Source organism: Bradyrhizobium sp. (assembly GCF_030697065.1).
GTDB lineage: Bacteria > Pseudomonadota > Alphaproteobacteria > Rhizobiales > Xanthobacteraceae > Bradyrhizobium.
In genome coordinates this window covers 1-54746 of the sequence record NZ_JAUYQU010000092.1, presented here as the reverse complement: position 1 = coordinate 54746, position 54746 = coordinate 1, and the positions used below count along the sequence as shown (strand labels likewise).

Annotated in this window: 59 protein-coding genes and 2 pseudogenes (1 of these 61 running past the window's edge); 38 read left to right on the top strand and 23 right to left on the bottom strand. The window is 63.8% G+C overall.

Annotation, left to right across the window (positions count from 1 at the left end):
- Positions 1-928, top strand: a pseudogene (locus tag Q8R73_RS06775) (serine hydrolase domain-containing protein) (its annotated part extends 44 nt beyond the left edge of the window); the annotation flags it as partial.
- The gene (locus Q8R73_RS26025; protein ID WP_371126045.1) at positions 852-1115 is read left to right on the top strand and encodes a hypothetical protein; all 264 of its coding nucleotides are present in this window, start codon (positions 852-854) and stop codon (positions 1113-1115) included. The pseudogene Q8R73_RS06775 and the gene Q8R73_RS26025, both read left to right, overlap by 77 nt.
- Before the next feature lie 35 nt (positions 1116-1150).
- Here Q8R73_RS26025 and Q8R73_RS06765 read toward each other — a convergent pair whose 3' ends face one another.
- On the bottom strand, positions 1151-1600 hold the full coding sequence (locus tag Q8R73_RS06765) for a BA14K family protein (protein ID WP_371126043.1): 450 nt from the start codon (positions 1598-1600) through the stop codon (positions 1151-1153).
- 159 nt (positions 1601-1759) lie between these two features.
- Between Q8R73_RS06765 and Q8R73_RS06760 the strand changes: the two genes are divergently transcribed.
- The 3 genes from Q8R73_RS06760 to glpD all read left to right on the top strand — a co-directional run bounded on the left by Q8R73_RS06760 (position 1760) and on the right by glpD (position 4659).
- Positions 1760-1948 carry a hypothetical protein gene (locus Q8R73_RS06760; protein WP_305718765.1) on the top strand — a complete coding sequence of 63 codons (189 nt, stop codon included), beginning with the start codon at positions 1760-1762 and terminating at the stop codon, positions 1946-1948.
- A 100-nt stretch (positions 1949-2048) separates the two neighbouring features.
- Positions 2049-2879 (top strand): DeoR/GlpR family DNA-binding transcription regulator, encoded by an 831-nt coding sequence (locus Q8R73_RS06755; protein WP_305718764.1) that lies wholly within the window; start codon positions 2049-2051, stop codon positions 2877-2879.
- Positions 2880-3123: 244 nt separating this feature from the next.
- Positions 3124-4659 (top strand): glycerol-3-phosphate dehydrogenase, encoded by a 1536-nt coding sequence (gene glpD / locus Q8R73_RS06750; protein WP_371126042.1) that lies wholly within the window; start codon positions 3124-3126, stop codon positions 4657-4659.
- 100 nt (positions 4660-4759) lie between these two features.
- Here glpD and Q8R73_RS06745 read toward each other — a convergent pair whose 3' ends face one another.
- From Q8R73_RS06745 to Q8R73_RS06735, 3 genes are all read right to left on the bottom strand, one after another.
- Positions 4760-5863 (bottom strand): alkene reductase, encoded by a 1104-nt coding sequence (locus Q8R73_RS06745; RefSeq protein ID WP_305718763.1) that lies wholly within the window; start codon positions 5861-5863, stop codon positions 4760-4762.
- Positions 5864-5995: 132 nt separating this feature from the next.
- Complete coding sequence (locus Q8R73_RS06740; protein ID WP_305718762.1) at positions 5996-6499, bottom strand: DUF1993 family protein; 504 nt, start codon at positions 6497-6499, stop codon at positions 5996-5998.
- 96 nt (positions 6500-6595) lie between these two features.
- Positions 6596-7924 carry a lytic murein transglycosylase gene (locus Q8R73_RS06735; RefSeq protein ID WP_371126044.1) on the bottom strand — a complete coding sequence of 443 codons (1329 nt, stop codon included), beginning with the start codon at positions 7922-7924 and terminating at the stop codon, positions 6596-6598.
- A gap of 312 nt (positions 7925-8236) precedes the next feature.
- Here Q8R73_RS06735 and acsA point away from each other — a divergent pair, with 312 nt between their 5' ends.
- The 8 genes from acsA to Q8R73_RS06695 all read left to right on the top strand — a co-directional run bounded on the left by acsA (position 8237) and on the right by Q8R73_RS06695 (position 17348).
- Positions 8237-9994: an acetate--CoA ligase gene (gene acsA / locus Q8R73_RS06730; RefSeq protein WP_305718760.1), complete on the top strand. Its 1758-nt coding sequence runs from the start codon at positions 8237-8239 to the stop codon at positions 9992-9994.
- Positions 9991-10983, top strand: coding sequence for a pyruvate dehydrogenase (acetyl-transferring) E1 component subunit alpha (gene pdhA, locus Q8R73_RS06725; RefSeq protein WP_305718759.1), 993 nt, complete (start codon positions 9991-9993; stop codon positions 10981-10983). The genes acsA and pdhA overlap by 4 nt, the downstream gene beginning before the upstream one ends.
- A gap of 6 nt (positions 10984-10989) precedes the next feature.
- Positions 10990-11997: an alpha-ketoacid dehydrogenase subunit beta gene (locus Q8R73_RS06720; RefSeq protein ID WP_305718758.1), complete on the top strand. Its 1008-nt coding sequence runs from the start codon at positions 10990-10992 to the stop codon at positions 11995-11997.
- An 18-nt stretch (positions 11998-12015) separates the two neighbouring features.
- On the top strand, positions 12016-13200 hold the full coding sequence (locus Q8R73_RS06715; RefSeq protein ID WP_305718757.1) for a dihydrolipoamide acetyltransferase family protein: 1185 nt from the start codon (positions 12016-12018) through the stop codon (positions 13198-13200).
- Positions 13197-13454: an acyl carrier protein gene (locus tag Q8R73_RS06710; protein ID WP_305718756.1), complete on the top strand. Its 258-nt coding sequence runs from the start codon at positions 13197-13199 to the stop codon at positions 13452-13454. The genes Q8R73_RS06715 and Q8R73_RS06710 overlap by 4 nt, the downstream gene beginning before the upstream one ends.
- A gap of 278 nt (positions 13455-13732) precedes the next feature.
- Entirely contained in the window at positions 13733-14602 is an 870-nt protein-coding gene (locus Q8R73_RS06705; protein ID WP_305718755.1) for a xanthine dehydrogenase family protein subunit M, read from the top strand.
- Between the two features lie 5 nt (positions 14603-14607).
- Entirely contained in the window at positions 14608-15090 is a 483-nt protein-coding gene (locus Q8R73_RS06700; RefSeq protein ID WP_305718754.1) for a (2Fe-2S)-binding protein, read from the top strand.
- The gene (locus Q8R73_RS06695) at positions 15087-17348 is read left to right on the top strand and encodes a xanthine dehydrogenase family protein molybdopterin-binding subunit (RefSeq protein ID WP_305718753.1); all 2262 of its coding nucleotides are present in this window, start codon (positions 15087-15089) and stop codon (positions 17346-17348) included. Before Q8R73_RS06700 ends, Q8R73_RS06695 begins: the two co-directional genes overlap by 4 nt.
- A 62-nt stretch (positions 17349-17410) precedes the next feature.
- Here the strand turns inward: Q8R73_RS06695 and Q8R73_RS06690 are convergent, their stop codons facing one another.
- The 3 genes from Q8R73_RS06690 to Q8R73_RS06680 form a co-directional block, all read right to left on the bottom strand.
- Complete coding sequence (locus tag Q8R73_RS06690) at positions 17411-17686, bottom strand: transglycosylase (protein ID WP_305718752.1); 276 nt, start codon at positions 17684-17686, stop codon at positions 17411-17413.
- A gap of 119 nt (positions 17687-17805) precedes the next feature.
- Positions 17806-17988, bottom strand: a complete 183-nt coding sequence (locus Q8R73_RS06685) for a hypothetical protein (protein ID WP_305718751.1) — start codon at positions 17986-17988, stop codon at positions 17806-17808.
- A 119-nt stretch (positions 17989-18107) separates the two neighbouring features.
- Positions 18108-18353, bottom strand: coding sequence for a hypothetical protein (locus Q8R73_RS06680; RefSeq protein ID WP_305718750.1), 246 nt, complete (start codon positions 18351-18353; stop codon positions 18108-18110).
- A 331-nt stretch (positions 18354-18684) separates the two neighbouring features.
- On the opposite strand from Q8R73_RS06680, the gene Q8R73_RS06675 reads away from it, so the two are divergent.
- Positions 18685-18822, top strand: a complete 138-nt coding sequence (locus tag Q8R73_RS06675) for a hypothetical protein (RefSeq protein ID WP_305718749.1) — start codon at positions 18685-18687, stop codon at positions 18820-18822.
- Between the two features lie 35 nt (positions 18823-18857).
- Here the strand turns inward: Q8R73_RS06675 and Q8R73_RS06670 are convergent, their stop codons facing one another.
- Positions 18858-19781, bottom strand: a complete 924-nt coding sequence (locus tag Q8R73_RS06670; protein WP_305718748.1) for a 2-dehydropantoate 2-reductase — start codon at positions 19779-19781, stop codon at positions 18858-18860.
- 121 nt (positions 19782-19902) lie between these two features.
- Between Q8R73_RS06670 and Q8R73_RS06665 the strand changes: the two genes are divergently transcribed.
- The gene (locus Q8R73_RS06665; protein WP_305718747.1) at positions 19903-20118 is read left to right on the top strand and encodes a hypothetical protein; all 216 of its coding nucleotides are present in this window, start codon (positions 19903-19905) and stop codon (positions 20116-20118) included.
- A 130-nt stretch (positions 20119-20248) separates the two neighbouring features.
- A complete protein-coding gene (locus Q8R73_RS06660) occupies positions 20249-20443 on the top strand; it encodes a hypothetical protein (RefSeq protein ID WP_305718746.1) in 195 nt (64 codons plus the stop codon).
- 95 nt (positions 20444-20538) lie between these two features.
- Here Q8R73_RS06660 and Q8R73_RS06655 read toward each other — a convergent pair whose 3' ends face one another.
- Both Q8R73_RS06655 and Q8R73_RS06650 read right to left on the bottom strand, forming a co-directional pair.
- Positions 20539-21177 carry a Crp/Fnr family transcriptional regulator gene (locus Q8R73_RS06655; protein ID WP_305718745.1) on the bottom strand — a complete coding sequence of 213 codons (639 nt, stop codon included), beginning with the start codon at positions 21175-21177 and terminating at the stop codon, positions 20539-20541.
- Positions 21178-21318: 141 nt separating this feature from the next.
- Positions 21319-22764 (bottom strand): short-chain fatty acyl-CoA regulator family protein, encoded by a 1446-nt coding sequence (locus Q8R73_RS06650; protein WP_305718744.1) that lies wholly within the window; start codon positions 22762-22764, stop codon positions 21319-21321.
- Between the two features lie 188 nt (positions 22765-22952).
- Between Q8R73_RS06650 and Q8R73_RS06645 the strand changes: the two genes are divergently transcribed.
- The 3 genes from Q8R73_RS06645 (at position 22953) to Q8R73_RS06635 (ending at position 25604) form a co-directional block, all read left to right on the top strand.
- A complete protein-coding gene (locus tag Q8R73_RS06645; RefSeq protein ID WP_305718743.1) occupies positions 22953-24590 on the top strand; it encodes an isocitrate lyase in 1638 nt (545 codons plus the stop codon).
- Positions 24591-24611: 21 nt separating this feature from the next.
- Entirely contained in the window at positions 24612-24821 is a 210-nt protein-coding gene (locus tag Q8R73_RS06640) for a hypothetical protein (protein ID WP_305718742.1), read from the top strand.
- A gap of 225 nt (positions 24822-25046) precedes the next feature.
- The gene (locus Q8R73_RS06635; RefSeq protein WP_305718741.1) at positions 25047-25604 is read left to right on the top strand and encodes a hypothetical protein; all 558 of its coding nucleotides are present in this window, start codon (positions 25047-25049) and stop codon (positions 25602-25604) included.
- Here the strand turns inward: Q8R73_RS06635 and Q8R73_RS06630 are convergent.
- Positions 25601-26491 carry a metallophosphoesterase gene (locus Q8R73_RS06630; RefSeq protein WP_305718740.1) on the bottom strand — a complete coding sequence of 297 codons (891 nt, stop codon included), beginning with the start codon at positions 26489-26491 and terminating at the stop codon, positions 25601-25603. The two genes, Q8R73_RS06635 and Q8R73_RS06630, sit on opposite strands and share 4 nt — an antisense overlap.
- A gap of 141 nt (positions 26492-26632) precedes the next feature.
- Here Q8R73_RS06630 and Q8R73_RS06625 point away from each other — a divergent pair, with 141 nt between their 5' ends.
- The 3 genes from Q8R73_RS06625 (at position 26633) to Q8R73_RS06615 (ending at position 28707) form a co-directional block, all read left to right on the top strand.
- Positions 26633-27124, top strand: a complete 492-nt coding sequence (locus Q8R73_RS06625; RefSeq protein WP_305718739.1) for an NUDIX domain-containing protein — start codon at positions 26633-26635, stop codon at positions 27122-27124.
- Positions 27125-27189: 65 nt separating this feature from the next.
- Positions 27190-28125 (top strand): glycosyltransferase family 2 protein, encoded by a 936-nt coding sequence (locus tag Q8R73_RS06620; protein WP_305718738.1) that lies wholly within the window; start codon positions 27190-27192, stop codon positions 28123-28125.
- Between the two features lie 69 nt (positions 28126-28194).
- On the top strand, positions 28195-28707 hold the full coding sequence (locus tag Q8R73_RS06615; protein WP_305718737.1) for a GNAT family N-acetyltransferase: 513 nt from the start codon (positions 28195-28197) through the stop codon (positions 28705-28707).
- A gap of 114 nt (positions 28708-28821) precedes the next feature.
- Here the strand turns inward: Q8R73_RS06615 and Q8R73_RS06610 are convergent, their stop codons facing one another.
- Positions 28822-31200: a TonB-dependent receptor gene (locus Q8R73_RS06610; protein ID WP_305718736.1), complete on the bottom strand. Its 2379-nt coding sequence runs from the start codon at positions 31198-31200 to the stop codon at positions 28822-28824.
- A 157-nt stretch (positions 31201-31357) separates the two neighbouring features.
- Positions 31358-31759: a DUF2946 domain-containing protein gene (locus tag Q8R73_RS06605; RefSeq protein ID WP_305718735.1), complete on the bottom strand. Its 402-nt coding sequence runs from the start codon at positions 31757-31759 to the stop codon at positions 31358-31360.
- A 315-nt stretch (positions 31760-32074) separates the two neighbouring features.
- On the opposite strand from Q8R73_RS06605, the gene zigA reads away from it, so the two are divergent.
- Entirely contained in the window at positions 32075-33283 is a 1209-nt protein-coding gene (zigA, locus tag Q8R73_RS06600) for a zinc metallochaperone GTPase ZigA (protein ID WP_305718734.1), read from the top strand.
- A gap of 38 nt (positions 33284-33321) precedes the next feature.
- On the opposite strand, the gene Q8R73_RS06595 is transcribed toward zigA, so the two are convergent.
- Genes Q8R73_RS06595 through Q8R73_RS06580 form a run of 4 tightly spaced genes read right to left on the bottom strand, consistent with a single transcriptional unit; the run spans position 33322 to position 40154 of the window.
- Entirely contained in the window at positions 33322-35385 is a 2064-nt protein-coding gene (locus Q8R73_RS06595; RefSeq protein ID WP_305718733.1) for a hypothetical protein, read from the bottom strand.
- 1 nt (position 35386) lies between these two features.
- Positions 35387-38206 carry a DUF4159 domain-containing protein gene (locus Q8R73_RS06590; RefSeq protein WP_305718769.1) on the bottom strand — a complete coding sequence of 940 codons (2820 nt, stop codon included), beginning with the start codon at positions 38204-38206 and terminating at the stop codon, positions 35387-35389.
- Positions 38206-39150 carry a DUF58 domain-containing protein gene (locus Q8R73_RS06585; RefSeq protein ID WP_305718732.1) on the bottom strand — a complete coding sequence of 315 codons (945 nt, stop codon included), beginning with the start codon at positions 39148-39150 and terminating at the stop codon, positions 38206-38208. The genes Q8R73_RS06590 and Q8R73_RS06585 overlap by 1 nt, the downstream gene beginning before the upstream one ends.
- On the bottom strand, positions 39150-40154 hold the full coding sequence (locus Q8R73_RS06580; RefSeq protein ID WP_305718731.1) for a MoxR family ATPase: 1005 nt from the start codon (positions 40152-40154) through the stop codon (positions 39150-39152). Before Q8R73_RS06580 ends, Q8R73_RS06585 begins: the two co-directional genes overlap by 1 nt.
- Positions 40155-40453: 299 nt before the next feature.
- On the opposite strand from Q8R73_RS06580, the gene Q8R73_RS06575 reads away from it, so the two are divergent.
- From Q8R73_RS06575 to Q8R73_RS06555, 5 genes are read left to right on the top strand one after another with little or no spacing between them, the layout of a single operon-like run.
- Positions 40454-41065 (top strand): DUF1285 domain-containing protein, encoded by a 612-nt coding sequence (locus Q8R73_RS06575; protein ID WP_305718730.1) that lies wholly within the window; start codon positions 40454-40456, stop codon positions 41063-41065.
- Positions 41066-41073: 8 nt separating this feature from the next.
- Positions 41074-41730 (top strand): CoA pyrophosphatase, encoded by a 657-nt coding sequence (locus Q8R73_RS06570; protein ID WP_371126041.1) that lies wholly within the window; start codon positions 41074-41076, stop codon positions 41728-41730.
- Positions 41727-41990 carry a DUF6111 family protein gene (locus tag Q8R73_RS06565; protein WP_305718728.1) on the top strand — a complete coding sequence of 88 codons (264 nt, stop codon included), beginning with the start codon at positions 41727-41729 and terminating at the stop codon, positions 41988-41990. Before Q8R73_RS06570 ends, Q8R73_RS06565 begins: the two co-directional genes overlap by 4 nt.
- Positions 41987-43240, top strand: a complete 1254-nt coding sequence (locus Q8R73_RS06560; RefSeq protein ID WP_305718727.1) for a CCA tRNA nucleotidyltransferase — start codon at positions 41987-41989, stop codon at positions 43238-43240. The genes Q8R73_RS06565 and Q8R73_RS06560 overlap by 4 nt, the downstream gene beginning before the upstream one ends.
- Before the next feature lie 45 nt (positions 43241-43285).
- Positions 43286-44158, top strand: a complete 873-nt coding sequence (locus tag Q8R73_RS06555; RefSeq protein ID WP_305718726.1) for a serine hydrolase — start codon at positions 43286-43288, stop codon at positions 44156-44158.
- Between the two features lie 41 nt (positions 44159-44199).
- Here Q8R73_RS06555 and Q8R73_RS06550 read toward each other — a convergent pair whose 3' ends face one another.
- Positions 44200-44451, bottom strand: a complete 252-nt coding sequence (locus Q8R73_RS06550; RefSeq protein ID WP_305718725.1) for a YodC family protein — start codon at positions 44449-44451, stop codon at positions 44200-44202.
- 162 nt (positions 44452-44613) lie between these two features.
- Between Q8R73_RS06550 and Q8R73_RS06545 the strand changes: the two genes are divergently transcribed.
- The 4 genes from Q8R73_RS06545 to Q8R73_RS06530 all read left to right on the top strand — a co-directional run bounded on the left by Q8R73_RS06545 (position 44614) and on the right by Q8R73_RS06530 (position 47505).
- Complete coding sequence (locus Q8R73_RS06545; protein ID WP_305718724.1) at positions 44614-44865, top strand: hypothetical protein; 252 nt, start codon at positions 44614-44616, stop codon at positions 44863-44865.
- Between the two features lie 516 nt (positions 44866-45381).
- Positions 45382-45897, top strand: a complete 516-nt coding sequence (locus Q8R73_RS06540) for an Hsp20/alpha crystallin family protein (RefSeq protein ID WP_305718723.1) — start codon at positions 45382-45384, stop codon at positions 45895-45897.
- Positions 45898-46053: 156 nt separating this feature from the next.
- Positions 46054-46278, top strand: a complete 225-nt coding sequence (locus Q8R73_RS06535) for a hypothetical protein (protein WP_305718722.1) — start codon at positions 46054-46056, stop codon at positions 46276-46278.
- 426 nt (positions 46279-46704) lie between these two features.
- Entirely contained in the window at positions 46705-47505 is an 801-nt protein-coding gene (locus Q8R73_RS06530) for a sensor histidine kinase (protein ID WP_305718721.1), read from the top strand.
- A gap of 444 nt (positions 47506-47949) precedes the next feature.
- On the opposite strand, the gene Q8R73_RS06525 is transcribed toward Q8R73_RS06530, so the two are convergent.
- The gene (locus Q8R73_RS06525; protein WP_305718720.1) at positions 47950-48690 is read right to left on the bottom strand and encodes a Crp/Fnr family transcriptional regulator; all 741 of its coding nucleotides are present in this window, start codon (positions 48688-48690) and stop codon (positions 47950-47952) included.
- A gap of 83 nt (positions 48691-48773) precedes the next feature.
- Positions 48774-49117: pseudogene (locus Q8R73_RS06520) on the bottom strand (helix-turn-helix domain-containing protein); the annotation flags it as partial.
- A gap of 310 nt (positions 49118-49427) precedes the next feature.
- Here Q8R73_RS06520 and Q8R73_RS06515 point away from each other — a divergent pair.
- The 6 genes from Q8R73_RS06515 to Q8R73_RS06490 all read left to right on the top strand — a co-directional run bounded on the left by Q8R73_RS06515 (position 49428) and on the right by Q8R73_RS06490 (position 53284).
- Entirely contained in the window at positions 49428-49904 is a 477-nt protein-coding gene (locus Q8R73_RS06515; RefSeq protein WP_305718719.1) for a Spy/CpxP family protein refolding chaperone, read from the top strand.
- 115 nt (positions 49905-50019) lie between these two features.
- The gene (locus tag Q8R73_RS06510) at positions 50020-50193 is read left to right on the top strand and encodes a CsbD family protein (RefSeq protein WP_305718718.1); all 174 of its coding nucleotides are present in this window, start codon (positions 50020-50022) and stop codon (positions 50191-50193) included.
- Positions 50194-50362: 169 nt separating this feature from the next.
- Entirely contained in the window at positions 50363-50527 is a 165-nt protein-coding gene (locus tag Q8R73_RS06505) for a DUF3309 family protein (RefSeq protein WP_305718717.1), read from the top strand.
- Positions 50528-50838: 311 nt separating this feature from the next.
- On the top strand, positions 50839-51891 hold the full coding sequence (locus tag Q8R73_RS06500; RefSeq protein WP_305718716.1) for a putative zinc-binding metallopeptidase: 1053 nt from the start codon (positions 50839-50841) through the stop codon (positions 51889-51891).
- Positions 51888-52922: an ATP-grasp domain-containing protein gene (locus Q8R73_RS06495; RefSeq protein ID WP_305718715.1), complete on the top strand. Its 1035-nt coding sequence runs from the start codon at positions 51888-51890 to the stop codon at positions 52920-52922. The genes Q8R73_RS06500 and Q8R73_RS06495 overlap by 4 nt, the downstream gene beginning before the upstream one ends.
- A gap of 155 nt (positions 52923-53077) precedes the next feature.
- Positions 53078-53284, top strand: coding sequence for a hypothetical protein (locus Q8R73_RS06490; protein ID WP_305718714.1), 207 nt, complete (start codon positions 53078-53080; stop codon positions 53282-53284).
- Here the strand turns inward: Q8R73_RS06490 and Q8R73_RS06485 are convergent.
- The 3 genes from Q8R73_RS06485 to Q8R73_RS06475 form a co-directional block, all read right to left on the bottom strand.
- Positions 53277-53420: an MAPEG family protein gene (locus Q8R73_RS06485; RefSeq protein WP_305718768.1), complete on the bottom strand. Its 144-nt coding sequence runs from the start codon at positions 53418-53420 to the stop codon at positions 53277-53279. The two genes, Q8R73_RS06490 and Q8R73_RS06485, sit on opposite strands and share 8 nt — an antisense overlap.
- A 91-nt stretch (positions 53421-53511) precedes the next feature.
- Positions 53512-54012 (bottom strand): SRPBCC family protein, encoded by a 501-nt coding sequence (locus Q8R73_RS06480; RefSeq protein WP_305718713.1) that lies wholly within the window; start codon positions 54010-54012, stop codon positions 53512-53514.
- Entirely contained in the window at positions 54009-54335 is a 327-nt protein-coding gene (locus Q8R73_RS06475) for a helix-turn-helix transcriptional regulator (protein WP_305718712.1), read from the bottom strand. The genes Q8R73_RS06480 and Q8R73_RS06475 overlap by 4 nt, the downstream gene beginning before the upstream one ends.
- Positions 54336-54746 lie beyond the last annotated feature (411 nt).

Genomic DNA, 54746 nt, shown 5'->3' with positions numbered 1-54746 from the left:
CGGGGCGGCCCATGCCGCCATGCGCCGCCTGGTCGATGGCAACATCCTGCCCGGCGTATCGTCCGCGGTGCTGGTGGGCCGGGATCTGGTGGACGTAAATTGTGTGGGTTGGGCCGACAAGGAAACACAGATCCCGTTGCGCACCGATCACCTGTTCCGGGTGTTCTCCAACACCAAGCTGATTACCTCCTGCGCCGCGCTGCTGCTTTGCGAGGAGGGCCGCTTCCTGCTCGACGACCCGATCGAGAAATTCATCCCGCAGCTTGGCAACCGCCGGGTGATGCGCCCGGGCGCGACATCGCTCGAAGATGCCGAGCCGGCCAGGGGATCGATCACCATTCGCCAGTTGCTCAGTCACAGTTCGGGGCTGAGCTATGGTCTGTTCGATCCGGGGACCCCGCTGTTCAAGGCTTACCAGCAACGCAAGGTGCTCAACCCCACGACGACGCTGGTCGACATGATCGACACGCTGGCGGAGCTGCCGCTGGCCTATCACCCGGGCACGTCATGGGAGTATTCGGTCGCGACCGACGTCGTGGGACGGCTGGTGGAAGTCGTCAGCGGCGAGGCGCTGGACAAGTTCATCGCACGGCGGATTTTTGCTCCGCTTGGCATGGTGGACACCGCCTTCGCGGTGCCGGAAAAAGACCGCAGCCGGCTCGCCGCCTATTATGCCGGGGCGGATCTGATGGATCCGATGAAACCGGGCCTGACCCGCACCGATAACTCGGCCGTGGCCGAGGCTGAGCGGCGGTGGCGGCCTGGTGTCGAGCTTGCCGGACATGGTGGCGCTCATTCGAAGTCTGCTGCCGGGCGGACCGACGCTGCTGAAGCCGGAAACGATAGCCGAGATGATGACCAATCAGCTGCCCGGCGGCGTCTGGATGCGTTTTCCGATGACGGGAGAACTGGTCGGCAAGGGCTACGGGCTGGCGGGCGCGCTGACCCTGCGGCCCTCGCCGCTCGATCACGGCGATGCGGCCGGCGAATTCTGGTGGGGCGGGGTGGCCGGCACGCAATGGTGGATTTCGCCGAAAACCGGCGTCGCCGGCCTGCTGATGACGCAGCGCCAGATGGCTTTTTTCCACCCTTCGCCATCGAGTTCAAGCGGCTGACCTATGAGGCGGTCACGCGCGGTGCCTGACGGCGCCTACGGGCAGGGACGCTGGTAACCGTCGCGGCCGATATAGGTGCCGGTGCGGGGGTCATAGGAGCGGTAGCGCGTGCAGGCCGGCGCCTCCTCGTAATACTGCTGCCTCGGAGCATATCGCTCGCGGGGAGCGTATTGCGCCGTCTGGCAATAGCGCGGCGAAACGCCGACCCATGAGCCGTCGCCCTGCTGCACGTAGCAGCCGTTCCGGTAATAGCGGTAGCCGCCGGGCCGCGGCTCCCCCTGGGCGCCGATCGCGGCACCGGTGGCCGCGCCGAGCACCGCGCCTGCCGCAGCACCGCTGTTGCCGCCGAGTGCGCCGCCGACAATGGCGCCGGCCACGCCGCCGAACAGCGCGCCGCCGAGCGTGCTTTCCTGCGCCGCCGCCCGTTCGGCCGGCGCGCAAACCACCAGTGCCAGCAGCGCCGTCGCTGCAAGTTTTGTTTTCATGTCAATTCTCCAGCCGGTTCGATCGAGGCACCCTTGCAGCAGCATTGCCGCCACCCTCGAAACCGGTCAAGGGCCCATCGCGCCGTAAGCCTCGCGCACCCAGGAACATTTCAGCGCATGTGCTGTTATTCGCACAGGCTGGAATAAGGGCGGAAAGCTATGTCGGACACCTATATCATCGAGGTCGGATCGCAGGCGGCCGGAATCGTCGTGCGCGATCCCCGGGGCTATCGCTTCTTCGCCGCCACCTACCGTTTCAGTTCGCTGGAAGGCCGGCTCTTCCGTAACGCGCGCGAAGCCGAACGGGCGGCGCGCCGTCTGGCGCAGGGCGGGCGGATCGCCGCCTAGGCTGGTAACCGTAGTCGCCAATCGCCGCGACACCGCCGGTCTGCCGCGTTGACCGAACCATCGAACCGCCGCACCATGGGCGCTGCCCCGAGGTGCCTCTGTGACCGGCCTGTCCCATCGCCAAACCGAAATTCTCAATATCGCCCGCGCCTTTGGCCGGGTGATGGTGGAGGATCTCGCCCGCCGTTTCGAGGTTTCGGCGCAGACCATCCGCAAGGACCTCAACGATCTCTGCGACCATCGTTCGCTGACCCGGATTCACGGCGGCGCCATCATCGCCTCCGGGGTCGAGAACCTTGCCTATGAGGCCCGCCGCTTCGTCGCGGCCGAGGAGAAGAAGGCGATCGGGGCCGCCGCCGCGGCGCAGATTCCGAACGGCTGCTCGCTGTTCATCAACATCGGCACCACGACCGAAGAGGTTGCCAGCGCGCTGACCTCGCACCAGGACCTCCTCGTCATCACCAACAACCTCAACGTGGCGATGCTGCTCTACCGGCATCCGCGCATCGAGGTGATCGTGGCCGGCGGCGCGGTGCGTCGCGCCGACGGCGCGGTGATCGGCTCGACCGCGATCAGCCTGATCGGCCAGTTCAAGGTCGACTACGCCATCATCGGCGCCTCCGCGATCGACGAGGAGGGCGCGTTGCTGGATTTCGACTATCGCGAGGTGCAGGCGGCGCAGGCCATCATTGCCAACGCCCGCAGCGTGATGCTGGTCGCCGATAGCACCAAACTTCGCCGCAGCGCGCCGGTGCGCATCGCCCATCTCAGCCAGATCCAGACTTTCGTCACCGACGCGGCCCTGCCGGCGGGCATTGCGAGCATTTGCCACAGCCGAGGCATCGAGGTGATCGAGGCGATGCCACATCCGACGGCCGATCCCGATGAGCCCGCGGTTGAGCCGGCGTCAACCGTGACGCGCCTGCGCTAGGGCGAACATCCAGGATCAATCGAGGCCGTTGAAGGCCAGAGCCCGTAACGCTCTCGGGTTCTCTGGGTGAAGCCTCCGATATCTGTCCAGAGCTCGGGGACGGCTCCGTTCTTTCGGCGATTTGCCTCATACCGCATCCGGCGCGGCCATCTCGTTTTCACTTGCTTTCACATTCGGTCGTGATTTATTCGAAGTCGAAAGTAAAACCGAAAAATGAATGGGCTAGCGCCCGGGAATCGGCTTTTTGGACAAGATTTTCGACCTCGCGATTATCGGAGGCGGCATCAATGGCTGCGGCATTGCGCGCGATGCCGCAGGCCGGGGAAATTCCGTTTTTCTTTGTGAAATGAATGACTTGGCCAGCGGCACGTCGTCCTGGTCGACCAAGCTGGTGCATGGCGGCCTGCGCTATCTCGAATATTACGAGTTTCGTTTGGTGCGCGAGGCGCTGATCGAGCGCGAGATCCTTTGGCAGATCGCGCCCCACATCATCCGCCCCCTGCGATTCGTTTTGCCGCACCATGCCGGGTTACGCCCGGCCTGGCTATTACGGTTGGGGTTGTTTCTCTACGACCACATCGGCGGCCGCAAACTGTTGCCGCCGACGCGCTCGGTCGACCTGACCCGGGATGAGGTGGGCAAGCCCTTGGTCCCCAACCGCTACACCAGGGCGTTCGAATATTCCGACTGCTTCGTCGACGACGCGCGGCTCGTGGTGCTCACGGCTCGGGATGCGGCCGACCGCGGCGCCGAGATCCGCACCCGCACCCGCGCGGTCGAGATCCGTCAAGCGGACGGAATCTGGCACGTCGCGCTCGAGGACACATCGACTGGAACAGGCAGCACGATAAAGGCTCGATCGCTGGTCAATGCCGGCGGTCCCTGGGTCGAGGATGTCTTGCGGTCCGGCGCCGGCGTCAACGCGCGGGCCAAGGTGAGGCTGGTGCAGGGCTCCCACATCGTAGTGCGCAAACTCTATGCCCACGACCGCGCCTACATGTTCCAGAACAGCGACGGCCGCATCGTGTTCGTCATTCCCTACCAGGATGATTTTACGCTGATCGGGACCACCGATCGCGACTTCGACGGCGACCCTTCGAAAGTGAAAGCCTCGACCGAAGAGATAAAATATCTCTGTGATTCCGTCAGCGAATATCTCGCCAAGCCGGTCAGCCCGGAGGATGTGGTCTGGACCTATGCCGGCGTGCGTCCGCTCTATGACGATGGCGCCAGCGAAGCCAAGGCTGCCACCCGCGACTACGTGTTCGAACTCGACACCCCCGGCGGCGCGCCGATGCTGTCGATCTATGGCGGCAAGATCACCACCTATCGCCGCCTCGCCGAAGAGGCGCTCGAGCGGCTCGCGCCCTATCTGCGCAGCGACCTCAAGGCGAAAGAAGGCTGGACCGGCAAATCGCCGTTGCCCGGCGGCGACATGGATGTATCGGCGGTTGCGGCGCTGACGGCTGAACTGATGCGAAGTTATCCGTTCCTGACGCCGGCCCATGCCAGCCGGCTGGCGCATGCCTATGGCACCCGCGCAACCAAATGGCTCGGTGATGCGAAATCGCTTGTCGATCTCGGCCAGTCCTTCGGCGCCGGTTTGACCGAGAGCGAGGTGCGATACCTGATGGCCCACGAGTGGGCCCGCAGCGCCGAGGACATCGTCTGGCGGCGCTCGAAACTGGGGCTGCACCTGTCGGTGGGCGAAATTGCCGCGCTTGAAGACTGGATTGCCGCCAACCACGTTGCGCCGGAGGCCCACTCTAATGGATCGTAGTCATTCCGGGGCGACGCGAAGCGTCGAACCCGGAATCTCGAGATTCCGGGTTCGCATCTTCGATGCGCCCCGGAATGACGGCTGAGCCAGTGTTCGCTCCTTACCCCGCCGCCACCGCTCCACCCAGCACAGGATAATCCGTATACCCCTTCGCCCCGCCGCCATAGAACGTCGCCTTGTCGAACGCGTTCAGCGGGGCGCCCTGCTTCAGCCGCTCGACCAGGTCGGGATTGGAGATGAACGGCTTTCCGAACGCGATCAGATCGGCCGCATCCGCCGCCAGCACCTTGGTCGCGAGCTCGTAGTCGTAGCCGTTGTTGGCGACATAGGCTCCCTTGAAGCGCTTGCGCAGGCTCGCATAGTCGAACGGCGCGTTGTCGCGCGGCCCACCCGTGGCGCCCTCGATGACGTGGATGTAGACCAGCTTCATCGCGTTGAGCTGGTCGACAATATGGTCGAACAGCGGTTGCGGATCACTGTCGGAAATGTCGTTGGCCGGGGTAACCGGCGAGATGCGGATGCCGGTGCGGTCGGAGCCGGCCTCGGCGGCCACCACTTTCGAAATCTCCAGCATCAGTTTAGCCCGGTTCTCGATCGAGCCGCCATAGGCATCGGTGCGCTTGTTGGCGCCATCCTTGGCGAATTGATCGAGCAAATAGCCATTGGCGCCGTGGATTTCGACGCCGTCGAACCCGGCTGCCAGCGCGTGGGAGGTGCCGCGCTTGAAATCCTCGATAATCCCCGGGATTTCCGAAAGCGCCAGTTCGCGCGGCTCGGAAATGTCCGCAAACGTGCCGTTGACGAAGGTCTTGCCCTTGGCGCGGATCGCCGAGGGCGCCACGGGGGCGCCGCCATCCGGCTGCAGCGAGGTATGTGATACGCGACCGACATGCCAGAGCTGGATGAAGATGCGCCCGCCACGCTCGTGCACGCGGTCGGTGACCTTGCGCCAGCCCGCGACCTGTTCCTTGGAATAGATACCCGGTGTATCCTGATAGCCCTGGCCCTGCTGCGAGACCTGGCTCGCTTCGGTGATCAGCAGGCCCGCCGACGCGCGCTGGCCGTAATATTCGACCGCCAGCTCACTTGGCACCATCCCGGGAGGGACCGCGCGGTTGCGGGTCAGGGGCGCCATCACCAGCCGGTTGGGAAGCGTAATCGGCCCGAGCTTGTAAGGTTCGAATAGTTTGGTCGGCGTGCTCATTTTTTTTGTTCCGGTGAATTGCAGATGGGATGGAGGTGGGCATTGCCGGTGTGCTTGGCAATGCCGTCGGCCGTTCCGCCGTCATTCCGGGGTTCGATGCTTTGCATCGTCCCGGAAACGCTGAGAAGCCGCTCAACTAACCCCGAGAAAATCCCGCTTGCCGATTTCGACGCCGTTGTGCCGGAGGATGCCGTGGGCGGTGGCGGCATGGAAGTAGAAGTTCGGCAACGAGAACTGGCTGAGGAATTGTTGGCCCTTCATGGTTGTGGTCTTGTCTGGACCTGTCGGAAACGTCACGTCGCGGGTCTCGGCCCCGTCGAACTGTGCCGGCTTGAACGCCTTCACATAGTCGATGGTCCTGGCGAGCCGCGCCTTCAACTCGTCAAAACTCTTTTCGGTGTCGGGAATGGAAGGCACCTCGCTCTGGGTGAGGCGCGCGCAGCCCTTGGTGGCGAAATCGCAGGTGAGCTGGATCTGCCGACTCAATGGCAGCATGTCCGGATAAAGCCGGGCGCCGAGCAACACCTCGGGCGGGATTTTCTTCGCCATGCAATACGCCTCGGCCTTGCCGAGGATGTTGGTGAGGCTGCCCAGGATCTGCAAGTACGCGGCAACGGAAGCGTCGTGGAAAGACATGGGATGCTCTTTTCGTGCTGGAATATGGTCGATGCGGGGTAGTTCTGCTCGAAGTGGGGCGTCGGCAGACAGAATACAACGTTGAAGAATGCCGCTCTAGCGGAGCGCCGATGGTCTGGGCTGCGCGGGCGCGCGCGGTGCGACCGGCTGGCCGCGCATCCGGGCCAGCAATTCGGCGGTGGGCCATGAATCCGCGGGCAAACCGTATTTGATCTGCATGGTCTTGACCGCGGTGCGGCTGAGTTGTCCCATGATGCCGTCGATCTTGCCGACATCGAATCCCGCGCGCACCAGGAGCTGCTGCAACTCGCGCAGTTCGTTGAATGACAGTTGCGCCACCGGGGCCGAGGGGCGCTGCATCGGCGGCGCCCCGGCGATGCGGGTGGCGAGATAGCCGGCGGTGGTCGAATAGATCAGCGAGTTGTTCCACTCGGTATAGGCGGCGAAATTCGGATAGGCGAGGAACGCCGGCCCGTGGCGGCCCATCGGCAGCAGCAGCGACGCCGGCAGGCTGTCGTTCGGCAGCGATTTCCCGTCGGGATAGGTGACGCCGAATTGCGTCCATTTCGAACGCGGATGCTTGATCGTCAGGTCGGCCTGGTCCCACGGTAGATTTTGCGGCACCCGCACTTCCTGCAGCCAGGGTTCGCCGCGCCGCCATTTCAGGCCGTTGGCGATGTAGTTCGCGGTCGAGCCGATCACATCATCCGGGCTGCGCAGCATGTCGCGATGACCATCGCCGTCGAAGTCGACGGCGTAGTTGAAATAATGCGTCGGCAGGAATTGCGTCTGCCCGAGTTCGCCGGCCCAGGAGCCGATCATTTCATCCGGCGAAAGGTCGCCGCGGTCGATGATCTTCAAGGCGGCGATGGTTTCCTTCTGGAACATTTCGGAGCGGCGGCAATCATAGGCCAGCGACACCAGCGAGCGCAGCGTCGGCAGATTGCCCATGTTGGCGCCGAAATCGCTTTCCAATCCCCAGAACGCGGCGATCACAGCCGGCGGCACGCCATATTCCTTCTCGGCGCGCGCGAACGCCGCGGCATGGGTTTTGATTTTCTTCTGCCCATGCTGCATCCGGTACACCGCGGCCATCCGCGCCGCGAATTCGGTGAACACCTGCCCGAACACGCGTTGGCCGCGATCTCGGTTGACGATGCCCTGGTCGTAGACGAGTCCGGGCGATGCCTCGGCCAGCGCCCGCTGCGACACCCCCGCCGCGACAGCCTGCTGTTTGAGGTTGGCAAGGAATCGGTCGAACGACATCCCGTTATGGCAGGCCGCGCCGCCGCGCGGGGCCGGGGCCGGCTTGGCGGGAGCGGCCAGTGGCCGGGGTGCAGCGGGAACTGGTTGAGCCGATACGATTTGCGGTCCGCACAGAAGCGCCAGCAGGACTGCACTGGAGAGAAATCCTGTCGTTGAAATCTTTCGCATGCGGTTACCGATTGGATGTCAATTTGCGGAGGGTGAGGCTGTCCTAGCATTATGCATCACGGAGTTACATCACGAAACCGGCGGTCGCCCGGACGGCCGGAACCGAGGCCCGACGATGCCCGGCTGACCTGCAACCACCCGGATAGGCCGCCGCTGCGCGCCTTCCGAAAGGTACCGGAGACGGCCGTCACGCCTCCCCCGCGGCTTCGGCCTCGATCGCGCGGGCTTCGGGCTTGACCCACGTCAAGGCCACTCGAATTCCGCCATGTAGCTTTTTGGTCGTAATCACCTTCAAGGTTCGCCATGGAATGGGAGCGTATCCGGAAGCAGCCCGAGGATCATGTCGGCGCCAACCTTCAGGATTATGAAGAATACGCCAGCCGATTCGCGTGGTCGCAGGCGCGGGCGCTGCTTGATGGTCTGCCGAATGGCGGGATCAATATCGCGTTCGAGGCCGTCGACCGGCACGTGTTGGCGGGCCGCGGCGACAGACTGGCGATGCGCTGGATCGGGCGCGGCGATCAGGTTCGGGATTTCAGCTACCGGGCTCTGGGTGCCCAGATCAATCGGTTCGCCAATATCCTGGCGCAGCGCGGGGTCGCGAAGGGCGATCGGGTATTCTCGCTGCTCGGCCGCGTGCCCGAACTCTATGTTGCCGCCCTCGGCACGCTGAAGAACGCAAGCGTGTTCTCGCCGTTGTTCTCGGCGTTCGGGCCGGATCCCATCAAGGCCCGCATGACGATCGGCAATGCCAAAGTGCTTGTAACCTCCGAGGCATTTTACCGGCGGAAGATCGAGCCTTGGCGAAAAGAGCTCGCGAGCCTGGAGTATGTTTTCCTGACCGAATGTTCGACCGGCCTGCCAGCTGATACGATCGATCTGTCCGCCGCGCTGGCGCAGGCTTCGGATTCGTTCGAGACGGTGTGGACGGGGCCCGAGGACATGGCCTTGCTTCACTTCACCAGCGGGACAACCGGGCGGCCAAAGGGTGTCGTGCATGTCCATGAAGCCGTCGTCGCTCATCACATCACCGGCCGGCTCGCGCTCGATCTCCGTCCGGACGACATCTTCTGGTGCACGGCCGACCCGGGATGGGTGACCGGGACCTCCTATGGAATCATCTCGCCGCTCACCAATGGCGCGACCATGATCGTCGACCAAGCCGAATTCGACGCGGAACGCTGGTATCGCATCCTGCAGGATCAGAACGTCACCGTCTGGTACACGGCGCCGACGGCGATCCGCATGCTGATGAAGGTTGGAGCCGAAATTACCAGGCGATTTGATCTGTCCAAAGTGCGCTACATGGCCAGCGTCGGCGAACCGCTCAACCCGGAAGCCGTGGCGTGGAGCGCGGCCACCTTCGGAAAGCCGTTTCACGACAACTGGTGGCAGACGGAGACCGGCGGCATCATGATCTCCAATTACCCCTCGATGGACGTCAAGCCGGGCTCGATGGGGCGTCCCCTGCCGGGGATTAAGGTCGGCATCGTCGAGCGCTTCGAACGCGGCGAATTGCGCGAAATCACCAAACCGATGGCGATGGGCGAACTCGCGCTCCGCCCGGGTTGGCCGTCGATGATGCGCGCCTATCTCAACGAAGAGGAACGATACAGGAAGTGTTTCGCGGGCGGCTGGTATCTGACCGGCGACCTCGCGATGCGCGACAGCGAGGGATACTACTGGTTTGTCGGCCGGGCTGACGACGTGATCAAGAGCGCCGGCCATCTGATCGGCCCGTTCGAAGTGGAAAGCACGCTGATGGAGCATCCGGCCGTGGCCGAGGCCGGCGTGATCGGCATTCCCGACCCGACCGCCGGCGAGATGGTCAAGGCCTACGTTGCCCTCAGGAACGGCTTCGAGGCCAGCGATGCGCTGCGCAAGGAATTGCTCGGCCATGCGCGCCAGCGTCTCGGTCCGGCGGTCGCGCCAAAGGACATCGCCTTTCGGCAGAACCTGCCCAAGACGCGCAGCGGCAAGATCATGCGCCGCCTGCTCAAGGCCCGTGAACTGGGCCTACCGGAGGGCGATATCTCGACGCTCGAAAGCGAGGAGCGATGACCGCGTCAGCCGAAAAGCCGCATCTGTCGCGCGAGCACTTGCTGGCCTTGCTGAGACAGATGATCCGTATTCGTCGCTTCGAGGACAAGTGCGCCGAACTCTATACAAGGGAAGAGATCAGGGGCTTCCTGCACCTCTACGACGGCGAGGAAGCGGTGGCCGTCGGCGTGATCCCGGTGCTGGAACAGCGAGACAGGATCGTGGCGACCTACCGCGAGCACGGCCATGCTTTGGTGCGCGGCGTGCCGATGAAAGCGGTGCTGGCGGAAATGTACGGCAAGCAGGATGGCTGCAGCCGCGGACGCGGCGGCTCCATGCACCTGTTCGATCGCGCCACGAATTTCTATGGTGGCAACGCCATCGTCGGTGGCGGTTTGCCGATGGCGATCGGACTGGCGCTCGCCGACCGGATGCGGGGCGACGACATCGTCACGGCCTGCTTTTTCGGGGAAGGCGCCGTTGCCGAAGGCGAGTTTCACGAAAGCATGAATCTGGCTGCACTGTGGGGGCTGCCGGTGCTGTTCGTGTGCGAAAACAACCGTTACGCGATGGGAACGGCGCTGGCCCTTTCGGAATCCGAAACCGATATCCAGCGCAAGGCGGCGTGCTACCAGATTGCATCCGAGGCGGTCGACGGCATGGATGTGATCGCGGTCGAGGCGGCCACACGGCGGGCAGTGCACGTGGTGCGCGAAACCCGCAAGCCCCACTTCCTGGAATGCCGGACCTACCGGCTGCGCGCGCATTCGATGTTCGACGCTCAACTCTATCGTGACAAGGCCGAGGTTGAGGCCTGGCGACACAAGGAACCGATCGTGCGCTTTCAGGGCTGGCTGGAAGCCAATCACCTGGTTCACCCGGACGACCTGGCGTGCATCGAATCCGAGGTGGCAGCCGAGATTGCCGAGGCGGTTTCCTTCAGCGAGGCAGGCACATGGGAGCCGGTCGAGCAGCTCACCCGCTTCACTCACGCAGAAGCCGAAGGGTGAAATGTCGTGCCGCAACAGATGATCCAGCCCGCCACGACTGAAATCACCTACCGCGACGCGATGCGCGAGGCGATCCGCGATGCAATGCGCCGGGATGACCGCGTGTTCCTGATGGGCGAGGATGTCGGCCATTATGGCGGGTGCTACGGGGTGAGCAAGGGCCTGTTGGCGGAATTCGGGGCGGAACGGATCCGAGATACGCCGCTGTCGGAATCCGGCTTTACCGGTGCCGGCATTGGGGCGGCGATGGCCGGCATGCGTCCGATCGTTGAATTGATGACGGTGAATTTCAGCCTGCTCGCGCTCGATCAGATTCTCAATACCGCGGCCACGCTGCGTCACATGTCGGGAAATCAGTTCGGCGTACCGCTCGTCATTCGCATGGCGACCGGCGCCGGTCGCCAGCTTGCGGCCCAGCATTCGCACAGCCTCGAGGGCTGGTATGCCCACATTCCGGGAATCAAGGTGCTGGCGCCGGCGACCGTCGAGGATGCGCGCGGCATGTTGTGGACGGCTTTGCAGGATCCCGATCCGGTGCTGATCTTCGAAAACGTCATGCTCTACAACATGACCGGGACTGTGGCCGCGGACGCCGTTCCGGTTGATATCGCCAGGGCCGCCGTCCGCCGTGCCGGCCGCGATATTTCGCTCATCACCTATGGCGGCTCGCTGTGGAAGACGCTCGAAGCCGCTGCCGTCCTGGCCGGCGAGAATATCCATGCCGAGGTGATCGATCTGCGCAGCCTGAGGCCGCTCGACGACGCGACCATCATGGCGTCGATCGCCAGGACGCGCCGGGCGGTCATCGTCGACGAAGGCTGGCGTAGCGGCAGCCTGTCGGCGGAAATCGGCATGCGTATCGTCGAGCAGGCCTTCTGGGAACTGGATGCGCCGATCGGCCGCGTGTGCAGCGCGGAGGTGCCAATTCCCTACGCCCGGCATCTCGAGAATGCGGCGATCCCGCAGGTGCCCGGCATCGTCGCGACCGCCAAAGCCGTGCTTGGGCGAGCCTAGACCGTGGCCGAATTCCGCATGCCCTCCCTCGGCGCCGACATGGAAGCGGGCACGCTGGTTGAGTGGCTGGTCAAACCCGGCGACCGGGTCAAGCGCGGCGACATCGTTGCCGTCGTAGAGACCCAGAAAGGCGCGATCGAGATCGAAATCTTCGAGGCCGGCAAGATCGAGCAGATTCTCGTCGGGCTCAATACCAACGTGCCGGTCGGGACGCCGCTGGCGCGAATTCAGACCGAACGCGAGGAAGCCGCCGGCACCGTAGCAACCGCGCCATCGCCGGCGGCGCCCGTTGCCCTGTCCGCGGCTCCGCCTTCGATACTGGCGCCCGTTGCGCCACCATCGCCGCCCGCACCGCCGCCGGCCGCCGTAGCGCGTCGGCGCGTGTCACCGGCCGCGCGGCGGCTCGCCGGGGCGCAGGGGATCGATCTTTCGATCGTGACCGCAAGCGGTCCGGCGGGGGCGATCATTTATGCCGACGTCGAGCGCCGCCTCGGTGGGGCCGTCGCTGATGCGGAAAAGAAACGCGCACCCGGCCTCGATCTCGACGCCATGCGAACGGCGATTGCCGCCGCGATGGCACGATCAAAGCGAGAAATTCCGCATTACTATCTCGAGCACCAAGTCGACGTCACTGTCAGCGAGCAATGGCTGACGCAGAAGAACGCGGTGCGGCCGCCCGACGAGCGCCTGCTGATCGGCGCGCTGATGGTCAGATCGGTTGCCCTGGCCGCGCGCCGCTTCCCGGCCTTCAACGGCTTTTACCGAGACGGCAAATTCGAGCCGTCGCGCGCGGTGCATGTCGGCGTCGCGATCGCCATTCGCGGGGGCGGGCTGGCGGCGCCGGCCCTGCATGACGCCGATCAGATCCAGCTCGACGAGCTGATGACGCGGATGCGCGACCTCGTTCAACGAACCCGTGCCGGTCGCATTCGCAGTTCGGAGATATCCGATCCGACGATCACGGTGACGAGCCTGGGGGAACGCGGCGTCGAGACACTCTACGGCATCATCTACCCGCCGCAGGTGGCGATCTTGGGCTTCGGCAAGGTCGTGAGGCGGCCGTGGGTCATCGACGGCGCCATCGGACCGCGTTCGATCGTCACCATGACCTTGTCCGCCGACCATCGGGTCAGTGACGGACACGCCGGCGCGCTGTTCCTCGCCGAGATCGGCATGCTGCTGCAGGAGCCCGACAAGCTATGAATGACCTCGACATCCGCAAAGCGGTCAAGGAAGAGCTCAACAATATCGCCCCCGAAATCGATCTGGCGGCGATTGATCCGGCCGGCGATTTGCGCGAAGCCCTGGACATTGACTCCATGGATTTCCTGAACTTCATCTCCGCGATCCACCATCGCCTCGGCGTCGACATCCCCGAGCTCGACTATCCGAAGCTTGTCACGCTCGACGGGGCGGTTGCCTACATCGCGGCACGGCTCGGGTCGATCAGGAAGTAAAGGGTCATGGGACATCACCGAGGCTTCTATCGGTGTGCGGGTCGGGAACAAGGCCAAATCGGCACACTCAATCGGTCTGATTATCCGCGGGACAACCCAGTGGCGATCGATCAGTGCGGGCGTGTGTCCGCTTTGGTGCGCAATGGCGCATGGGAGCCTGCCGCCGGAGCGGGGCCCAAAGGCTGTTCCAATCGGTTTTGCCCGTGTAGGCTCTCCGTCCTGCGGGACCGGGCAAGGTGAGCCAACAATCACCGGCGGCCGGCAGATGAGGGAAACGAATGACCGAACTCCGATATCTTGCGCCGGCCACGCTCGACGAAGCCGTCAAGGCCTTTGCCTCCGCCGGCAGCGCCGGGCGCATCCTGGCCGGTGGCACCGATTTGCTGGTGCAGATGCGTTCCGGGGCCGTGAAGCCGGGCGTGATCGTCGACATCAAGAAGATCACCGAGATGACCGCGATCGAGCCAACCGCCGATGGCGGCTTTCGGATCGGCGCCGCCGTCCCGGGCGCGGTACTGGCGGAACATCCGCATTTCGGCAAGGCCTGGCCGGGCCTGCTGGAAGCCATCAACCTTATCGGCTCCACCCAGGTGCAGGGCCGCGCCTCGGCGGGCGGCAATCTGTGCAACGGATCGCCGGCCGGTGACAGCGTGCCCGCCCTGGTCGCCGCGGGCGCCATCGCCACGCTGCAGGGCCCCAACGGCCGCCGCGAGATGAAAGTGGAAGACGTGCCGGCCGGCCCGGGCCGCACCAATCTTCTGCCGGGCGAGATCCTGGTCAGCTTCACACTGCCGCCGCGCCCGAAGGGGTCGAGCGACGCTTACTTGCGCATGATTCCGCGCACCGAAATGGACATCGCCGTGGTCGGCGTCGGTGTCAATCTTACGCTCAAGGACGGTGTCTGCACCGCCGCGCGCGTCGGCCTCGGCGCGGTCGCGCCGACCGTGCTGCTGGTCGAGGCGGCCGCCAAGGCGCTGATCGGCAGCAAGCTCGACGATGCGGCGCTGAAGGCCGCCGCCAGCGCCTGTTCCGCCGCCTGCCGTCCGATCGACGACAAGCGCGGCACCATCGTTTACCGCACCAGAGTTGCCGGCGTGCTGTTGAAGCGCACGGCTTTGATCGCCGCCAGGCGCGCCGCAGGGAACTGAAAATCATGGCAAAGCTGCACGTATCCACCACCATCAACGGCGAGCCGGTGGAGTTTCTCTGCGAGCCGTCCGACACCATGCTCGACGCGCTGCGCGGGCCGCTCGGCCTCACCGGTTCGAAGGAAGGCTGCGCCTCCGGCGATTGCGGCGCCTGCAGCATCACGCTGGATGACCGGCTGGTCTGTTCCTGCCTGATGCTGGCGGTCGAGGCAGAGGGCCATGCGTTGCAAACCATCGAGGGCATGGCCCACGGCGACAAGTTGCATCCGCTGCAGCAGAAATTCCTGGAAATGGCGGCTCTGCAGTGCGGCATCTGCACGTCAGGCATGCTGGTCGCATCCGACGCGCTGCTGCGGAAGAATTCGAAGCCGAGCGAGGAGGAGGTGCGGTTCTGGCTGGCCGGCAATCTCTGCCGCTGTACCGGTTACGACAAGATCGTGCGGGCGGTGATGGAAACCGCCGATGAAATGCGGGAGGCTGCGCAATGAACGTCGTTACCAACAACAAGTGGATCGGTGAACGAACGATCCGGCCCGACGGCGCCGACAAGGTGACCGGCCGCGCGGCGTTCGCTGCCGACACCAACATGCCCGGTATGATCTGGGGCAAGGTGCTGCGCAGCCCGCATCCGCATGCCCGCATCAAGTCGATCGACACCTCGAAGGCCGAGGCGCTGCCCGGCGTCAAGGCGGTGGTGTCGGCGCGCGACGTCGTCGACTTCCCGGTCGACAAGTCGGTGATGCTCGGAATCCAGGACATGCGCTGGATGTGCCGCAACGTGATGGCGCGGGAAAAGGCGCTGTTCCCCGGCCACCCCATCGCGGCAGTGGCCGCCACCACGGAGGCGATCGCGGCCAAGGCCTGCGAGCTGATCGAGGTGGAATATGAAGTGCTGCCCTGGGTGATCGAGATCGACGACGCGATCGCGCCGGATGCGCCGATCCTGCACGATTTCATGAAGTTCGAGGGCAAGCCGTCCAACATCGGCGGCCGGCTCGAGGTCAAGAAGGGTGACGTCGCCGAAGGCTTTGCGCAAGCGGAAGTAATCGTCGAGCGCAGCTTCACCACCCGCCCGGTGCATCAGGGTTATATCGAACCGCATGCCTGCCTGGTCAGCGTCGGCGCCGACAACAAGACCACGATCTGGAGTTCGAGCCAGGGCCAGTTCATGGTGCGCGCGATGACGGCGTATCTCACCGGCATCCCGCAGAGCGACATCCGCGCCATCCCCGCCGAAATCGGCGGCGGGTTCGGCGGCAAGACCATCGTCTACCTCGAACCGCTGGCGACACTGCTGGCGAAAAAATCCGGCCGTCCGGTCAAGATGGTGATGACCCGCGAGGAAGTGATGCGGGCGACCGGGCCGACGTCAGGCTCGAAGAGCACCGTCAAGATCGGCGCGAAAAAGGACGGCACCATCGTCGCCGCGCAGGGCACCTTCTACCTGCAGGCCGGCGCATTGCCGGGCTCGCCGAACCGCGGCGCGGTCGGCTGCAGTTTCTCGCCTTACGATATCCCGCATGTGCTCGCGGTCGGCTTCGACGTGCTCTCCAACCGCTCCAAGGTTGCGGCCTACCGCGCCCCGGGGGCGCCGATCGGCGCCTATGCGGTGGAGTGCGTGCTCGACGAACTCGCCGAAGCGCTGAAAATGGATCCGCTCGACCTGCGGCTGAAGAACGCCGCAAGGCAGGGCACCAAGGCGGCGTTCGGCCCGGTGTTTCCGCGCATCGGCTACGTCGAGACGCTGCAGGCCGCGAAATCGCATCCGCATTATTCCGCGCCGCTCGGCAAGCTGCAGGGCAGGGGCGTCGCTTCCGGCTTCTGGTTCAATGCCGGCGGCGAATCCTCCGCCCAGGTCAACATCACCGAGGACGGCAATGTGGTCGTCACCACGGGCCATCCCGATGTCGGCGGCTCGCGCGCCGCGATCGCCAACATCTGCGCCGAGCTGCTTGGCATCGACTACAAGCGGGTGTCCGTGCTGATCGGCGACACCGCCACCATCGGCTTCTCCAATCTCACCGGCGGCAGCCGCGTGCTGTTCGCTTCCGCGATCGTGGTGACGCAGTCGACCGACAAGATCATCGCTACGCTGAAGGAGCGTGCGGCAAAAATCTGGGACATCGATCCCGAAGCGGTGAAATGGGAGAACGGCGCGGCGCATCCGGCCAGCCCCAACGCCGGCCAGTTCGAACCGCTGACGCTGGCCGAACTCGCCGCCAAGGCGCCGTCGATGGGCGGACCGATCGGCGCCGGCGTTCAACTCAACACCGAGGGCGCCGAAGGCGGCTTCGGCACGCATATCTGCGACGTCGAGGTCGATCCCGAGCTCGGCATCGTCCGGGTGATCCGCTACACCGCCGTGCAAGACGTCGGCCGCGCCATTCATCCCGGCTATGTCGAAGGCCAGATCCAGGGCGGCGTCGCGCAGGGCATCGGCTGGGCGCTCAACGAAGAGTACATCTACAACAAGAGCGGCAAGGTCGATAATCCCGGTTTCCTCGACTACCGCATGCCGGTTTGTTCGGACCTGCCGATGCTCGACACCGTGATGGTCGAAGTGCCAAACCCGAAACATCCGCAAGGCGTCAAGGGCGTCGGCGAAGTGCCGCTGGTCCCCGTCATGGCCGCCGTCGCCAACGCTATCCACAACGCCCTCGGCAAGCGCTTCTACAGTCTGCCGATGTCGCCGCCGGTGGTGCTGGAGGTGATCGAAGGTCCCGAGACGCGTCAAGCAGCGGAGTGATGTGGACGCCCATAGACCGTCATCACCCGTGAACGGGAAAGCGGGTGTCCTGGAGAGCGCGGCTATTTGGCCATTCGCCAGGTGAACAGCACCGCGGCCGCCCCGAGCGCTGCCGCGATCACCGCCATCAGCAGTCCGCTGCCCAGCGCCAACAGCACCGCGATGTGAAAGCCGATGAAGGCGCCGGCAATTCCTACCAGCGCACTGGTAATGATGCCGCGGCTGGATCCGGAGAACTGTCGGGCCAGCCAGGATGGCCCGGCGAGTCGGTCGAACATCAGGCCGGCGGCAATGCCGATGAGAAGGATGACGATGAACGTGATGGCGGGGTCGCGCATGCGGGTCGCCTCGATGGTTGGACAGGGTCCAGGCCGATGCTGGATTGCCCTGGAATTCGGCGTCGGACTGCAGGAAAGTGCGCCTTTACCTCGGAGAAGTCGATGGAATTTCGTTTCGCCTAGCCTTTAAGCGCCTGACGCTGCTTGCTCAGCGAGCCGCGGCGGCTGATTTTCGCCCTTGCGATGCGGACCGCGTCCGCCCTGGCCGATTGTTTCTTTTTCGACTTCTGCTTCGTCACCAGCGTGAGGGCCTGCGATTGCATCGGCGTGATCGAACCGTGTGCGACGGGCTGAACGCTCATGGGGCCGGTCGATGATGGATTCGGTCGGGGCATGATGGATAACGCCTTGCGAACGAATTGGTTCAACCCGTCAGGCAAGGTTTCTGAAGAATGCCCGTCGGGTACGAAGTCCCGGGGCCTCACCGCGTCATCGCTCGAACGGCAGTGTCGCCTGGTCCTCGGACCAGTCGATGACCTCGAAAAACATCCCGCGCTTGAGCATCTCGGTCGAGGTCGGCCGCGTGCTTCTTCCAGTCGGGGGTTTCGCGTACGCGAAATCGGCGTTCCTCGCCCAGACCGGCGAGCGCATCGTCCGATGCCAGCGCGCCGCGCACGCTCTCGTACATCACGATGAGGCTGGCGTTATTGAACGCTTGGTAGTCCATGGGGTCCCACCCTGCAAAAGGATGCCCATTGCTCGGGCGGCGGCTGGTGCCCCGCGGCCAGACGGGCGGCGTAAAAGGTGCGCCCAATGGGTTAATCGAGCGTTGGTGAATTAGGGTTAAGGACAATTGGAACCCGGCCGGGCCACCTCGCCGGCAGTACCTATGATAGTGAGGTTTCATCAAGTGCTTCGAAGCGGACTCCGGGTTCGCGACAGGGAAACGCGCCCAGAAAGACCGAGGCCCGGTTGTCATTCGATCAGAACCGAAAGGCTGAAGCGGGGGGATTATCGTGGGTTCGAACAGGATTAGAACAGTATTGGGCCTGGGGGCATTGGCGGCCTTCGGCGCGGCCGAGCTCGCCGTCATCTATGCCGTCGCCGGCGCGATCATGGAGCTGACATTAGGCGTCGACGTACCGCTGATCGGGCTGGTGGATTCGAGCGACGATGTGGCGACGGGATGCACGTGAGGCGGGTGTCTTCGACACACGCAACGGCCTTCCCGCTACCCGATCTTCCCCATCGCATACGGCTTCAGCATCGCGTACATCACGCTGTGCGTCGGGGTCGGCACGCCCAGTTGCTTGCCCAGCTCCGCGACCTTGCCGCCGAGCCAGGGCAGCTCCAGCCGGTTGCCGCGCTCGAGGTCGAGCGCCATCGAGGCGCGCATGGTGGGCGGCGCTTGGCGGTTGAATTCCAGGATTTTCGCGAGCGCATCGGCCGGCAGCGCGATGCCCTTGGCACGGGCGACGTCGATTACTTCCTGGTGGGCGGCGATGAAGACGGGGCGGATGTCGGGGTCGTCGCGCAACTGGCCGATCGGCTGGCGCGCCAGCGCGGTGATGCTGGCGTTGGCGGCGAGCAGCACGAACTTCATCCAGAGGTCGGTCAGGATCTGGTCGCTCAAGGTGGATTCGAAGCCGGCCTTCTGGCACAGCGCGAGAAAATCCTCGGCGCGCCGGCTGCGGCTGCCGTCGAGTTCGCCAAAAATCATCCGCATGAAGGTGCCGACCTGGGTGATCGTGCCGGGCGCGGTAATCGAGGCCGATATCTGCGCCACGCCGCCCATCACCGCGCTCTCGCCCAATATCGGAATCAGCCGCTCATGCGCGTCGATGCCGTTCTGCAGCGGGATCACGGCGGTGCCGGGACCGACCAGCGGCTTGATGCGTTCGCCCGCGCTTTCGACGTCCCACAGCTTGACGCAGAACAGCACGATATCGACGGTGCCGATCGCGGCGGGATCATCGGTCGCCCGGGTCGGCACCAGATGGCTGTCGCCGCGGGGGCTGTGGACTTTCAGTCCGGCGCCCTGCATGGCGGCGAGATGGGCGCCGCGCGCGATGAAGGTGACATCGGCTCCCGCCTGCGCCAGTGCCGCGCCAAATCCGCCGCCGACGCCGCCGGCGCCCACTACCGCGATCCGCATGTTCTTTCTCCCTGATCGATTGTTTTCTCTGCCCGCAGTTCACCGCGACGGAGGACAAGACTGGAACGATGTGTGATATCTCCGATTACCCAGCCATCGCAAATTTTTCCGGAAGTGGCGAATGAACAAGTTCCTGAAATACGCCGCAGCCCTGTTGGTCCTGCTCACCGCGAGCGAGGCGTTTGCGCGCGGCGGAGCGGCCGCCAGCATTATGAGTTCGCCCGGCTATCAGCGGCGCCTGCAGGAATCCCGGGGCTATGTCCCGAACCAGTCGGGGTCGGTTCTCCCGACACGGCCCGCGCGCGTCCATCCCCCGAAAAAGCGTCACCGCCATTGATGCCCGCAAGCCCGGGCCGGTAAGGTTGACGGGTTAGCTTAACCGGCGACTTCGATTGCAGGGCGGCCGACGCGGGCTATTCTGTGAGGTGCTGGAGACCTTCCATCCGGCCTGCTTTTCGGAAAACCATATGCTCGCTGAAAGCCGGGAGCGATTTCGAATACTGGGCCTCAGCCCGAAACCGGCCTGGGCCGAGGTCTGGCACCTCTGGAACGTGATCGTCCCCCGGCGGTCGATCACCGGGAAACTGCTGACCGGCCGGGTCTGGCGCCGCCATGATGGCCGACGCTGGATCTACAAGAGATTCACCGGCCACGAGAGCTGAAGCGACAGCGCGGTGAAAAACCCCCAATTTCCCTGAGTTCTCTCCATTCGCCGGTTCGCCCAGACGCTTCAGGACGTCCAGCCAAAAGACGATTGTCAGGCCTGACTGGAAGCCGCGATCCGGTAGGCTGCCGCGTCGCGTTCCAGTTTTGAAATATTCTCGAACAGTCGCCGCGTGGTGAGCTGCAGAAAATAGAAACCGAACTGCGGGTTCTGATAGCAAAGCTGCTTCACCTGCTCATATGTGACATGCAGCATTTCTCCGTCCTCGACGCATTCAAGCGTCTGCGTACGCAATTGGTCGGGCGCCAACAACCCAAGTTCGCCGACGATATGTCCCAACAACATATCCTTCCCCAATTCGGCCAGACGAAACCGGCCGGAAACCACGAAGTACATGGCGTCGGCAGCGTCGCCCTTGCGAAAGACTACGTCGCCACGCTTGAACCGGCGCATCGACGTGAACGGCTTGAGCCAGTCCATGTTGAGATTACCTTGCGTGGCATCGCGCACGTCTCTTGTCAGCCGCAGCATCTGGCGAAGCCGCAAGCCATTCAACGGCAGCAAAATGAGGTGCAGAACCAGCACCGGATGCAGGTTGGCGAGATACGCGTAGGTGATGAAAACGCAGTTGCTCAAAATGCCCACTAGGCGAAGCGGAACCATCGTCTTCATGTAGAAAGTCAGAAAGACGAGGAGGGCCGCAACATATCCGGCCATTTCCGTGGTGCTCATGACGCTCCCTCCTCGCGGTCGGCGCCAGATTCACCCCAGCACCATTTTCAAGTCCAGTTCAGCTTCGCCAGTCGTGCAATGTTCGTATCACGTTTCGTCCAAGCCTTTGGCTGTCGACGGCGTCCGAAACCACGGTTCCCCTCACAGTTCTCTCGCATTCGAGAACGCGAACGAGCTCACCCTTCGCGTGTTCTCATCGAGGATCAGCGTCCGGGTGATCGGCGGTTCGGCGCGCTGGCTGCAGTTTTCGCGTTCGCAGAGCCGGCAGTTGACGCCGATCGGGGTGCCCTCGGCTTTTTCGAGGTCTATCCCGGTGGCGTAGACGAGTTTGGTCGCGTGGCGGATTTCGCAGCCTAGGCCGATCGCAAAGCGCGGCTGCGGCTGCGGATGGGGCGCCACCGGCCGGCGCACCATCTGCGCGATCGAGAAGTAGCGCGTGCCGTCGGGCAGTTCGATCACCTGCTTGAGCAGCCGGTCCGGCGTATCGAAAGTCGAGTGCACGTTCCACAGCGGGCAGGTGCCGCCGAATTTTGAGAACGGAAACGTGCCGGAGGAGAACCGTTTCGACACGTTGCCGGCATTGTCGACCCGCAACAGGAAAAACGGCACGCCGCGCGCATTGGGCCGCTGCAGCGTTGTCAGGCGATGGCAGACCTGCTCAAAACCGGCGTTGAAGCGTTGCGCCAGCACGTGGACGTCGTAGCTCAACGCCTCCGCGGCACCGTGAAAGGCCTGATAGGGCATCATCACGGCCGCTGCGAAATAATTGGCCAGCGTGATGCGATACAGCCGTCGCGGCGTATCGTCGAGCGGCCCCGCGCGGTTGACGATGGCATCGAAACTGCCGCTGCATTCGGTCAGACCGATCTGGAACGCGAGCTGGAAGGCGCGGCCGGGGCTGTCCACCAGTTCGGAGATCAGCAGTTGCCGGCGATGCCGGTCGAAGCGCCGCAGGGTCTCGCGCATGACGTCGACCGGCATGATGCGGGTGACGACCGAATGCTTTTCGCGCAGGCGCGCTGCCAGTGCCGCGAACAGCTCTTCCGCGGGCACGTTCAGCTCGTCGCGCAGGGTTTCGGCAGCGTGTTCCAGTTCGGGGAAATAGTTGCGGTTGGCCTCTATCAGGTCGCGGATGCGCTCGATCGGATTGGCCTCGTAACGGGTGCCCTCGTCGCGGTCGGCCATTTGCGCCGCCACCATGGTCTCGCCGCGCCGGGCTTCGGTATAGGCGGCATAGAGGCGCTGCAGGGAATGGGTCACACCGGGGCACAATTCGGCGAGGTCGCGCAGTTCCTGCTTCGGCAGATCGATCTGCCGGAACAGGGGATCGGAGAAGATCTCGTTCAGTTCGGCGAAGAAGCGGTCCTCGTCGGCGGTGGCGAGGTCGCGCAGATCGAGATCATAGGTCTCCGCCAGCCGCAGCAGCAGCTGCGCCGTCACCGGCCGCTGGTTGCGCTCGATCAGGTTGATATAGCTCGGCGAAATCTCCAGCCCCTCGGCCATCTGGGTCTGCGACAGCCCCAATTGCTGGCGGATTCGCCGGAACCGGGGCCCGACGAACAGCTTTTTTGCGGAATTGCCGGCCATGGCTGCGTCCTGTTTGTGACAAACTTGACAACATGACATCTATGACAAGTACGTATGTTACATGACATCACCAATAAATGACAAGGTATCTATACGAATTCGGAAGTTTGGCGTTTAGCTCTCGGCACGTTTCGCAATGCACTGTCAAGAATGTCTAGTGACGAATTGTCGCCGAAAGGATCATGCACATGAACTACCAGCCACGAGGGATCAGTGACCAGGCTCTCCAGGGACCGGCTTCCTATCTGAGCGAGCTTGGCGCTGCCGAGGCGCTGCTCAAGACCCAGCCGACCTGGAACGGCGTCACCGCCGAAGCCGTGGCGCGTATGCGTCTGCAGAACCGCTTCAAGACCGGCCTGGACATCGCCCGATACACCGCCGCGCTGATGCGCAGCGATATGGCGGCCTATGACGCCGATCCCACCAAGTACACCCAGTCACTCGGTTGCTGGCACGGTTTCATCGCGCAGCAGAAGCTGATTTCGGTCAAGAAGCATTTCGGCAAGACCGATCGCCGCTACCTGTATCTGTCCGGCTGGATGATCGCCGCACTTCGCTCCGAATTCGGACCGCTTCCCGATCAGTCGATGCATGAGAAGACCTCGGTGCCGGCGCTGATCGAGGAACTCTACACCTTCCTCCGTCAGGCGGACTCCCGTGAACTCAACGATACCTTCCGCGCCATCGACGCCGCTCGCAAGGCTGGCGACAAGGCAACGGAAAAGGCATTGATCGAAAAGGTCGACAACTTCCAGACCCATGTCGTGCCCGTCATCGCGGACATCGACGCCGGTTTTGGCAATGCGGAGGCGACCTATCTGCTTGCCAAGAAGATGATCGAAGCAGGTGCGTGCGCCCTGCAGATCGAAAATCAGGTTTCCGACGAGAAGCAGTGCGGCCACCAGGATGGCAAGGTTACCGTGCCGCACGAGGTGTTCCTGGCGAAGATCCGGGCGTGCCGCCATGCCTTCCTCGAACTGGGCGTCGAAGACGGCATCGTCGTGACCCGCACCGACTCGCTGGGTGCCGGTCTCACGCAGCAAATCGCCGTGAGCCACAAGCCCGGCGACCTCGGCGATCAGTACAACAGTTTCCTGGATTGCGAGGAAGTGACGGCCGACAATGCCAGGAATGGCGATGTCATCATCAACCGCAATGGCAAGATGCTGCGTCCGAAGCGGCTGGCCAGCAACCTCTACCAGTTCCGCGCCGGCACCGGCGAAGATCGCTGCGTACTCGACAGCATCACCTCGCTGCAGAACGGCGCCGACCTGTTGTGGATCGAAACCGAGAAGCCGCATATCGAGCAGATCGCCAAGATGGTCGACCGCATTCGCGAGGTCGTTCCGAACGCGAAACTGGCCTACAACAACTCGCCCTCGTTCAACTGGACGCTCAACTTCCGTTGGCAGGTCTACGACGCGATGAAGGAAGCCGGCAAGGATGTCCGCAAGTACAATCGGGCCGAACTGATGAAGCCGGAATACGACGATACGCCGCTCGGCCTCGAAGCCGACGAGCGCATCCGCACCTTCCAGGCGGATTCGGCCAAGCGTGCCGGCATCTTCCACCATCTGATCACGTTGCCGACCTATCACACGGCAGCTCTGTCGACCGACAATCTCGCGAGGGAGTATTTTGGCGAGCAGGGCATGCTGGGCTACGTGAAGAACGTTCAGCGCCAGGAGATCCGTCAGGGTATCGCCTGCGCGAAGCATCAGAACATGGCCGGCTCCGATATCGGCGACGATCACAAGGAGTATTTCGCCGGTGAAGCCGCCTTGAAGGCGGGCGGTGCCCACAACACGATGAACCAGTTCGGCTAACGGCAACAGCAGGAGACGATCATGACCAAAGGCAGCAATTTCTGGGTGATTGGCGGCGAGTTCGGTTCGATGAACTTCCACAAGCTCGTGGAAGGCTCGGCCCAGGTGCAGGGTCCGTTCAAGACCCGTGGGGAAGCCGAGGATGCCTGGCGCGTCGTCTCGGAAGAGAACCGGCACAAGGCCGGCGTGCGCTTCTCCATCGTGGAAGAGCCCGCCCGCGTCTCGGCGTGAGGCCTGTTGCCAGGTAACTAGAAGAAGACGTCCAGGGACGAGAGCGGCCCCTTCGGTAACCCCGGATGGGGCCGCTCGCGGTTTTGGCTTTCGCTGTCTGCGCTTGCGGGTGAGGCAAGAAAGAGCCGGAGACCTAAACCCTTGGGAATAAACAGCCTTTGCGCCAAACGTGGTTACTGATAGGTTAACGCCACGGTTACCCCTCAGGCAAAGGCGATCAAGCGGATGTCAGACGCGCAGAATACCGGGAGCCAGGCGGTCAGCACCACGCGTCCCGTCCGGCTGCGCGATGCCTTGCGGCAGGCGCGGATCGAGGCCGCCGACCGCACCGGGGTCGTGGTCGATCTGCGCGATGCCGAAGTGGCGCGGCTCGAAATTCTCAACGACGCGCTGGAGCCGCTGTTCGCGCAAATCCCGGAAAAGATCGACCTGTTCGACCGCGGCATCAGCCAGGGCGACACGCCGCGGCTGTGGATCGACGTCGTCGCCCATGTGCTGATGGGGCGCGACAAGCGCATCTACCGCTTCGTGCAGGACACCCGCTTCGGCCGCATCGTCATCGCCGAGTCGCATGACGTCGCCGCCATCGTCGACGCCGTCACCGATTACGTCGCCCGCCGCATGATCGAGCGCGAGCATGCGCTGGTCGCCACGCCCGCGCCGGAGCCGGTGGTCGTCGAGCCAAAGCGCCGCAGCGGTTTCTGGACCTTCGTGCTGGGCTTCCTCGCCGGCGCCATCGCGCTGTTCGGCCTCGCTTTGTTCGCGACCTTGCGGAATCTCTAGAGCAGCCGGGCCTGCCTGATCTGGCGGACGCGCAGCACATCGTCGATCCCCCGCACGGTCTGTTCGCACCGCCACGCCTCGCCCTCGCGCGCGATCGAAAACAGATTATAGGCTGCCGCCGGATAGCGGCCATGGGCGACGGCGGAGGCCGAGGGCACGCCGATCACCGGGATTTTTGCCCGCGGCCCGTCGATCCAGATGGTGGAATGAACGTGATCGTGCCCGTGCAGGACCAGCTCTACGCCATGCCGTTGCAACAGCGCGATGAGCTCAGCCGAATCGGTCAGCCGCTTGTAGCTGGAATTTGACTGCAGCGGATGATGGATCAGCAGCACGCGAAACGCCTGCTCGGCGGCGAGCGCAGCCAGCATGCGCTCCAGCGCGTCCAGTTGGCGGCGCCCGAGCCATCCGGTCGCCATCAGGGGCGGCGTCGGGACCGCCGACGATGCGCTGATCAGCGCCAGCGGGCCGCGCCGGCGCAACTGTGGAAAGGCGACGTCGCCGTCCGGCGCCGCGTCGCCGCGCAGGTAATCCCCCCAGGCCTCGGCAAAGCGATGCTGCGTGGCGCGAACATAGGCGTCGTGATTGCCGGGAATCACCGTGACGCGCTCCGCGGGACCGACGCTTTCCAGCCAGGCCCGCGACGGCGCAAACTCCGCATCCAGCGCCAGATTGACGAGGTCGCCGGTCACCGCGATCTGGTCCGGCGCCTGCGCCTGCAAGTCCGACACCAGCGCGTCGAGCACCTCGCGCCGATGGACCTTGTGGCGGTTGCGGGTCCAGTTGAGGTAGCCGAGCGCGCGCTTGCCCAGGAGATCGCGCAACCCTGCCGCCGGCATCGGCGGCAGATGCGGATCGGACAGATGCGCCAGCGTGAAGGCCGTCATCACCCGCGTCCGCTTCGGTTGCCTGCGGGACGGAGCCGTCGCGCGATCATCTCGTGATACTCTCTGGAAATCCCGTTCAAAGTATTGGCAAGCCGGCTGGCGCGGCGCAAGGATCAAACGCGATGTCAGGATATGGGCTCGATGGCGACGGACCTGCAGAAGCTGCGAATCACGCTTGAGCCGGCGCTGCGGCGGGTTTTCCATCTCTATTGGAGATTCGCCCGCGGCATGACGCTCGGGGTCCGCGCCGTCGTGCTGGACGGCGATGACAGGGTGTTTCTGGTCAGGCACAGCTACGTCTCCGGCTGGCATCTGCCCGGCGGCGGCGTCGAGGTCGGTGAAACCTTTCGCGATGCGCTGCGCCGCGAACTGGCGGAGGAGGGGCGGATCGAGCTCGATGGCGAGCCGCCGCTGCACGGCCTGTTCCTGAACAGCCATGTCTCCGGCCGGGACCACGTCGCGGTCTACGTAGTCAGGCAATTCAGCCAGGACCGGCTGCCCGAGGCCAACCATGAGATCGTCGATTGCGGCTTTTTCGATGCCGCGGCCTTGCCGGAGGCGACCACCCCGGGCACCCGCCTGCGGATCGCGGAAGTGCTCGAGGGCAGGGAGCCGATCGCGACGTGGCGTTAGCGCTCCGCAACCAGTAAAAGTGCGAACGACCTCATAACAAACCTGATTCGGCTGACGGCCCTTCGATGATCACACCGACGATGCGGATTGCGGTTCTGGTGCCGTGCTTCAACGAGGAGGCCGCGGTCGCGACCGTGATCTCGGATTTTCGCAAGGCGCTGCCGCAGGCCCAAATCTTCGTCTACGACAACAATTCGTCGGACCGCACCGTCGCGGTGGCGCGCGAGGCGGGCGCCGAGGTGCGCAGCGAACGCCGCCAGGGCAAGGGCCATGTTGTGCGGCGGATGTTCGCCGATGTCGACGCCGACATCTACGTGCTGGTCGACGGCGATGCGACCTATGATGCCGCCAGCGCGCCGCGGATGATCGGGATGCTGCTGTCGGATCATCTCGACATGGTGGTGGGGTTTCGCGTCGACCAGACCGTGGCGGCCTACCGGCCCGGTCACCGCACCGGCAACCGGATGCTGACGGGATTTCTCTCCACGGTGTTCGGCCAGGCCTTCAAGGATATTCTTTCCGGCTATCGCGTGTTCTCGCGGCGCTTCGTCAAATCCTTCCCGGTGCTGTCGGACGGCTTCGAAATCGAGACCGAGCTCAGCGTCCATGCGCTCGAACTGGCGCTGCCGGTCGCCGAGATCGAGACGCCCTATTTCGCCCGGCCGGAAGGCTCGTTCAGCAAGCTCAATACCTGGCGCGACGGATTTCGCATCCTCGGCACCATCCTCAAACTCTACCGTTCGGAAAAGCCGCTGCGCTTTTTCACCGCCATCGGGATCTTCCTGACGCTGGTCTCGGTCGGCCTCGCGATTCCCGTCATCGTCACCTATCTCGAGCAAGGTATCGTCCCGCGGCTGCCGACGGCGGTCCTGTCGATGGGCATGATGATCCTGGCAGTGCTGTCGGTATCCTCGGGGCTGGTGCTCGATACGGTGACGCGCGGACGGCGCGAGATGAAGCTCCTGGCCTATCTGTCCCAGGCTCCCGTTATCAGGAACTGATCCGGCCGGATATTAACGCGGGATGGGCGATGGACCGCGCGTCCGCCAGATGCTATCCCGCGCCCCAGCATGAGCGACCTCTCACTGACGATACTGGCCGAGACCCCCAGCGACGCGCTGCCGATCGAACGCCTGCACCAGCGCACCTTCGGGCCCGGCCGCTTCGCGCTGAGCGCCTACCGGCTGCGCGAGCATGTCGATCATTTGCTCGATCTGTCCTTCACCGCCCGGATCGGTACGCTGCTGGTCGGTTCGGTGCGGCAACTGCCGATCTGCATCGACGATACCAGGGCATTGCTGCTGGGTCCGCTGACGGTCGAGCCGCCGTTTCGCAGCCGCGGCGTCGGAAGCGCGCTGCTGGACCGCGCGCTGAAGGACGCCAGGACCAAAGGACATCGCCTCGTGCTGCTGGTCGGCGACGAGGCCTATTACAGTCGCGTCGGCTTCAAGCCGGTTCCGAAGGGGCGGGCGGTCATGCCCGGACCGGTGGATTACAGCCGTCTTCTGGTGGCCGAACTCGTCGAGGGCGCGTTCACCGATGTCTCCGGCGCGATCCGCCCGGACTGGAGCCTGGCGACGTAGTGCCACGATGCCTCGAGGCGCGCGCCGGGCAGCTCAAGGGCGCTGCCGGACGCGCTCCTCACCATGAGGGAGCGGGGCGGTTCGAGGAGCGAGGTCACCGCCGCGCAAATGTAACTAGAACTTCAGGTTCGCAAATGCCCGCACGCCGATGCCCGGCAGCAGGACCTCATCCTTGTTGTAGGACACCGAATTGCGGATGTTCTCGTTCAGCAGATTGTTGCCGACGAGGCCCACCATCATTTCGCGCGCGCCGAACCAGCTGGGATCCAGCCTGGTCTTGTAGCTGATTTCCGCCTTCAGCAGGTTATAGCCCGCGGTCGGCGTTTCGCCGACCACGGCGATATGGTTCTGCGCGAAGGCATGCAGATAGTTGATCCGCGCCAGCCAGTTCGCATCGCGCCAGAACAGGCCCGTGCCGGCGCGGACCGGCGGAATCCTGGGAACGTTGGTGCCGTCGGAGAAAGTGGCACGGACGACGTCGAACTGGCTTTCGACGCCCCAGATGCCGCCGTGGAATTGGCCGACATCGAGCTGGCTCTGGAATTCGACGCCGCGGAAGGTGGCGTCGCGCTGTGAGTAGATCGCCTGATTGAGCTCGAGCGGAGAAGCCGGATCGGCCGGATCGACGCAGGCGACGTCTTCACAGGTGTTGCCGGTCAGGCGCCGGTAGATGAAGCCGTTGAACTTCGTGTAGAAGGCGGTCGCTTCGAACCGCAACGGCCCAGTCGCCCGCCGCAATCCGATCTCGATCGACTTGGCGGTTTCAATCCCGAGGTTGGGATTGCCGATGTCGAACGTGACGGTGGCTTCGTGCGGGCCGCGTGAAAAAAGCTCGGCCGGCTTGGGCGCGCGCTCGACATACTGGCCGGTGATGCTGGCGACCAGACCCCATGGCAGATCCTGGATCAGGCCGACGCTGGCGCTTTTCGGCGTAAAGTGCAGGTTGCGCGGGGTTGCGGCTCCGATGCCGGCGGGGTCGACGTTGAGGTCGAACACCTCGGATGCGAAGTCCGGCGTCGTGCCGGAGAGATTGACGCGTTCGATCCGCCCGGCGATTTGCGCCTTGGTGACTTCGCTGAATTTGAACTCGTTGAAGACATAGCCGGCGACCCGGTTGTTGCTGTTCGGATTGAACAGTCCATTGAGCGGACTGGTCGGATCGTCGGGACTCGACGCGGTCAGTTCCTGATGTCCGGCCTGCAGGCCGAAGGCGGTCGTTACCGAGGCGAAGCGCGCGTTGAACGGCATCAGCTGCACTTCGACGCGGCCTTCCTGGTCCTTGCTGGTGAAGCTTTGCCGTACGCCGAGCGAGGTCGGATCGGCGAGATCCGCCAGCGCGATCTCGCTGTGCTTGTAGTCGGTCGCGCCAGCCCAGAAGCGGATGGCCTCGATCGCCGCCGAGTCCGGCCGATACTCGCCCTTGGCGGTGAGCTTGGTCTGACGCGCGTCGATTCGGGCCTGATGATCGGAAGCTTCGATGCCCGGAATACGATAAAGCGAGTCGTTCTGCGTGATGGCAGCACCAATGAAGCCGCCGTCGAAGATAAAGGAGCCGCCGATCGAGGCGCCGGCCGCCTGCGCGGCCGAGTTGGGCTGACGGCCGTTGAACGGCGCGGCCGGCTCGAACAGATAAGGCTGGCTGGGGACGTTGTAGTCGCCGCTCCTGCGGCCATAGGCATCGGCGTGAATGGCGAAATTGCCGCCGCCGGCATCGAGCAGGATGCCGCCTTCGGTGCCGCGATCGACCGAACTGACGGCTGTTCGCGTCTCGACGGTCATGCAGGGTCCCGACTGCATGTTTGCGAGCGGCGCCTTGGTCGGCAGCCCATAGGTCCGGAACGGCGTTGCCGCGCAGGAGGGCAGGGCATCGGGAATTCGATTGTTGGTGGCGCTGACGATGCCGCCGATCGAGGTCGACCCGTAACGCAATGCCGCCGGTCCCCGGATCACTTCAATCTGGTTGGTCGCCAGCGGATCGATCGGCACGAAATGATCCTCGCCGAGGTCGGAAACGCCGCCGCCGCCGATACCGTTCTCGACGATGCCGACGCGGTTGACGTCGAGCCCCCGGATAATCGGCCGCGTTGCAGCGCCGGGCGCAAAGCTGGAACTGGTGATGCCGGGCTTCGAGAACAGGAGATCGCCGAGCGTGGTGCCGTCCGAGCGTCGGATTTCCTCGTTCGGTATCACGGTGACGGTTGCGAACTGGTCCGTCACGATCGGCAGCACGCCCTGCTGGGGCGCCGCGACCGGGCTGGGCTGCGGTGCAGCGGGTTCACGATTGCGCCCGGGAGCGGCGCGGGACACGCGCACCGGCGCGCGCGCAGGCCTGACGCTTCGCCGCACGATCGGGCTTGGCGCGGTCACGGTGATTTCCGGCAGCTGCGTGGCGGGCGGTGCGGCATCCTGAGCCGCGGCGCCGCTGCCCATCGCGCATAGCAGCAGCCAACTCGCTCCACCCAGGTGGAATGCTCGCCTTGTTGGGAATGTCATTGTCCTGATCCTGATAGAGCCGCCATACGGATTCGTACCCGTGACGAATTCGGACAGCGCCTGCCGTCGATGTGCGACGGACCGATTTAGAATTATCCCGGCAGGATCGCTCGCGATCGGCGCGGCGATCCCTGCAGGGAGCATCAAGTCATCGATGTCAGGTGGCGGGAGGAGCGCGAGGCCGGAAGGCCAGGCCGACCGGGTTCAGATCAGCAAACGCGGCATCGGTGACGCGATAAGGAAACACGTCGGCTTGCGGCAGCAGCAAACCGGGCGGCGTTGCTGATAGCCCCGTGCCCGCCAGAGCGATGATGGCGCAGATGGCGCAATCTTCGCCCGGGTGATGGCCGGAATCGTGGTGAGACTCCGTCGGATGGTTGGCGTCCGGCGAGGCGGTGGAGGCGGAAAAGTCGGATTGCGTCGTAACCGCGTGACTTTCCGGCGTCGCCGCCTGCGCGTCGCCGGCGTGAAAATGCCCGAACGACAGCCCAAACTGCAGCGCCAGCGCCAGTAGCGCCAGCCGCGCCCCGTTCTTGAGATTTGCGCGAACCCACTTCATGCCGATCAGCGCCCCACATCGAAGACCGGGGCATCCCCCCGGGCTGTCCAATGTTATAATATAACATCAGGGGCGACCGGATGGGTCAACGTCGGTTCGCAGGCGTCCCGGCACAATCCCCGACGGGTGTGTGATTTGGGCAACGGTGCTAACCGCAACAGATCCAAACCCGCCTGCCCGGCAGCTTCTGGTTCTCTAATTGACACCGTCGCCATCTTTTGATGTTATGTTATAACATAACATATTTGGCGGACCCGACGATGCCCACACTTCCCCGATTGGGCTTCCCCAAACTCAACAGGCTCTTTGATCTCGATGCGCAAACTCCCCGTCACGGTCTTGTCCGGCTTCCTCGGGGCTGGGAAGACAACTTTACTGAACCATGTACTGAACAACCGTCAGGGCCTGAAGGTGGCGGTGATTGTGAACGACATGAGCGAGGTCAACATCGACGCCGACCTCGTCCGCGATGGCGGTGCGAACCTGTCGCGGACTGACGAAAAACTGGTCGAAATGACCAATGGATGCATTTGTTGCACGCTGCGCGACGATCTGCTCAGGGAAATCCGGGCTCTCGCCGAGAGCGACCGGTTCGATTACCTCCTGATCGAATCGACCGGCATTTCGGAGCCGCTTCCGGTCGCCGCGACGTTCGATTTCCGCAGCCAAGAAGGCGAGAGTCTTTCCGACGTCGCGGTGCTCGACACCATGGTGACGGTGGTAGATGCCGTGAACCTGCTGCGGGATTACTCCTCGACCGATTTCATCAGGGATCGCGGCGAATCGCTCGGTACCGACGACAAGCGCACGATGGTGGATCTCTTGGTCGAGCAGATCGAGTTCGCTGACGTGGTCGTGCTCAACAAGATCGACGATGCTTCCGCTGACCAGTTGCAGGCCGCCCGCAAGATCATCCGCGCGCTGAATCCCGGCGCCGATATCGTCGAGACCAGTTTCTGCAACGCGCCCTTCGACCGGATTCTCAACACCGGTCGTTTCGATTTCGAGCGGGCGCAGCAGCATCCGCTCTGGTTCAAGGAACTATACGGCTTTGCCGATCACACGCCGGAGACCGAACAATACGGCGTCAGCAGTTTCGTCTATCGCGCGCGCCGGCCATTCGATCCCGCGAAATTTCACCAGTTCCTGAAGGAGACCTGGGCCGGCGTTATCAGGGCGAAAGGCCATTTCTGGATCGCAACGCGTCCGCAATGGCTGGGTGAACTCAGTCAGGCGGGGGCGATCGTCCGGACCGAAGGCCTGGGGTTCTGGTGGGCCAACGTGCCCGCCGACCGCTGGCCGGACGATCCGTTCTGGCGGCAATCGCTCAAGAAGAACTGGAACGAACTCTATGGCGACCGCCGGCAGGAGATCGTCTTCATCGGCACCGACATGGATCAGGGCGCCATCAAGGCGCGTCTCGACGCTTGTCTTGTCCCCGGGAAACCGGGAATGCAGATCGAGGAATGGGCCAGACTGGTCGATCCGTTCCCGAGGTGGCGACGCGCCGATGAGGCTGCTTAGGGATTAAACTGCGCAACGCTTGATCGACAACCTTGCGCTCAGCGCCCCTCGCGCAGCCACGTCGCGGCGAAGGCGCCGAGCAGCAGCAGCAGGCCGATCAGGCCGGCGAAGATCGGCAGCACGCCGACGCCGCGCACCACGCTGGCGTCGCGCATCTTGACGCCCATCCAGCCGTCGCCGCGGAAAATGCCGGAGGCGCGTACCGGAACGATACGCGGAACCTCGACGCTGGCGCTGTCCACCAGCCGCCGTGCGTCGCCGCCGGTGGCCTGCGCCAGCGGCTTGAGCATGTCGGCGGTGGAGGTGACCTCGGAAAATTCCTTGGGGTTGGTCGGGCCGACATTGATCAGCGCCTTCAGCGTGCCGTCGGTGGCTTGCCACAGCCCGAGTTCGCTGGCGGGGATCGCCGAGCGCCAGGTGCCGGGTTCGCTACTGCTCAGGGTCAGTTCGCGCGCGGCTCCCGAGGGCGACGTCACCGTGACCGGCGGGACGCTGTCGGCCATGGTCTGGCGCAGCACCACGAGATCCTTGCCGCTGATCTGCAGCCGCAGCGCTTCCTCGTCCAGGTCAGGCTGCTTCATCAGCCAGTGCGAGGTCCGCCGCAGCAGATCGAGATGCGGCCCGCCGCCCTCGTAGCCGCGCGCCCACAGCCAGATGTGGTCCGACAGCAGCAAGGCGACGCGGCCCTCGCCGAAGCGTGACAGCAGCAGCAGTGGCTTGCCGTCGGCGCCGGTCATGACCGGCGGGGTGATGGCATTGCGGGTGTCGACGGTGCGGAAGAAACGGCTCCAGCGCGGCGGCTCGGTGGCGGATCCCTCCAGCCCGCGCGTCACCGGATGGCGTTTGCCGGCGTCGCTCAAGATCGCGTGATAGGGTTTCTCGGTGACCCCGACCGGCTCGGCCGGCAGCACCGAATCCAGCGGGGTGCGCCAGATGCTGGTGGTCGAGGCGTAATCCGGCCCCGCCGATACCAGCACCGCGCCGCCGGCGCGCACGTAGCGCGCTATATTGTCGAAATAGGCAATCGGCAGCACGCCCTGGCGGGCGTAGCGGTCGAAGATGATCAGCTGGAATTCGTTGATCTTCTGCTGGAACAGTTCGCGGGTCGGAAAGGCGATCAGCGACAATTCGTTGATCGGCGTGCCGTCCTGCTTCTCCGGCGGACGCAGAATGGTGAAATGCACGAGATCGACGCTGGCGTCGGATTTAAGCAGGTTACGCCAGGTTCGTTCGCCGGAATGCGGCTCGCCCGAGACCAGCAGCACCCGCAATTTGTCGCGCACACCGTCGATCGCCACCACCGCGCGGTTATTGACCAGCGTCAGTTCATCCTGCAGCGGCGAGGCCTCGATCTCGACGATGTTCGGCCCGGCATGCTTGATGCCGACATCGATATTGATGGTCTGGCCACTGGTCGCGGTGCGTTCGTTGATCACCTCGCCGTCGCGGCGCACCACGATCCTGGCGCGTTCGCCGCTGACGCCCTGGTCGTCGAGCCGGTAGGTGATGGTCTGCGCCTGGCCGACGATGCCGAAGCGCGGGGCGGCCGCGATCGCGATGCGCCGGTCGCGCTCGTCCTTGCGGCCGGTGATCAAGGCATGCACCGGGGCCTGGAATCCGACCGCGGCGGCATTGGCGGGAATGTCATGCACCCGGCCGTCGGTGATCAGGAAGGCGCCGGCGACGCGATCCACCGGGACGTCCGACAGCGCCGACGACAGCGCGCCAAACAGTTTGGTGCCGTCGGTTTCGCCGTCGGCTTGTCCCGCCTCGACGACGCGAACCTCGATGCCCTTGATCTTCTTGAGATTGTCGACCAGCGCCTCGCGCGCTCTGTCGGTCTCGAGGGTGCGCTCGCCGAAATTCTGGCTCGGGCTCTTGTCGATTACGACGGCGGCGACCGACGACAGCGGCTCGCGGTCCTCGCGGGTAAACGACGGGTTGGCCAGCGCCAGCAGGATCAGCGCCAGCGCGGTGACCCGCACCGCGGCGCCGCGGGCACGGGCGATCAGCAGCAGCACCGCGATCACGGCGATGGCGGCCAGCGCGATCCAGAGCACCAGCGATGGGACGAGAGGGGTGAAGGCGATACCGTATTGCATGCTACTGCCCGAGCCGTTCGATCAGGGCCGGCGCGTGTACCTGGTCGGCCTTGTAGTTGCCGGTCAACGTATACATCACGATGTTGACGCCGGCTCGGAAGGCGAATTCGCGCTGCCGCGGTTCGCCCGGCGTCAGCGGCAGCATCGGCTGACCGTCCGGGCGCAAGGCCCAGGCGCCGGCCAGATCGTTCGATGTGATGATGAGCGGCGAAACGCCGTCGCCGCCGCGGGCGGGCCGGGAAGCCGCCTCGTCTTCTTCTTCCCGCGGCAGTGTTTCGACCCAGGTCTGGCCCGAGGTGAAGCGGCCGGGGAAGTCGCGCAGCAGATAGAAGGTCTTGGTCAGCACGTGTTCGCGCGGCACCGGCTCGAGTTCGGGAACGTCGAGCGAGGAGAGAATGCTGCGCAACGCCAGCATGCCAGGTGTCTGCGAGGCGCCGTCGGCGCCCGGCGGCGCCTCGATGGCGTCGCGGGTGTCGAACAGCACGGTGCCGCCCTGCTTCATGTAGGCGTCGATGCGGTTGATGGCGTCCTGCGCCGGCTTCACCGCTCCTGGCAATACCGGCCAGTAGATCATCGGGAAGAACGCCAGTTCGTCGCGTGCCGGATCGATGCCGACGGGATCGCCGGCTTCCAGCGCGGTGCGCTGCGCCAGAAAAAGCGTCAGCCCGGACAGGCCGGCCTTGACGATGGAGTCGACGTCGGCGTTACCGGTGACGACATAGGCCAACCGGGTCTGCGAGACCGCCTTGATGGCGAACTCGTCTGTGGTGTCGGCCCGTGCCGGCCGGGAGGTCGCCATGCTCGTTGCGACGACCGTGGACAGCGCCAATGCGAACGCCATGGCGGCGGGAACCGCGCGCCGGCGCAACAGCGCCGCAATGCCGGCGCCGAGCAACGCGACGATCACGGCATCGATCAGAAACAGCGCCAGCGACGAGGCCAGCAGGATTCCCCGGAGGTCGCGCGGTTCGGCATTGGTGTAGCTGGCGCGCTGCGCGCGCAGCGAAGCTGTGTCGAGCGACGCGATGCGGTCGGCCGCCGCCAGCGCATTGACCGCGAGCGGGCCGTCGGCGGGGCCATAGAGACCGGGCGGATGGTCCGGCGTAGCACGGTCGCGGAAGTCGGCGCGCAGCGGCTTCGCCGTCGAGGGCGGCGGTCCGAACGCGCCGAAGCCGTCAAGCGTGCGCAGCGGCGCCACGGTCTCGATGCCGGCCTCGCCGGCGACGCCGGCGCCCGGCGTGGAGGTGTAGCCGGACACATCGACGATCCGCCGCAGCATCTCGACGAAGCTGCCGGACATCGGCAGGTCGGACCAGCGCATGTCGGCGCTGACGTGGAACAGGCTGACCACGCCCTTGCCGCGATGCTCGCCGGTGACCAGCGGCGTACCATCTTCCAGTGACGCCCAGCTCCTTGTCGCCAGCGCCGCATTGGGTTCGGCGAGCACCTGCCGGGTGATGGTGATATCCTTCGGCACCACCAGTCCCGCGAACGGCCCGTCGGCCGCGAACGAGGCCAGATGCTGCGGCTTTTCCCAGGTGAGACTGCCGCCGAGGCTGCGTCCGCCGCGGCGCAGTTTGACGGGCACAAGGTCGTCGTCGGCCTGGGCCAGCCGCGGGCCGGCAAAGCGCACCAGCACGCCGCCCTGTTCGATCCATGCACCGATGCGCTCGCGAATTTCCGGCGACAGCGTGCCGACATCCGCCAGCACGATCATCGGCAGCTTCTGGTCGAGGAACTGCGTGATCGCCTGCTGCGGCGAGCCGCGTTCGCCGAGCCGCACGTCGGCGAACGGCGCCAGCGCACGGGTAAGATAGAATGTCGAGGCCAGCAGCGGCTGCGCGGTATCGCTGGTCGATCCCGAGACGATGCCGATGGCGCGGCGGCGCCAGCGCTTGTCGAGCAACTGCACCGCACCGGCGGACCGCTCACCGGCCACTTCGAGTCTGGAAATATCGTTGCGCAGTTCGACCGGAAGATCGAACGACGCTTCGGCCTCGCGATCCCCGGGCGCAAAGCCGTAGGAGGCCTCGCCGATCGGCGACCCCTTCTGGTCGATCGCGCGCACCACGCCCGCGGCGACGCCGCCGCCGGTGCGCAGCACCTTCACCGTCATCTTCGCCGCGGCATTCTCGGCCGCGACCAGCGCGAGCGGGGGGGCGGTGCCGCCTTCGTAGAGCGTCAAGCTGCGATCTCCGATGATCTTGCCGAGGGCTTCGATGAACTCCGGCCCGCGTCCGGTATCGACGCCGTCCGACAGCCAGGTGATCTCGGCGTCGCCGGTGGCCTTCAGGAAACGCTCCAGCGCCGGCAGGGTTTCCACCCGCTCGATCGAATAGGGTTTGGGCGCGAGCTGGCGCAGCGCCACCCGCGCCGTGCCGGCCGGCATCAGGGTGATATCGCGCGCGGGCTCCGACAGCGGCACCAGCGTCACGCCGCGCTGATTGTTGTCGGCGTTCGTGATCAGTTCGTCCGCCGCCCTGATCCGGGAGTCCCAGCTTGCCGCAGCGCTCCAGCCGTCGTCGAGCAGGATCACCAGGGGCGCGCTGGAGCCGGCGAGGCCGGTTTGTGGATTCCAGATCGGCCCGGCCGCCGCCATGATCACCAGCGCCGCGGCGGCAAGCCGCAACAGGGTCAGCCACCATGGCGTGCGCGAGGGGGTTTCCTCCTTCGGCGCGATGTCGAACAACAGCCGCGTCGGCGGAAACTCTACCCTCCGCGGCCGCGGTGGCATCACCCGCAACAGCCACCACAGCACCGGCAGGCTCAAAAGGCCCAGCAGCAGGAAGGGTTGGGCGAAAGCGAGCGGGAATCCGGCGATCATGCCCGTTGCCCCACTTTGACGGTGGCGCCCCGCGCGCTGCCCTTGCTCACCATCATGCCCGAATGCAGGAACAGCAGCAGTTCGGCGGCCGAACGGCTGGTGGTGTGGGTCGAGAACAGCCAGTCGAGCTTGTTGGTTTCGGCGCGAATTTCGGCGCGATGCCGCGCCACGCGCGCCACATAATCATCCGCCCATTTTTCCGCGCGGCCGGCGGTGATGACGGTGCCGTTCTCCGGTTCGACGAATTCGATGCGGCCGGAATAGGGGAAGGTTTCCTCGGCGGGGTCGACGATCTGGATCAGCGTGCCGTGGGCGCCGGAGGCCGACAGGCCCGCCAGCATGGTCGTGATCTCCGGTAGCGGCGACCAGAAATCCGACAGCACCACGATTTCAGCCAGTGACGCCGGCACGAAGGAGGGCGGCAGGCTGAACCGGGCGTCGTCGTCATGCAGCATCGCCTGCGCCATCTTGTCGATCACGCTGCGGCTCGCGGTCGGGTTCAGCAGGCCGGGAATGCCGACGCGTTCGCCCCCCGCGACCAGCAGTTCGGCGAGCGCGAAGGTGACGATCAGCCCGCGTTCCAGCTTGCTGTCGCGCGCCTGTTTCGAGGCGAACGCCATCGACGGCGAACGGTCCGGCCACAGCCATACCGTATGCGATGCCTCCCATTCCTGTTCGCGGACGTAGAGATGATCGTCGCGCGCCGAGCGGCGCCAATCGACGTTCTGCGACGGCTCGCCCGACACGAAGCGGCGGTACTGCCAGAAACTCTCGCCGGCGCCGGCGCGGCGCCGTCCATGCAGCCCGTGGATCACATTGGCGGCGATGCGGCGGGCTTCGAGCACGAGTCGGGGCAGCGAGGCGGCGAGCGCCCGGCTTTCGCCGTCGGCCCGTCGGATTGCTGTGATCTCTCTCGGCGCGTGCCCCGTGTCCGCGGCCATCAACCGATCCGCGTCTTCAATTGCCTGATGACGTCGGGGATGGTGCGGCCTTCGGCGCGGGCGGAGAAGGTCAGCGCCATGCGGTGCTTGAGAATCGGTTCCGCCAGATCGAGCACGTCGTCGATCGACGGCGCGAGGCGGCCGTCGAGCAGCGCGCGGGCGCGCACCGCGAGCATCAGCGACTGGCTGGCGCGGGGACCCGGTCCCCAGGCGATCAGTTTGCCGGTTTCGCCTCCTTCCTCGCCCGGACGTGCCGAGCGCACCAGCGACAGGATCGCCTCGACGACGGAATCTCCGACCGGCAGCCGGCGCACCAGCCGCTGTGCCGTGATCAGGATCTCCGAATTCATCGCCGCCTTGGCCAGCGTCTCGTCGGCGCCGGTGGTTTCGAACAGGATTCGCCGCTCGGCGTCGCGGTCGGGATAATCGACGTCGATCTCCATCAGGAAGCGGTCGAGTTGCGCTTCCGGCAGCGGATAGGTGCCTTCCTGCTCCAGCGGATTCTGCGTCGCCAGCACATGGAACGGTTTTGGCAGGTCGTGCCGCGCGCCGGCTACAGTAATGTGCTGTTCCTGCATCGCCTGCAGCAATGCGGACTGGGTGCGCGGGCTGGCGCGGTTGATTTCGTCGGCCATCAACAGCTGGGCGAACACCGGTCCGGAGATGAAGCGGAACGAGCGCTTGCCGGAAACGCTCTCGTCCAGCACTTCGGCGCCGAGAATATCCGAGGGCATCAAATCGGGCGTGAACTGGATCCGCTTGGCATCCAGCCCGAGCGTAATCCCCAGGGTTTCCACCAGCTTGGTCTTGGCGAGGCCGGGCACGCCGATCAGCAGCGCATGACCGCCGGACAGGATCGTCACCAGGGTATTTTCGATCACCCGGTCCTGGCCGAAGATCACGTTGGAGATCGCGTCTCTCGCGACACGAATCTGGCCGGCGACCTGTTCGGCCGAGCGGACGATCACGTCGTCGAGTTTTTCGACATTGTCTGCGCCAGCCATCCAGTTCTCCTCAGGACCACATCTTCGGGTCAAATCTTCAGGTCGCGTTTCGGGTCTCGTCTCGGAACCACCCGGCCTGTTGCGCCGCTTGCGCCATCATGCCGGCAACCCCATGCTAGACTTATGCGAAGGCCATGTATTCGTTGACTTAAACTGTCCCCATCTTATGGACGTTTCGGGCTATGAACGGCATCACGATGTGGCGACCTGAGCGGGAGTGTATTCGGCGCTCGCGCCCGGGACATGTACCGTATGGTGCATCAATCGTGCCAAATTGAGCGGCAGAGTCAGGGCAAACAATGGCGAAGCAAGGGCAGACCGGCAACCAGGGCCTCGAAGGGCTGACCGCCGCGGCGACGCAAGCTGCGACTACCAGTCCTGCAGCGAAGGGATTGCCGCCGGTGCATTTGTGGAACCCGCCGTTCTGCGGCGATCTCGACATGCGAATCGCCTCTGATGGCAGCTGGTTCTACCTGGGAACGCCGATCGGGCGGCCGGCGCTGGTCCGGCTATTCTCCACGATCCTGAAGCGCGAGGACGGCAAGCACTTTCTCGTGACCCCGGTGGAGAAAGTCGGCATCCAGGTCGACGATGCCCCCTTTCTGGCCGTCGAGATGACCAAGGAAACCGATCAGCGCGGCCGGCTCCTGCGCTTTCGCACCAATGTCGACGACTGGGTGCCGTGCGATTCCGCCCACCGGCTGCGATTCGAGGCCGCCGCCGATGGCGGCCTGACGCCCTATCTGCACGTCCGCGCCGACCTGTGGGCGAAGGTGACGCGGGCGCTTTACTACGATCTGGTTGACATGGGCGAGGAGCGGGTGGTCGATGGTATGACCATGTTCGGGATCGAATCCGGCGGCGAATTCTTTACGATGGCCGATGCGGAGCAGGTGAGGGGCGCGCTTTGAACGAGCCGATGCTGAAGACGGATCCGGCGATCAACTCCATGGAGTTTTTCGATCGCAGCCGGGCGCGGCTGGGCTTCGACGTGCCGCCGGGCTTGATCGATCCCAATATCATTCCAAAGAGCGGCGATCACGGCACCGACCGCATGCTGGAGATCATCGCGCGCGAGCAGCCGGTGCGGCCCGCCGCGGTGCTGATCCCGGTGGTGGACCATCCGCAGCCGACCGTGCTGCTGACCCAGCGCGCCGCGCATCTCACCGATCACGCCGGCCAGATTTCCTTTCCCGGCGGCAAGATCGACGTCACCGACGCCTCGCCGCTCGACGCCGCGCTGCGCGAGGCCGAGGAGGAAATCGGGCTCGACCGCAGGTTCGTCGAGCCGCTCGGCTATCTCGACCTCTACGCGACCGGTTTCGGGTTTCGCATCATGCCGACGGTGGCGCGCGTGAAGCCGGGCTTCAGCCTGCAGATCAACAAGGGCGAAGTGGACGACGCCTTCGAGGTGCCGCTGTCGTTCCTGATGGATCCCGCCAACCACCAGCTGCACAGCAAGGAATTCCGCGGCATGGAGCGTTCCTATTACGCCATGCCGTTCGCCGAACGTTATATCTGGGGCGCCACCGCGGGTATTCTGCGCGTGCTTTATGAACGGATATGCCGGCCATGATCCGTCCGGTGCTCACTGAAATCGGAATTTTCCTGATCCCGTTCGCGGTCTATGCGGCGTTCCTGGTCGCGACCCGCTCCGGACTGCTGGTGTGGTCATCATGGCCGCTGCATATCATCGCCAAACTGACGATCGCCGCCCTGGTGCTGGTCGTCATCAGCTTCGTCCTGCTGGCGCAATATTCCGGGGCGCCGCCGGACTCGACCTACGTACCGGCGCATCTCGAGAACGGCAGGCTGGTCCCCGGAGCCGAAAAATGAGCGCGCGCGTGCTGCCGGACGCGCCCTGGCTCAGATCCGGTCCCACCGCACGCGTGCTCGAACTGCTCAACGGCGGCGGCGAGGAGGCGCGTGTGGTCGGCGGCGCGGTCCGCAACGCGCTGCTGAGAATTCCGGTCGCCGACATCGATATCGCGACCACCGCGCTGCCGGCCGAGGTGATCCGGCGCGCCAAGGCGGCCGGCATCAAGAGCGTGCCGACCGGCATCGACCACGGCACCGTGACGCTGGTAGTCGATGGGCATCCGTTCGAAGTCACCACCCTGCGCGAGGATACCGAGACGTTCGGCCGCAAGGCTGTGGTCGCATTCGGCCGCGACTGGGTCCGCGACGCCGAGCGGCGCGATTTCACCATCAACGGCCTGTCGGTCGATGCCGCCGGAATCTTGCACGACCATGTCGGCGGATGGGATGACATCAGCGCAAGGCGCGTGCGCTTCATCGGCGATCCCGATGCGCGCATCGCCGAGGATTATTTGCGCATCCTCAGGTTCTTCCGCATTCATGCCGCCTACGGCGCGGGAGAGCCCGACCGCGCCGGCACCCTTGCCTGCATCGGCGGGCGTGCCGGCCTCGTCACGCTGTCGGCCGAACGGGTGCGGATGGAAATGCTCAAGCTGATGGTCGCGGGCGGTGCGGCCGTCGCGGTGCAGGCGATGGCGGATGGCGGGCTGCTGCTGCCGATCTTCGGCGGCGTCGCCTATACCGGACCGTTCACCGCGATGATCGCGGCGGAGCGGCAGCTTGGACTGGCGCCGGATCCGGTTCGCCGGCTCGGCGCGCTCGCGGTCGCCGTAACCGAGGACGCCAGGCGCATCGCGCAGCGGATGCGGCTCACCAATGCCGAAGCCAAGGCGCTGGATTCCATGGGACATCGCTGGTGGCGGCTCGGCGGCATGGACGAGGCGGTCGCGCGGCGCAGGCTCTACCGGCTCGGCGCGGACCGCTACCGCGACCGGCTGATGCTGGCATGGGCGCGGGCCGGGCGCGGCGTCGATCCGGCGCCATGGCGCGAACTCGCGACCCTGCCGGCGCGCTGGAGCGCGCCGAAGTTTCCGCTGAAGGCGGCGGATTTCATCGCGCGCGGCATCGCCCAGGGGCCGCTGCTCGGACAGGTGCTGGCGCTGGCCGAAGACGGCTGGCTGGCGGCGAATTTCCCGCTGGAGCCATCCGCGGTGCAGGCCGTCGCCGACCAGGCCGTCGCGCGTTTTACCCGCGACAACAGGCTGTGAGCTGATTGCCGGCTTCGCCGATTAAACGACGGTCGTTTTCGCGTAATGAAAACCCAGGTCGCCATTGTCGAATCAGGACGCATCGTCAGGCATGTCGGTGCCGAAACTGTCGTGCCGTGGTGGAGTTTTACCAAGACGCTGATCGCGGCGGCAGCGCTGGCGCTCGCCCGTGACCGGGCGTTGCGGCTCGACGACCGATTGCCCGGACGGCCTTATTCCCTGCGGCTGCTGCTGCAGCATCGCGCGGGATTGGCGGACTATGGTGACCTCAGGACCTACCACGATGCGGTGTCGCGCGATGAAACCGCGTGGCCATGGCAGACCCTGATGCAGGCGGTCGACGCCGGGCGATTGCGCTTCGAGCCCGGCCGGGGCTGGGGATATTCCAACATCGGCTATCTCATCGCGCGCCGGCATCTGGAAGCGCTGTGCGGTGAAAACCTGAATGCGCTGTTGCGGCGGCTGGTGTTTGATCCCCTCGAGATCGCGGGGCCGCGGCTTGCCGTGACGCGCGGCGATCTCGATGGCGTCACGCTCGGCAGCATCAACTCGTACGATCCGCAATGGGTCTATCATGGTCTCGTCGTCGGAACGTTGCACGATGCGGCGCTGCTGCTGCACCGGCTCCTGACGACGGACTTTCTGCCCGCCGATCTATTGGCGGAGATGACCGGCGGCTGGCCGGTGGGCGGCGCCCCCGAAGGGCGTCCGTGGCGAACCACGGCTTATGGACTCGGCGTCATGACCGGCACAGGCCCCGGGAATGCGCGCGTGATCGGCCACACCGGCGGCGGTCCCGGCAGCGTCATCGCGGTCTACCATCGCCCCGATGCAACTCCGTCGGTTACCACCGCGGCGTTTTCGTGTGGTGAGAACGCCGGCCGGGTTGAGGCCGAGGCGTTCGCACTGCGGCCGTAAGCCGCCGCCGGGTGCACCCGGCGGCATCGCAAGCGATGATCTCAGGCAACCTTGCTTTTCTCGAGCTGTTCCTCGTCCTCGTCTTCAGCTTCGTCTTCTTCGTCGCCTTCCTCCTCGTCATCCGAATCGTCGATTCGGGCCAGTTCGAGGACTGCCAGGGGAAGCGTTTCGCGGAACAGATCGCCTTCTTCGCCCATCCAGATGCATACGATGGCCTGGTCGTGCACCTCTGCGACCGTAACCGGGTGGCCCCCGGATTTCAGAATGACAACATCGCCTGGTTTCAGTTCCATGACTTTCCCTCCGCGCGGATTGACGCTGTTTCACGAATATCGATTTGTCATGACAGGGCGATCACGGCCTCGGCGAGGCGAAGATTTGCGATGCGTGAAAAATGGGGCAGGCGATATTTTTGGTTAGCGCGGGCGGACGCCGGCCGATAGCGGCGATGGACCATGTTGCGACGAGGCGATTATTTTTGCCTCTTCGGCCGCCAGCAGCTTCAAGAGCTTCTCGCGCCGAACCTCGTTGTTGTCGGTCTGCGCGCTGAGCTGTCTTCGGAAAATGGCAATATTCTGCTGATGAACGAATTGTTCCATGGTTCCTCGTTGTCTGTTGCGGCGAAACGCCTGTGTCTAAATGCGGGACAGGCCCCTGATCCAGCCGCGGATATCGGCGGATGCCATTGGATCCTCGGCCGAACGTGAGACAGGTGTCTCGCGGACCGCGTAGGGACAGCCGGCGCAGCCGGGAAATTCAAACAGGCAGAACTCGCGGCACGAGGTGCCGGAAGTCCCGTCTGGCGACATCTTGTCGAGCCGGCATTTGACGGACCCGATTTCGGATGGGGACATGATGCACGCCTTTCGCGGGCCGCGTGGTCACCGGTGTGACTGCGGAGGGTTGGGCGGTGATGCAGGCACCATGGAACATGGCGCTCAATATTGCTGTGCAATATTGCTCATGTGCGGTGAAATCCGGTAATTTAACACCCTCATCTTGTCAGTGAAGCTGACCTAATGAGTGCGACACATACCTGATGAGCTTGCATCGCGGCACAGAGCCCAAGATGCGGCACCCGATGCAGTTACATTCATTGCCCAGCATCATGGGCGTTTTCCGCATCGAAATTTACCGAGCCATTTTTGCGCTACATCAAGGCCGTCGGGACCGCATGGAGCAGGCTGTTTCCTGATCTTTCTTTAAACTGATGGAGAGAGCAGATGAGCCTTCCCAGATTGTGGACCACCAGCCAGGAACTTGCATCCGACCCTTTCAGGGCCATGCGGCGTGAAATGGAAAACGCGTTTCGCGCTTTCGATCAGGGGGCGCCTTCTTCCAGTATTGGGGCGGGCGCGCCGGCAATCAATGTGGCGGAAACCGGGGACGGCTTCGAAGTGACGGCCGAACTTCCCGGCGTGGACGAGAAAGATATCCAAGTCAGCCTGGACGGCAACCAGCTGGTCATCTCCGGCGAGAAGAAGGCGGAGAGCACGAAAGATGAAAAGGACTGGCATGTCGTGGAGCGCAGCTACGGCTCGTTCTATCGGTCGATGTCTCTGCCTTTCGAGCCGGAAGAGGGAGCCGTCGAAGCGCATTTCGACAAGGGCGTGCTTCATCTCGCTATCAGGAAGCCCGCCAAGGCCGTGAAGACCACCAAGACAATCGATATCAAGACGGGAACTCCACCGAGCGCGAGTCCCGTGTCGAACGAGGCCGCACCGGGCAAGGCCGCCTAGTCTTGTACGATCATGCAACAGACCGGAGATCCGACCGTACAAGCCGGTTGCGGTCTCCGGATTTGTCGATCACTTTTCCGAAGCCGTGATGGGTTTGCGGCGTGAATGCGCTTTACGAGCCGCCTGTTACGCTTCTGCAATACGATGAGAGCTCCGATGAAGAGGCCAGTTCGCTCAGTGGACAAGCCTGAACAGAATGCGCCGCGCGCCGACAGGCCGCCGAGGGCAGGATTTGTGCTCGTTGTCGACGGTCACTTCAAGTCGGAGTTTGACACACTTGAAGCTGCTGAATCATCGGGTCGGAAAATGAAATCGGCCTATCCGATGCTCCAGATCGAAATTTATGACGCCGTTACCAAGGTCCGGACCCTTTTGAGTTAGGAAACCCAGCCCCTTCTCGTAGGGAGCGGAAAATGGCGTTCTCGATACAGACACCAAGAATTTGTATGTCGAGCGCGAGGTGGCGCATTTGGAGACCGGCATCGCGGGCACAGTCGAATACCAAACAGCGACGATGGACTATTTGACGCAAGGCGGTCAAACCGCCGGCCACCGCGAACTGTGGCGCCTGCTGAGAACTCTTCAATGAGGACAGCGACAGCGCCGGATCCTCTCGCCAGAAATAGGCTCGCCGCACCTCTTCATGGTCCTGATGAACCTTCACCGTTCGCAGGCTCCCGTGAGATCTCACGCGCCGCCAGACACTTCTTCGAAGTCGGTCGATTGGATGTCGGACATCATTGATTTGCATCAATCCAACGCCCTTTTGCGCGCCTAGGCTCATTTCATGTCGGAATTCAACCTCTCGTGGCGGCCGATATCATGAGTGATGAACCTTCTTCGGAATGCCTGCGCAGGGGCGTCATCTTTCGAAACCCCGATCAATGCCTGCCTGCTGCGGAGCCGACGAACGACGGGCTCGTGGAGATTCAACTGAAAAAAGCGCTTGCGAAATGCGAGGCGCTGCTTCTTGAAAAAGACGAGTTGATCCACAGACAGGAGTTATTGAAGGACGAATCGGATCATCGATGGCTGAACGATCTGCAGATGACCATCAGTCTTCTTTCCATGCAAAGCAGGAATTCAGCAAATCCGGAAGTGGCTGAGCAATTGGCCGCGGCGGCAAACCGGGTATCCATGATTGCGCGTATCCATCGCCGACTTAACTCCTACAAGGGTGCCGGAACAATCGAGTTCAGGAAATTTCTGGAAGACTTTTGTCGGGATTTCTCGACCCTTTTGTCTTCGGATGGACCCTGCTGCAAGATCAGCATCGAAGGCGGTGAAGTAATTCTGCCGGCCAGCATCGGCATCCCGCTCGGCTTCATCGCCAGCGAATTGATCACGAACGCGGCGAAGTACGGTGCGGGGCGGATCGCCATCAGGTTGGAGGCGGCTCCGAAGCATGGTTACGTGCTTTCCGTGGCCAATGATGGCCCGGCATTGCCCGAGGGGTTCGACCCCGCCGCCAGCAACGGGCTCGGGATGAAAATTATCCAGTCATTCGTCAGACAGATCAACGGCGAGTTGAGGATCGGCCGAGCCGAAGACGGATCGGGCGCGCGTTTTACCGTGCTGTTTCCAGTACCGTCGGCAGCAGACGATTAGTCTATAGCCGCCGCCATCGTCACCATCCTGGATTTAAACCTCCCGTCTGTGGCGTAGGCCACCGACAGGCCGTGCATCGCCGTGCCATGATTGGCGTTCCCCGATCAAGGACGCGCACAGTGCTGGATTCGAATCAATCGCAGGAGTTCGAGCAGGAAGACCTGCGCCGGGCGGCGGGCTGCATGCAGATGGCGCGCGGCGACCTCGGCGCGGCCCTGAAATCCGAGATCAGGCGGCTGGCTGGCGGACAGTCGGCCGATCGGGAGTCTGCGCGAAAGCACGAACTCGCCTGCTTGCGGATGGCGTCGGATTGCATGGAATTGGTGGGCGCCATCCAGGACCCAGCTTTGCAGCGGCGCTTCCTTGAACTGGCCAGACAGCTGACCGCGGTGACTGAACCCGCCCCGACACCCGCACTCGCGACGTCGATCCGAAGCCTGTCGCCTATCGCTTGCGTTGAGAGGTGTTTCCCTGGACCGCGGTCGATGGCGGGATCAGGAAGGCATCGAACCTCTCCTTGACGATGGCGTAGCATTCGCAGGATGCCTTTTCGAGGCCAGCGCGATCGACGATCCGGATCTTGCCGCGGCGGTAGCTGATCAGCCCGGCCGACTGCAGCGCCTGTGCCGCCATGGTTACCGACTTGCGGTTGGCGCCGAGCATCTCGGACAGGAATTCGTGCGTGTAAGGCAGCGCTTCGCCCTGGGCGCGATCATGCATCATCAGGAGCCAGCGGCACATCCGTTGCTCGGTATTGTGCAGGGCATTGCACGCGACGGTCTGTTGCACCTGCGACAGCAGCGTCTCGGAATAACTGACAAACAGGTTGCGGACGTGTTCGCTGTTCCTGAACTCCGATTGCAGCAGTTCGATCGGACAGCGGACCATGCCGCCCTCGAGTTGCACCAGGCACCGGTTGAACGAGACCCGGCTGTACATGGCGGCAAACAGGCCGAACGCTCCCTCGCGACCGATGTTCGCGGTCTCGATCGCCGAGCCGTTCTCCAGCACGGTCAGCAGCGATAGCACCGAGCCCTCCGGAAAATAGGCGTGTTTGAGCAGGCCGCCTGCTTCACAAACCACCGTGCCGAGCTTGAGCTCGACCGGCTCGAGATGGGGGTCGATACGCAGCCGGCTGGAAACTTCCAGCGCGCCCAGCAACCGGTTGCCTTTCGGCTCAGCCATCCGAAGCGTCGGCATTGGATCCGATCTGTCTGCCGCGCAGCCGGCAGACGCTGTATAAAACTGACCACATGGCCGCCGGCCGGCTAATCCCTCCGGATCTGCGGCGTATCATGAAAAACGGCGTTCAGCAGCGACGTGTGAACTTCGATCTTGCCGTTATAGCTGATGAAGCCGAGCTTTCGGAATTTGTTCATGAAAAAGCTCACCCGCGACCGTGTGGTGCCGATCATCTCCGCCAAGGTCTCCTGGCTGACACGAATCCTGATCGGCTCGAGGCCGCCGTCCTTGCCGAAGTTTGCCAATAGCAGCAGTCGCGCCAGCCGCTTCTCGCTCGAATTGAACAGCTGATCGACCAGATTCTCTTCAATGCGGCTGTTGCGGGACAGCAGATGGGACATTGAAAGAGTTCGGTAAATGCCGGCTGGTTCGTCTCCTGGGCTGCTATCGGCCTCGCCAGCCCGTTTCGGAGCTGCAAGCCGATGTCCGATAACGGGCACATGTTTGTCTTAGTTCAAAGCTTCCCGTAGCGGAAACGAATGTTCGGTATGCGACACGAGTTTGACTTGCATCAAGGCAGTTCCGCCATCTTGACCTCATCTTTGATTGTGAGCTCGGCAGCGGGCTTCGGCCATCCCTGACTGTCTCGCCGCTGCGGAGGACCAGGTTAAGGCGCCTAATCAATCGCTGAGCGCCCTTGCGCGACGAACCCGAACTCGAAATCATCAAAGGAGGACGTCATGCGAAAGACCCTCATCCTCGTTACAGCTGCGGCGATGCTGGCTGGTACGGCAATTTCCGGGTCAGCGGTTGCGAGAGACCGTTCGGACCGCACAGAATTGACCGCGGGACAGATCACGGATCAGGCGGCGGCACGCGCCGCCCAGATGAAGGCTGACCTGCGCCTCACTCCGGAGCAAGAGACGAATTGGCCTGCATTTGAAACCGCTGTGGTGGATATGTGGAAGAAGCGGACCGAAGCGCGGATTGCATGGCGAACGGCTCACGCCAGACAACAGGGTAGCGTCGACGTTCTCGACGAAATGCGCAAGGACGCCGACCAGCAGATCGACCAGGCGAATGCGCGGAAGAAGCTCGCAGACGCCGCCCAACCGCTTTACAGCAGCCTCGACGATCGGCAAAAGCGGCGCTTTTCCGAAACACTTTTCAGCAGGGATCGTGACTTTCGCAGGGATCGTCATCGCCGCGGCTACTGAGTGGAACGCTTTCTGACTGCAATCGATTCACGCGTGCCAGCAACGACCGCCAGTCAACGCCGGAGCACAGCAGAGGCTATCGTTTCCCCATTTCGCCACATCGGAGGACACAGCTATGGACAAAGACCGGATCGCTGGATCAGCGAAGCAGGTCAAGGGCACCGTCAAGCAGGCGGTCGGCAAGGTGGCCGGCGACGCCAAGCTGGAGGCGGAAGGCAAGGCGGACAAGATTGAGGGTCAGGTTCAGAACGCCATCGGCGGCCTCAAGGACACGCTCAAGGGAAAATAGATCAGGTACGACCCTGTTCCTCATGGCCGCCTTCGTCATTTCCCTCGCAACAAAAGGGCGCCGTCTTGCCGGCGACGCTGCTGCATAGCTGGCAGGAATGAAGCTCAAGGCTTCGCGAACCAGCAGGAGACTCAACCCCTAACTCAGGACTCACAAAGGGATTCAGACCATGTCGCTCGGACTTATACTCGTCATCATTCTCGTCATCTTCCTGCTTGGCGGCTTCAGTGGTCGCTTCGGTGGCTACGGCTACGGCTTCGGTCACGGCGGCATGGGCATCATCGGTGTCATCCTGGTCATTCTCCTCGTCTTGCTGCTCTTGGGCCGGCTTTGATGATTTCTGCGGCGCTGCGAAGTTTGCTCCTGAGAATTGAGCGAGAATCCCAGGGGCAACTCGCTGATTTATCGGCATGCAGCCAAATGGCCTTGAGCATGACCTGGCCATGCACGAGGAATTCGTCGCATTCCGGCATCGTTCTCTTGCCAGTTCCAATCGCCGGAAGCCGAAATCGATCAGGATACGCCTAAGTCCGAAAGTGCTCTCAAAGCTGGCGTGAGCCACTGAACGACGGCAGGTCGTCAAGACTCGCAGCCAGACTCGCCGGTTGTGGCCGGCAGTATCCTGTGACACCATTCAGATGCCTGTTGTTTGGCTTCTGGATGCCCATGCCACTTCGGAAATATCCCTGGGAGACGCTGTCGGATGAGCAGCTGCTCGAGCAGCGCCTCAGTAGTCTGAGGGTGACGGTCGAAGGCACCTGGCTCGAGGGTTGCCTCGGAACCCTCCATGAGGAGCTTCAGGCGCGAGACATCCGGCTGCGGCCACACGCATGGATATCGAGCGAATGGTTCAGTCCGGCAGGTGTGCCGGGCATCGCCATCCCGTTCTATCTCGCCCATCCCCGCCTCATGAAAATCGAGAAGAAAATGATGCTCGATGTCGAGGGCGGCACCTGGTCCGCGTGCATGGCCATTCTGCGCCACGAGGCAGGCCATGCCATGCAGCATGCCTTTCAGCTGCAACGCCGCCGGCGATGGCAGCAATTGTTCGGCCCGTCTTCGAAGCGCTACCCGCGCTACTACCGGCCCAATCCGGCCAGCCGGGGTTATGTTCAGCATCTTCGGCTCTGGTATGCGCAGAGCCATCCGGACGAGGATTTCGCCGAAACCTTCGCGGTTTGGTTGCGGCCCCGGTCGAGCTGGCGGACACGGTATGCCGGCTGGCCGGCGCTGAAGAAGCTTGAATATGTCGACGAGCTGATGGCCGAGATTGCCGGCAAGCGGCCGCCGGTCATGAATCGGGAGCGTATCGATCCGCTGCATCAGCTTGGTCAAACGCTTGGCGAGCACTACGAGAAAAAGCAGGCGTTCTACGCGTTCAAGGCGCCGAAGACCTATGATCGCGACCTTTCCCGTCTCTTTTCCAGCGATCCACGGCATCGTCGGGCGCAACCGGCCTCGGTTCTCATCAGGCGACACCGCGCCCAAATCAGGCAGCTGGTCGCGCGGTGGACGGGCGAGAACCAGCTTACCCTCGATGCCGTACTCGACGACATGATTTCCCGCTGCCGCGAACTCGATCTGCGTGCCGCCGGCTCCGAGCGGAAGCTGGTGACCGATTTCACCATCCTGTTGACCGCCAAGACCATGCACGCGCTGTTCGGCCCGTCCTCGCGGCGCAAATGGATCGCGCTATGAGGCGCCTTCGCGTTCTGGTGCTGATGCATCCGGACTTCGTGCCCCCGGACTCCGCCGACGGATACACCGCGCGGGAAATCAACGCATGGAAAACCGAATTCGACGTCGTGAACACGTTGCGCGCGGCCGGACACCAAGTTCACGCGCTCGGCGTCCAGGAGGAAATCAAGCCGGTGCGCGTGGAGATCGAAAGCTTCAAGCCGCATGTGGTGTTCACCTTGCTGGAGGAGTTTCACAATGAGTCCATGTATGACCAGCACATCGCAAGCTATCTCGAACTGATGCAGATCCCCTACACCGGCTGCAATCCGCGCGGTCTGATCCTGGCGCGCGGCAAGGATCTTTCGAAAACCCTGGTGCACCACCGCCGCATCGCGGTGCCGGCCTTCGCCGTGTTTCCGATGCGCCGCAAGGTCAAGCGGCCGACGCGTCTTGCGCTGCCGCTGATCGTGAAGAGCCTGAACGAGGATGGATCCTTCGGCATCTCGCAGGCATCCATCGTCGACACGGACGAGAAGCTCGCGGAGCGCGTCGCCTTCGTCCACGAGCGGATCGGAACGGCCGCGATCGCCGAGCAGTACATCGAGGGACGTGAGCTCTATGTCGGCGTGCTCGGCAACAATCGGCTGCGGGTTCTGCCGGTCTGGGAACTGAAGTTCGGCAGCATGGGCGGTCAGGGGGCACGGCAGATAGCCACCGAAAAGGTCAAACACGATCCCGGCTATCAGGAACGCGTCGGGATTGTGGACGGGCCGGCCGAAGACCTTGCGCCGGAGGTATCCGCCCGCATTCAGCGAACGGCGAAACGCATCTACCGCACCCTGGGGCTCGATGGATACGCACGGATCGACTTTCGTCTCACCGCCGACGGCACTCCGTATTTCATCGAAGCGAACCCCAATCCGGAAATAGCGAAGAGCCAGGAATTCGCGACAGCCGCGCTTCATGACGGGCTCGATTACCCTGCCCTGTTGCATCGTATTCTGGCCCTCGGAATCAGCCGGGCGAAGGCTGGGGCATCCGTAGGCTGAAGGGCGCCAAAAAAGGTCTTGCACAGCGGCGGTGAACGCTCGGAGTTTCAGACGGCATCGCATGGCAAAAAGTCAGGTCACGACCGGGTAAGGCGACCTCCCGCTGTCGCAGACGTTCTGGAATTGGGCTGTGGCCGGCGGAAATTGTGGTCATCTTGCTCACGTCAGTTTCGTTTCTGGTGCTGATCATGAACGACCTGATCGTCACGGCCCTTGTCGTCGGTTACGTACTTTCGGTAACCTACAATCTCGTCGCAACGGTCGGGGTCGGGCGATCGGCTGGACGCTACGAGGGTGAGCGCCGCTGGGCCGACCTCGCACGCATTGTTACGGTTGGCGGAATGATCATGAACGTCACCTGACCGATGGCAGGAAAATCGGCATCCATTCAACGGTGTTGAGATGGGCGCGGATCGTTCTTTCCAGCACCGCATCGCCGGTCATCACCGGAGCCGGAATGCCGACTTTCGTGCGCGTGCGTGCGACCTGTACGGCCATGCCGAACACCGATCGTGCTGAGCAGCGTAATGATTCCGACGTGGTAGTAGGATTGCATCTGTCCTCCACTGATTCTGAAGGAACGGGTTTGCTAAGTCGCGGCTGCGCCTTCTGCACGGGCTGCAAACATTGCCAGGAGCCGGCCCCAGTCGCCTTCGCTATCGAATATCCGACGCATTTCCTCGTGGCGCGCGCCGTACCGGTCGAGCTTGCGATGCTCCAGCTCCACGCGCGTAACGTCGCTGGATTCCGAAACGAACCGTATTTCAATTTCGGTTTTCAGGTCCGGGTCATACTGCCAATTTGCGTCGATGTCCCATGACAGCACCAGCCGCGACGGCGGTTCCCACGTGAGAACGCTTCCCCATTGGCAATCGCTGCCATCCTCTCCGCGTTCGTACCAGCGCCCGCCCGCGAACGGTTCAATGAACGCATCCACCGCAGCCGACTTCCCGATCCTGTAGACGTGCAGCGGCCACCAGCTGCCAAGGTTCTCGGTGAACACGCGCCAGGCGACGCGCTGCGGCGCCTTGACCGTGAGGGCCTTTCGTACGCTGTTCGGATCGGTCGTTGATGCAGCAATGCCAGTCATCGAGTTTCCCTTTCACGCGCAGCTTCTTTCTCGGCCGCATCCCTGAAGGCCATCAGCGTCTTGTCCCAGAAGCCATCCAGCCAGCCTCGCAGTGCCGTGAGGCCGCGCGTATCCACCGAGTAAATCCGCCGCGTGCCCTCCACACGGACAACCGCCAATCCGGCTGTCTTGAGAACCTTCAAATGTTGCGAGACGGCGGGGCGGCTTACGCTGAGGCCCCTGGCAACTTCCTCCACCGATTTGTTGCCACCCTTGAGCCGCTTGAAAATCAGCCGGCGCGTTGGATCGCCCAACGCATCCAATGTCCGTTCAGCGAGAAGCATGGCGAACTCCTGATGAAGTCTTAACCGTAAGTATAAACTTACGGAGTGTCAAGCAGGCTTCCGGGTGAACCGTCGCCCTCCGCCTGATGCGGTTGCGACTTGGGCGCTTTCGGTGCCGGAAGGATGCAACGAACCGCGGCCAGCGCTGGAACAGCCAGATCGTTGATCTGTGTCAAAGCAGCATCCGCCGTGCTGTGTGCTCGGGGCAATTGTCCGCTGCCGGGCTCGTGCGGCTTGGTTATTGGCTTTGCTGCCGGATGAACTGCGCTATCGACGACGTTCGCTTGACGCGGTTGCATGTGCGGAGAAGGAGTCCGCACCCTGAATTAATGCCAGTGATTTGCCGGACGCAGCTGCTGGCATTACGCATGCCAGGGCGCGGCCTGTATCTGTGCATGGGGTTGTTTTCGA

Coding starts and splice junctions, on each gene's coding strand:
- Q8R73_RS26025 (WP_371126045.1), top strand. CDS start 852: ATGATGACCAATCAGCTGCCCGGCGGCGTCTGGATGCGTTTTCCGATG.
- Q8R73_RS06765 (WP_371126043.1), bottom strand. CDS start 1,600: ATGAAAACAAAACTTGCAGCGACGGCGCTGCTGGCACTGGTGGTTTGC.
- Q8R73_RS06760 (WP_305718765.1), top strand. CDS start 1,760: ATGTCGGACACCTATATCATCGAGGTCGGATCGCAGGCGGCCGGAATC.
- Q8R73_RS06745 (WP_305718763.1), bottom strand. CDS start 5,863: ATGAGCACGCCGACCAAACTATTCGAACCTTACAAGCTCGGGCCGATT.
- Q8R73_RS06740 (WP_305718762.1), bottom strand. CDS start 6,499: ATGTCTTTCCACGACGCTTCCGTTGCCGCGTACTTGCAGATCCTGGGC.
- acsA (WP_305718760.1), top strand. CDS start 8,237: ATGGAATGGGAGCGTATCCGGAAGCAGCCCGAGGATCATGTCGGCGCC.
- pdhA (WP_305718759.1), top strand. CDS start 9,991: ATGACCGCGTCAGCCGAAAAGCCGCATCTGTCGCGCGAGCACTTGCTG.
- Q8R73_RS06715 (WP_305718757.1), top strand. CDS start 12,016: ATGCCCTCCCTCGGCGCCGACATGGAAGCGGGCACGCTGGTTGAGTGG.
- Q8R73_RS06710 (WP_305718756.1), top strand. CDS start 13,197: ATGAATGACCTCGACATCCGCAAAGCGGTCAAGGAAGAGCTCAACAAT.
- Q8R73_RS06705 (WP_305718755.1), top strand. CDS start 13,733: ATGACCGAACTCCGATATCTTGCGCCGGCCACGCTCGACGAAGCCGTC.
- Q8R73_RS06700 (WP_305718754.1), top strand. CDS start 14,608: ATGGCAAAGCTGCACGTATCCACCACCATCAACGGCGAGCCGGTGGAG.
- Q8R73_RS06695 (WP_305718753.1), top strand. CDS start 15,087: ATGAACGTCGTTACCAACAACAAGTGGATCGGTGAACGAACGATCCGG.
- Q8R73_RS06690 (WP_305718752.1), bottom strand. CDS start 17,686: ATGCGCGACCCCGCCATCACGTTCATCGTCATCCTTCTCATCGGCATT.
- Q8R73_RS06685 (WP_305718751.1), bottom strand. CDS start 17,988: ATGAGCGTTCAGCCCGTCGCACACGGTTCGATCACGCCGATGCAATCG.
- Q8R73_RS06680 (WP_305718750.1), bottom strand. CDS start 18,353: ATGGACTACCAAGCGTTCAATAACGCCAGCCTCATCGTGATGTACGAG.
- Q8R73_RS06670 (WP_305718748.1), bottom strand. CDS start 19,781: ATGCGGATCGCGGTAGTGGGCGCCGGCGGCGTCGGCGGCGGATTTGGC.
- Q8R73_RS06665 (WP_305718747.1), top strand. CDS start 19,903: ATGAACAAGTTCCTGAAATACGCCGCAGCCCTGTTGGTCCTGCTCACC.
- Q8R73_RS06660 (WP_305718746.1), top strand. CDS start 20,249: ATGCTCGCTGAAAGCCGGGAGCGATTTCGAATACTGGGCCTCAGCCCG.
- Q8R73_RS06655 (WP_305718745.1), bottom strand. CDS start 21,177: ATGAGCACCACGGAAATGGCCGGATATGTTGCGGCCCTCCTCGTCTTT.
- Q8R73_RS06650 (WP_305718744.1), bottom strand. CDS start 22,764: ATGGCCGGCAATTCCGCAAAAAAGCTGTTCGTCGGGCCCCGGTTCCGG.
- Q8R73_RS06645 (WP_305718743.1), top strand. CDS start 22,953: ATGAACTACCAGCCACGAGGGATCAGTGACCAGGCTCTCCAGGGACCG.
- Q8R73_RS06640 (WP_305718742.1), top strand. CDS start 24,612: ATGACCAAAGGCAGCAATTTCTGGGTGATTGGCGGCGAGTTCGGTTCG.
- Q8R73_RS06635 (WP_305718741.1), top strand. CDS start 25,047: ATGTCAGACGCGCAGAATACCGGGAGCCAGGCGGTCAGCACCACGCGT.
- Q8R73_RS06630 (WP_305718740.1), bottom strand. CDS start 26,491: ATGACGGCCTTCACGCTGGCGCATCTGTCCGATCCGCATCTGCCGCCG.
- Q8R73_RS06625 (WP_305718739.1), top strand. CDS start 26,633: ATGGCGACGGACCTGCAGAAGCTGCGAATCACGCTTGAGCCGGCGCTG.
- Q8R73_RS06620 (WP_305718738.1), top strand. CDS start 27,190: ATGATCACACCGACGATGCGGATTGCGGTTCTGGTGCCGTGCTTCAAC.
- Q8R73_RS06615 (WP_305718737.1), top strand. CDS start 28,195: ATGAGCGACCTCTCACTGACGATACTGGCCGAGACCCCCAGCGACGCG.
- Q8R73_RS06610 (WP_305718736.1), bottom strand. CDS start 31,200: ATGACATTCCCAACAAGGCGAGCATTCCACCTGGGTGGAGCGAGTTGG.
- Q8R73_RS06605 (WP_305718735.1), bottom strand. CDS start 31,759: ATGAAGTGGGTTCGCGCAAATCTCAAGAACGGGGCGCGGCTGGCGCTA.
- zigA (WP_305718734.1), top strand. CDS start 32,075: ATGCGCAAACTCCCCGTCACGGTCTTGTCCGGCTTCCTCGGGGCTGGG.
- Q8R73_RS06595 (WP_305718733.1), bottom strand. CDS start 35,385: ATGCAATACGGTATCGCCTTCACCCCTCTCGTCCCATCGCTGGTGCTC.
- Q8R73_RS06585 (WP_305718732.1), bottom strand. CDS start 39,150: ATGGCCGCGGACACGGGGCACGCGCCGAGAGAGATCACAGCAATCCGA.
- Q8R73_RS06580 (WP_305718731.1), bottom strand. CDS start 40,154: ATGGCTGGCGCAGACAATGTCGAAAAACTCGACGACGTGATCGTCCGC.
- Q8R73_RS06575 (WP_305718730.1), top strand. CDS start 40,454: ATGGCGAAGCAAGGGCAGACCGGCAACCAGGGCCTCGAAGGGCTGACC.
- Q8R73_RS06570 (WP_371126041.1), top strand. CDS start 41,074: ATGCTGAAGACGGATCCGGCGATCAACTCCATGGAGTTTTTCGATCGC.
- Q8R73_RS06565 (WP_305718728.1), top strand. CDS start 41,727: ATGATCCGTCCGGTGCTCACTGAAATCGGAATTTTCCTGATCCCGTTC.
- Q8R73_RS06560 (WP_305718727.1), top strand. CDS start 41,987: ATGAGCGCGCGCGTGCTGCCGGACGCGCCCTGGCTCAGATCCGGTCCC.
- Q8R73_RS06555 (WP_305718726.1), top strand. CDS start 43,286: ATGAAAACCCAGGTCGCCATTGTCGAATCAGGACGCATCGTCAGGCAT.
- Q8R73_RS06550 (WP_305718725.1), bottom strand. CDS start 44,451: ATGGAACTGAAACCAGGCGATGTTGTCATTCTGAAATCCGGGGGCCAC.
- Q8R73_RS06545 (WP_305718724.1), top strand. CDS start 44,614: ATGTTGCGACGAGGCGATTATTTTTGCCTCTTCGGCCGCCAGCAGCTT.
- Q8R73_RS06540 (WP_305718723.1), top strand. CDS start 45,382: ATGAGCCTTCCCAGATTGTGGACCACCAGCCAGGAACTTGCATCCGAC.
- Q8R73_RS06535 (WP_305718722.1), top strand. CDS start 46,054: ATGAAGAGGCCAGTTCGCTCAGTGGACAAGCCTGAACAGAATGCGCCG.
- Q8R73_RS06525 (WP_305718720.1), bottom strand. CDS start 48,690: ATGGCTGAGCCGAAAGGCAACCGGTTGCTGGGCGCGCTGGAAGTTTCC.
- Q8R73_RS06515 (WP_305718719.1), top strand. CDS start 49,428: ATGCGAAAGACCCTCATCCTCGTTACAGCTGCGGCGATGCTGGCTGGT.
- Q8R73_RS06510 (WP_305718718.1), top strand. CDS start 50,020: ATGGACAAAGACCGGATCGCTGGATCAGCGAAGCAGGTCAAGGGCACC.
- Q8R73_RS06505 (WP_305718717.1), top strand. CDS start 50,363: ATGTCGCTCGGACTTATACTCGTCATCATTCTCGTCATCTTCCTGCTT.
- Q8R73_RS06495 (WP_305718715.1), top strand. CDS start 51,888: ATGAGGCGCCTTCGCGTTCTGGTGCTGATGCATCCGGACTTCGTGCCC.
- Q8R73_RS06485 (WP_305718768.1), bottom strand. CDS start 53,420: ATGGCCGTACAGGTCGCACGCACGCGCACGAAAGTCGGCATTCCGGCT.
- Q8R73_RS06480 (WP_305718713.1), bottom strand. CDS start 54,012: ATGACTGGCATTGCTGCATCAACGACCGATCCGAACAGCGTACGAAAG.
- Q8R73_RS06475 (WP_305718712.1), bottom strand. CDS start 54,335: ATGCTTCTCGCTGAACGGACATTGGATGCGTTGGGCGATCCAACGCGC.